Origin of the sequence: Streptomyces sp. MH60, from assembly GCF_002939385.1 — a bacterium.
Classification (GTDB): domain Bacteria; phylum Actinomycetota; class Actinomycetes; order Streptomycetales; family Streptomycetaceae; genus Streptomyces.
Genome location: NZ_MULI01000035.1, coordinates 1 through 55690, shown reverse-complemented (window position 1 = coordinate 55690; position 55690 = coordinate 1). Strand labels below are relative to the sequence as shown.

The following is a 55690-nucleotide window of genomic DNA, read 5'->3' as shown; positions in this document are numbered from 1 at the left end:
ACGGTGTCCCGGACGCGCTCGCCCCGCTGGTGCGGGCGTGCCTGGCCAAGGACCCCGAGGAGCGTCCCAGCACCCTGCAACTGTCGCTGCGGCTGAAGGAGATCGCCGCCCGGGAGGCCCAGGGCATGCCCGACGTACGGCCGCCCGCGCCGCGCAGTGGTGAGGCGGACGTGTCCACGGGGCGGCTCGCCGACACCTACCCGGAGCGTGCCCAGCGGCGTCCGCAGGGCCGGCCGGGCGCGCAGGGCACTCCCCCGCCGCGCGGCACGTCGGGGTCGCGGGGAACCGGCCCCCGGGGCTCCGTTCCCTCGCGGGGCGGATCGCCCTCGCGGGGCGGGGCACCCTCACGCGGTGGCACACCGTCGCGCGGCGGCGGTGCGGGGGGCCGGTCCGGGTCCCGGCCGACGCCGTCCTCCCGCGACACGACGGGCCGCAACTCCTCCCGCAACGACGGTGGCAGGTCCGCACCGCGCAGCGGAGCCGGCCGTACGGGGCCCAGGACGACGGGGAACGGCTGGCGGCGGCCCGCCAATCCGCGGCTGCTGCGGCAGCGCCTGTTCGTGTTCGTGGTCGTGACGCTGCTGGTCGCGCTGGGTATCGCCGCCGCACAGGGCTGCCAGGGGCCCTCGCGCGGGCTCGGCGACGACCGGGGCGGCGTGCGGGCGACGCAGCAGGAGCGGGCGACGCAGCAGGAGCGGGGGGCGCAGCAGGAGCGGGGAGTCCTGCCCGGCGGCCTTCCGGAGCAGCGTGCTTCCGGGCTCTGAGGGCCTCTGAGGGCCGCGCCCGTACGCGCCGCCTAGGCCGACGGGCGTCCCGCCGTCACCGCGTAGAAGGCGACCGCGGCGGCCGCGCCCACGTTCAGGGAGTCGACACCGTGGGACATCGGGATGCGGACCCACGTGTCGGACGCCGCCAGGGCCCGCCGGGACAGGCCGCTGCCCTCGGCGCCCAGCATGAGGGCCACCCGGTCCATGCGGTGCGGGGCGACCGCGTCGAGGGGCTCGGCCCGCTCGTCGGGAGTGAGGGCGAGGAGCGTGAAGCCCGCCTCGCCGACCGTCGCCAGACCGGCCGGCCAGGTGTCGAGGCGGGCGTACGGCACGGAGAAGACCGCGCCCATCGAGACCTTGACACTGCGCCGGTACAGGGGGTCCGCGCAGTCCGGGGAGAGCAGGACCGCGTCCATGCCGAGCGCGGCGGCGGAGCGGAAGATCGCGCCGATGTTGGTGTGGTCGTTGACGGACTCCATGACGACGACGCGGCGGGCGCTCGTCAGGAGGCCGGCGGCGGTGGGAAGCGGCTTGCGCTGCATCGAGGCCAGCGCGCCGCGGTGCACGTGGTAGCCCGTGACCTGTTCGGCGAGCGCCGGGTCGACGACGTACACCGGGGCCGGGGCCTCGTCGATGATGTCGCGCATGGTGTCGACCCACTTGGCGGACAGCAGCATCGAGCGCATCGCGTAGCCCGCCTCGCCGGCCCGCCGGATGACCTTCTCGCCCTCGGCGATGAACAGGCCCTCGGCGGGTTCGCGGCGGCGTCGCAGTTCGACGTCGGTCAGGCCGGTGTAGTCGTGCAGGCGCGGGTCGTCGGGGTCGTCGATCGTGATGAGGCCGGCCACGTCAGACCGTCCCGTGCGGGCCGACTCCGACGACCTCGCCGACGACGATGACGGCGGGCGGCCTGACGTCCTCGGCGACGACGGTCTCGGCGACGGTGGCGAGGGTCGCGTCCACCCGGCGCTGGGCGGCCGTGGTCCCCTCCTGGACGAGGGCGACCGGGGTGTCGGGGGACCTGCCGTGCGCGACGAGGGTCTCGGCGATCCGGCCGATCTTGTCGACGCCCATGAGGATCACGAGCGTGCCGGTCAGCTTCGCGAGGGACGGCCAGTCGACCAGGGAGCGCTCGTCGTCGGGGGCGACGTGCCCGCTGACCACGGTGAACTCGTGGGCGACGCCCCGGTGGGTGACCGGGATGCCGGCCGCGCCGGGGACCGAGATCGAGCTGGAGATGCCGGGGACGACGGTGCACGCGATGCCCGCCTCGGCCAGGGCCCGCGCCTCCTCCATGCCCCGGCCGAAGACGAACGGGTCGCCGCCCTTCAGCCGTACGACCGCCTTGCCCTGCTTGGCGTGCTCGATCAGCGCGTTGTTGATGGCCTCCTGGGCCATGAAGCGCCCGTACGGGATCTTCGCCGCGTCGATGACCTCGACGTGCGGCGGCAGTTCGGCGAGCAGGTCGCGGGGGCCGAGCCGGTCGGCGATGACGACGTCGGCCTCGGCGAGCAGGCGGCGCCCGCGGACGGTGATCAGATCGGGGTCGCCGGGACCGCCGCCGACCAGGGCGACACCGGCGGTGCGGGTGCGCTGGTGCGGGGCGACCAGGGTGCCGTCGCGCAGGCCCTCGACCACCGCGTCCCGGATGGCGGCGGTGTGGCGGGGATCGCGGTGGCGCGCGTCGGTGGTGAGCACGGCGACGGTGACGCCCTCGCTGTGTCCGGTCGCCGGGGTCCAGGCCGTGGCGCGGTCGGCGTCGTCGGAGCGGACGCACCAGACGCGGTGCCGCTCGGCCTCGGCGGAGGCGGCGTGGTTGGCCTCGGTGTCGCTGGTGGCGATCAGGGCGTACCAGGCGTCCGCGAGGTCCCCGTCCGCGTAGGGGCGCCGCTCCCAGGTGATCTCGCCCGCGTCCGCCATGGCCTCGACGGAAGGGGTCGCCTCGGGAGAGACGAGGCGGATGTCGGCACCGGCCGCGATGAGGGCGGGCAGGCGGCGCTGGGCGACCTGTCCGCCGCCGAGGACGACCACGCGGCGGCCGGTGAGGCGGAGGCCTACGGGGTAGGCGGGGTGTTCGGCCATGAGGGGACGGCTCCTGTGGGGCGCTGGCGCTGACGTGCGGATTTTACGGCGGGGTGGCGGGTGCGGCCCAGGTGGTCCGGTGGGTGGACCCGTTGCCGGGCGGGGTTTTCGGGCGCGGCAACCCGGCAGGGGCCCGGCACCGTGTCCCGGGCCCCGCGCCGTGCGGCCGCTGCCGCCCGACTACTTCTCCGTGACCCCCGCCGAGTCGAACGTCGCCACCTCGTGCATCGCCCGCGCCGTGCTCTGCACCATCGGCAGGGCGAGCAGCGCGCCGGTGCCCTCGCCGAGGCGCAGGTCGAGGTCGACCAGCGGACGCAGGCCCAGCTTGTTGAGCGCGGCGACATGGCCGGGCTCGGCGCTGCGGTGACCGGCGATGCAGGCCGCGAGGACCTCGGGGGCGATCGCGCGGGCCACCAGGGCGGCGGCACCGGCGCTGACGCCGTCCAGGATCACCGGGGTGCGCAGGGAGGCACCGCCGAGCAGCAGGCCGACCATGGCCGCGTGCTCGAAGCCGCCGATCGCCGCGAGCACGCCGACCGGGTCGGCCGGGTCCGGCTGGTGGAGTTCGAGGGCGCGGCGGACGACCTCGGTCTTGCGGGCCAGCGTCTCGTCGTTGATGCCGGTGCCGCGGCCGGTGACCTCGGCCGGGTCGGCGCCGGTGAAGACGGAGATGAGCGCGGCGGACGCGGTGGTGTTCGCGATGCCCATCTCGCCGGTGAGCAGTGCCTTGTTGCCGGCCGCCACCAGGTCGCGGGCGGTCTCGATGCCGACCTCGATGGCCTGCTTGGCCTCCTCGCGGGTCATCGCCGCGCCGGTGGTCATGTCGGAGGTGCCCGCACGAATCTTGCGGGGCAGCAGGCCGGGCGTGGCGGGCAGGTCGGTGGCGACGCCCACGTCCACGACGCAGACCTCGGCGCCGACCTGGGTGGCGAAGGCGTTGCAGACCGCGCCGCCGCCCAGGAAGTTGGCCACCATCTGGGCGGTGACCTCCTGCGGCCAGGGGGTGACGCCCTGGGCGTGCACCCCGTGGTCACCGGCGAAGACCGCGACGGCCGCGGGCTCCGGGATGGGCGGCGGGCACTGCCGGGACAGTCCGGACAGCTGGGCGGAGATGATCTCCAGCATGCCGAGCGCGCCGGCCGGCTTGGTCATACGCTTCTGCCGCTCCCAGGCCTCGCCGAGCGCCTTGGCGTCCAGCGGACGGATCTGCGCGACGGTCTCGGCGAGCAGGTCGTGCGGCGCCTCGCCGGGCAGGGCGCGGCGGCCGTACGTCTCCTCGTGGACCACCCAGGACAGCGGGCGGCGCTTGGACCAGCCGGCCTGCATCAGCTCGGGCTCGTCCGGGAACTCGTCGACGTAGCCGACGCACAGGTAGGCGACGATGTCCAGGTGCTCGGGCAGGCCGAGGGCGCGGACCATCTCGCGCTCGTCGAAGAAGCTGACCCAGCCGACGCCGAGGCCCTCGGCGCGGGCGGCGAGCCAGAGGTTCTCGACGGCGAGCGCGGAGGAGTACGGCGCCATCTGCGGCTGCGTGTGGCGGCCGAGGGTGTGCCGGCCGCCGCGGGTCGGGTCGGCGGTGACGACGATGTTGACCGGGGTGTCGAGGATGGCCTCGATCTTCAGTTCCTTGAACTGCTTGGCCCGGCCCTTGGGCAGCGACTTCGCGTACGCGTCGCGCTGACGCATCGCCAGTTCATGCATCGCGCGGCGGGTGTCGGCGGAGCGGATGACGACGAAGTCCCAGGGCTGCGAGTGACCGACGGAGGGCGCGGTGTGCGCGGCCTCCAGGACGCGGAGCAGCACCTCGTGAGGGATGGGATCGCTGCGGAAGCCGTTGCGGATGTCGCGGCGCTCGCGCATGACCTTCAGTACGGCCTCGCGCTCGGCGTCGTCGTAGGCGGGGGCCGCCGGGCCGGCGGACCGTGGTGCTTCCGTGGCCGCGGCCGCACTCACGTCCTGGTCCTCCTGGCCGGCGTCGCGGGTGTCCAGGTCGTCGACGCTCTGGACGACTTCGGGGTCGGCCTCGCGCGGCGCCGGTACCGCGGCCGCGGAGTCGTCGGCCGCCTGGGCCGCGGCGAGGGGCTCCGGTGCCGGGGTCTCCGGCGGGACCAGGACCGCTTCGGGGGGCGTCGGCGCGAGGTACGGAGCCGTGGGCACCTGACCGCCGTCGACGGGCAGGAACTGGCCGACGGGCTGGGCCGGGTGCGGTTCCCGGGAGACGGGGGCCGGTGCGGGCATGGCCGCCTCTGCCTCCTGCTCCTGCTCCTGCTCCTGCTCCTGCTCCTGCTCCTGCTCCTGCGGCATGGTGGCGTCCATGAGGGACTGGGGGCCCTGGGCGGGCTGCGGTGCGGGGGCCTCGGCGACCCGCGGCTCCGGATCGGCTTCCGGGGCCGGCTCGGGGACGGCGAACTGCTGCGCGGGCGGGACGTCCGGCTGCGCGTGCGGCGCTTCCTCCGCCGAGGGCTGTGCCTCCGGCTGCGCGGGCTCCACCTGGACCGGGGCGGGCTGCTCCGGTGCCGGGGACGGCTCGGGTTCGACGGCCTCGGGGGCGACGGCCTCGGGCACGATCGCCTCCGGTTCCGCGACGGCCACGGACGCGTCGGGCGCCTGGCCGTCACCGTGCTCGGGCTCGGGTGCCTCGGAGAGCGGGGCTTCCTGCGGCGCGGGGGCCTCCGGGGTGTCGGCCGCCGGGGGTTCGTCGAGTCCCTGCGGTGCCTCCGCCGGGGCTTGGACCGGTACCTCCGCCGACGCTTCTTCCGGATCCGACTGCACGGGGGCCACGGGGGCCACAGGGGTCTCCGGAACCTCCTGGGCCTGCGGAACCGCGGGGGCCTGCTCGGGCCCAGCGCCGTCCTGGGCCGCCTGGGCGGGCTCACTCACGGGGGACACGGGGGGCACGGGCTCCGCCGGGGCCGCCTCGGGAGCCGGTACGGCCTCCTCCGCGGGACCGGTCGCCTGCTCCGGCTCGGTCTGCGCCGTCTCCTCCGGCGCGGGAGCCTCCGTCGAAGCGGGCGCCTCCGTCGAAGCGGGCGCCTCCGCCGGAGCGGGCGCCTCCGCCGGAGCGGGCGCCTCCTGCGGTGCGCCGGCCTCGTCGGCGCCCCCGGACGTCCCGCCCGTCGCCGCCACGGCCTCCGTCGCCACGCGGGTCACCAGGGCCTGGGCCGCGCCCACCGGCTCGCCCGGCTGCTGCTCCGGTACCGGAACAACCGTTTCCGCAGACCCCGCCCCGGCGTTCACCGGGGCCTCCTGGGCCTGCGGCGCCGTCTGCGCTCCCCAGGGTGCCGCCGTCTGCGGGACCGGCACGGCGGCCTGCGGCATATCGAGGTACTCGGGCCCCGCGGTCGGCGGTCCGGGGTGCCGTACCGGCGCGTCGGCGGGGCCGCGGTCGGCGAGTGAGCGGACCGGGCTCGCGGAGGTGTCCGGGATCGGCGGGCCGAGGTGGAGGGGCCTGCGCGGCGGGGCCGGGGTGGACGCGGGGTCCTGCGCCGGGTCGGGCAGCCGGACGCCGCCGAGGTCGACCGAGCCGCTGTCGCGACCGGACATCTCGTGCGCGCCGGGCTGGTGCACGGTCTCCACGACCGGCTCCGGCGCCGGCGGCGCGACCTCGTTGCCCCAGGCACTCTGGGCTCCCGGCAGCAACAACAGGTCCTCGTCCTCGGCGGTGGCCTCGGAGAGGTAGGTGTACGCGCCGGGTGCGGGGACGCCCGGCTGCTCCACCATGCCTGCGTTCTCCGGCAGCCCCTCGCCCGGGATCTGGCCGGTGTCGGTCATGCGTAACCCCTCGCCCATCGGTTAGTGCTTCTACAACCAGCTCACCCGGGACGGCGCACCGACCGCCCGTAGTGAAGAACGAGCGGGCGTGCCCAGCGGCACGAACGACCCGCGGGAAAAGACGACAAAGCCATTGAGTGGCATTGTCGCGGTCGTTCCCCCGCCACGACAGCTTGATCCGCGACGGCCCGCTGTGGACTGCGCCACGTTGCGCGTCCTCCGGTTGTGCCGTACCACACCCACCCCCTGAGGAGCGGGTTTTTACGGACATCGACCGACGAACCGCCGGGTGTCCGCATGCGGTACAACAATCCGCCAGCCTACCCCGCGCGGTATGAACAACCGATCACGGGGCGCGGTCGCGGGGGGACCTCAGCGGGGTGCTTCGCGCCGTACGATCTCTCCGCTGAGCAGGAACGCGACGCTCCGCTCCGTCTCCGTCCAGGCCCGGGTGTCGAGTCCGACGGACTGCAGCAGGGCGCACTCGACGCGGTACCCGTGCTCCGTCAGGTCCCTGCCGACGAGTTCGGCCGCGTCGCGGGTCGCGGCGTGCGCGACGATGCGCTGCGGGCGGCGGTCCGCGACCGCGGAGACCACGGCCGCTCCCCCGCCGCCGACCCGGACGACGTCCGGTTCGGGGAGGTTCTCCAGGATGTACGGGGCGTTGCCGTGCACGGTCTGGAGCTGGACGCCGAAGTGCCGTGCGGTGGCCTCGGTGCGGGCGCAGGCGTCCCGGTCCCGGTCGACCGCGATGACGGCGGCGCCGCCGCGGGCGGCCTCGGTGGCGAAGGCGCCGCTGCCGCAGCCGATGTCCCACACGAGGTCGCCGAGACGTGGTCCGAGCCTGGCGAGTTGGGCGGTGCGCAGCAGGTCGGTCTCGCCCTCGCCCAGTTCACCGCCGTAGGCCGCGGCGGGCAGGGACCAGCCGCGCGGTCCGGTGGCGGGGTCGCGGCCGGCGATCCAGCCGGTGCCGTCGCCCGCGGGGCCGGGACCGGCGCTGCCGCCCGCCACGATCACGACGTTCGGATCGCGCCAGGTGTGGTCGGCGGCCTTGTCGGAGGTGACGACGGTGACCCGCTCGCGGGTGGTGCCGAGTTCCTCGCAGATGACGAAGGTGCGGTGGACCCCCTCCATCAGCAGGCCGAGTTCGGCCGGTCCGGCGCCCGGTGAGGTGAGGACCGCGACCTTGGGGTGGGCCCGGCACACGTTCACCGCGCGGCGCAGGGTGCGGGGGTGGGCGACGACCACATGGGCGTCGTCCCAGGGCATTCCGGCGCGGGCGAAGGCGGCGGCCACGGAGGAGACGGCGGGGACGACCTCCACCTCCAGGCCGAACTCGGGGTCCCGCAGGGTGCGTACGACGCCGAAGAAGCCGGGGTCGCCGTCGGCCAGCACGACCGTGGTGCCGCGGTGGGCGGCGAGGCGGCGGGCGGCGAGGGCGACGCTGCCGAGGCGGATGCGTTCGGCGGCGGGCGGCACCTCGGGAAGTGCCAGATGGTGTGCGGCGCCGGCCACCAGGGTGGCGGCGCCCAGTGCGGAGCGTGCCGCGGCGGTCAGCGGCGAACCGTCCCAGCCGATCACCGTGACCCGGTCGGCCATCGTCGTCAGTCTCCAGGGTTTTCGCAGGTCGTGGTCGCGGTACCGTCGCGGGCGCGCCCCGTGAGGGTACCTGGTGCGGCCTCGGTGCGGGGTGGTGGCGCCGGTCGGCCCCCGTTTATCAGTTCCAGTCCGTGAAGGTGGTGAAACCGTCGGCGTCGGTCAGCTGTCCGGTGGCGCCCTCCAGGTCCTCCGGCAGCAGGCTCCACACGATGAAGTCGGTGCGGGTGTCCGTCCAGACGCCGTCGTCGCTGCGTACGCGCGCTATGCAGGCGCCGCGCAGGACTCCCTCGCTGATGCAGCCGATCTTCTGGGCGACCTGCTGGGAGGCGGTGTTGTCGGCCGCGGTGCGCAGTTCGACGCGTTCGAACTTCTGGTCGCCGAAGAGCCACTGGGCGGTGGCGAGTGCCGCCTCGGAGGCGTACCCCTCTCCCCGGGCCCAGGGCGCGACTATGTACGAGAGTTCGGTGGACCGCACGTGCCAGTTGGTCTTGGTCAGCTGGATGACGCCGACCAGCCGCTGGGTGAGGAACTCGGTGACGGCGAGGTCGAGCCCCCGCCCCGCGGTGCGCTCGGCCGGGGCGTACTCGCGGATCCAGGTGGCGGCGTTGTCCTCGGTGAAGGGCTGGGGGACGTGGGTCCAGGCGGCGACCTGCTCGTCGTTCATCATCGCGGCCAGCGCGGGGACGTCGTCCTCGTCGAGGGGGCGCAGCACCAACCGCTCCGTGCTGATGGAGATGTTGGGGAAGGTGCTCGTCATGCGCCGCTCCGTAACCTGTGTGACCGTCAGGGCCTGCTCGAACTGCCCAGCATGCAGCATGAAAGCACTCAACCACACCACCGGGTCCGCCCCGTGAGCACGGAGCGGACCCGGTGGGTGACGCGGGGTTCGGCCCGGACGGCGGGCCGCAGGGAACCTCGGGGTCGGAGGTTCAGAAGGAGGGCAGGACCGCGCCGGCGTACTTGTCCTCGATGAACTTCTTCACCTCGGGCGAGTTGAGGAGCTTCGCGAGCTTCTTGACGCGCGGGTCGTCCTCGTGGCCCTCCTTGACTGCGAGGAGGTTGCTGTTCGGGTTGCCCTTGGCGCTCTCCAGGACGAGGGCGTCCTGGGCGGGCTTCAGGTCGGCCTCGATGGCGTAGTTGCCGTTGACGACCGCCGCGTCCACGTCGTCCAGGGAGCGCGGGGTCTGGGCCGCCTCCAGCTCCTTGAACTCCAGGTTCTTCGGGTTCTTGGTGATGTCCGAGGGGGTCGCCGCGGTGCCGACGCCGTCCTTGAGGGCGATGATCCCGTTGGCGGCGAGCAGCTGGAGGGCGCGGCCCTCGTTGACGGTGTCGTTGGGGACGGCGACGGTCGCACCGCTCTTCAGGTCGTCGGCCTTCTTCACCTTGTGCGAGTAGAGGCCGAGGGGCTCCAGGTGCACGTCGACGACGGACACGATGTGGGTGCCGTTCTTCTTGTTGAAGTCGTCGAGGTAGGGCTGGGTCTGGAAGTAGTTGGCCCCCACGGAGCCGTCCTCCGTCGCCGTGTTCGGCGTGACGTAGTCGGTGAACTCCTTGACCTCGAGGTCGAGGCCCGCCTTCTTCGCCAGGTTGTCCTTGACGTAGTCGAGGATCTCGGCGTGCGGGGTGGGGCTCGCGGCGACGACCAGCGGTCCCGAGGTGTCGGAGGCGGAGTCCTTGTCGGAGCCGCAGGCGGTCAGGCCGAGGGTGAGGGCTCCGGCGGCGAGGACGGCGGTGGTGAACTTGGCGGTGTTACGCACGAAAAGTGCCTTTCCTGAGGTGGTGCGACCCCGTCCCGGTGGGGCGGGGAGTCCTTGGGGTGCGGTCAGGCGACCTTGCTCACGTCGGCCGCGGCGGGCTCCTTGGCCCTGAGCAGCCGGAGCCTGGGCGCCGCTCCGCCGCGTCCGCCGCGGCGGTGCAGGGTGCGGGCCGCGTAGTCGCCGACGAACTGGATGAGCGAGATCGCGACGGCGAGGAGCGCGACGGTGATCCACATGAAGCCGGGCTCGAAGCGCTGGTAGCCGTAGCGGACGGCGAGGTCGCCGAGGCCGCCGCCGCCGACGGTGCCGGCCATGGCGGAGTAGCCGATGAGGGCGATGATCGTGGTGGTGGTGGAGGCGATCAGGGAGGGGAGCGCCTCGGGGACCAGGACCTTGCGGACGATGGTCCAGGTGCTGCCGCCCATGGACTGGACGGCCTCCACGAGCCCTCCGTCGACCTCGCGCACGGCGGTCTCGACGAGCCGCGCGAAGAACGGGATGCCGCCGATGGCGAGCGGCACGATCGCGGCCTCGCTGCCGATGGTGGTGCCGGTGACCCAGCGGGTGAAGCTCATCAGCGCGACCATGAGGATGATGAACGGCATCGAGCGGCCGATGTTCACGATCTGCCCGATGACCTTGTTCACCAGGACGTTCTGCAGCAGGCCGCCGCGGTCGGTGAGGACGAGGAGGACGCCGAGCGGAAGTCCGAGGACGACGGCGATCAGGGTGGACCAGCCGACCATGATCAGGGTCTCCCAGGAGGCCTGCTCCAGCAGCGGCTGCATCTGCGACCAGGTCACTTGGCACCTTCCTTCACCAGCGAGGCGGACGCGGCCGGCGTGGTGGCCGTGTCCGGCGTCTCGTTCACCACGTCGATCTGCAGGCCCTGTTCGCGCAGGAAGCCGACGGGCACGACGTTGTCCTCGTAGCGGCCGGGCAGTTCGATGCGCATCCGGCCGACCTGGAGGCCGCCGACGGTGTCGATGGCGGCGCCGAGGATCGATATGTCGATGTTGTAGGTGCGGGAGAGCTGGGAGATGACGGGCTGGGTGGCGGCCTCGCCGTGGAAGGTGACGTCGAGGACGGTGCGGTCCTCCGCGGAGGCCTCGCCGCCGACCGGGAAGAGCGCGGCGGCCAGTTCGGAGCCCGGGGTGGCGAGGAGTTCGCCGACCGTGCCGGACTCGACGATGCGGCCCCGGTCCATGAGGGCGGCCGAGTCGCAGATGCTCTTGACGACGTCCATCTCGTGGGTGATGAGCAGGACGGTCAGCCCGAGCTGCCGGTTGAGGTCGCGCAGCAGCTGGAGGATGGAGCGGGTGGTCTCCGGGTCGAGGGCGCTGGTGGCCTCGTCGGAGAGCAGCACCTTGGGGTCGCCGGCCAGGGCGCGGGCGATGCCGACGCGCTGCTTCTGGCCGCCGGAGAGCTGGGCCGGGTAGGCGCCCGCCTTGTCGGCGAGGCCGACGAGGTCGAGCAGTTCCAGCGCCTTGCGGGAACGTTCCTTCCCCGACTTGCCGAGGATCTCCAGGGGCAGTTCGACGTTGTCCCGCACGGTCCGCGACGAGAGCAGGTTGAAGTGCTGGAAGACCATTCCGATACGGCTGCGCGCCTGTCGCAGTTCCCGGCCGGCGCGGGGGCCGCGGCCGGCCAGCGCGGTGAGGTCCCGGCCGGCGACGGTGACCGTGCCGGCGGTGGGGCGCTCCAGGAGGTTGACGCAGCGGATGAGCGAGGACTTGCCGGCGCCGGACTGGCCGATGACGCCGTACACCTCGCCCTCGCGGACGTGCAGGTCGACGCCGTCCAGGGCGGTGACCTCGCGGCCGCGTGAACGATAGACCTTGGTGAGGCCCGATGTGGTGATCACGTGGGTTTCCGTCACTGTCGAGTGCGCGGCGCGGTGGTGTGCGCCGGGCACGGGGCGTTGTTCTTCGGGTTCTTGGGGGTCCTTCGGAACGCGGCACGGTTCTCGCGGTGGCGGTACGCCATGGCGGTGGACCGGGGAGAAACGTGTGCGCGGGGCGTGGCCCGGCCGCGTGCGCGCGCCGGGCGCGGGCGGACCTGGGCGGGCGCTCGCTTCGGGGCGCGAGGCTCAGGTGGTGCGGGGGCCCTCTAGAAGGCGCACATTCGCAGGCACATACAACGAGCACCGGGCGTCGTGGTCGCCTCGGTCGCAGGGGTGCGGTCGCTCGTGGTGCTCATGCCGATCAGTAAAGCAGACGTATGCCCGTGTCCGGAGACCGCTGTCCGGATACTGGACAGCGGTGGACGGCAGCTGGTCGCGGGGGCGTGGATCAGCCCCGGACGGTGATCTCGATTCCGGCGTCGGTGACCAGTGCCGACAAGGCCGAGAGGTCGGTGACCACCAGGTCGGCGTCGAGTTCGTCGGCCCGGTGGGTTGTGGCCAACGCCACGGTCCGCATGCCGGCGGCGCGGCCGGCCTGGAGCCCGGCGGGGGCGTCCTCGAAGACGACGCAGGCGGCCGGGTCGGCGCCCAGGGCGCGGGCACCGAGGAGGTAGGGCTCGGGGTCGGGCTTGCCGCGGGTGATGTCGTCGGCGGCCACGAGGGTCTTGGGGAGGATGCCGACGGCGTCGAGGCGGGCTTCGGCGAGGCGTCGGGTGGCGGAGGTGACGACGGCCCAGCGGTCGGCCGGCAGCGCGTCGAGGAACGCGCGGGTGCCGGGCAGCAGGTGCACGCCCCCGTTCGGCACGTCCTCCACCTCCAGCTGCTCGATGCGGGCGACGGCCTCGGCGACCACGTCGGCGGGCAGCAGGTCGGCGGCTATCTCGGCGGCCGGGCGCCCGTGCAGTTCCACCCGCCCGAACCGCTCGGCGGTGATCCCGTACTCGACGGCCCACCGCGTCCAGCAGCGGCGTACGGATGCGAGGGAGGAGACGAGGGTGCCGTCGTTGTCGAACAGGAGGGCCTGTGCGTGGAGCTTCATGTCCTCGACCCTACGGGGCCGGGGACGGCGGGCCCTTTGGGCCGTAATAGGCTCGCTGCCATGCTTGACGTCCTGACGCTGGTGACCGGCGTCGCCGCACTGCTGCTGGCCGCCTGGTGCGGCTGGGCCGCCTACCGTGACCAGCCGACGAAGGACTGGCACTTCATCGGCATGGCCGCGGTCTCGGCGCTGGCGCTGATCCAGCTGGTGGTCGGCGTCGTGCAGCTGGCGCGGGGCGAGGAACCGGAACAGGGCACGACGATCTTCGTGGCGTATCTGCTGGGCGCCTTCGCGTGTGTGCCGGCGGCGGGGTTCATGTCGCTGGCCGAGCGCACCCGCTGGGGTTCGGTGACGGTCGCGGCCGGCGGTGTCGTCCTCGCCGTCCTGGAGGTCCGGCTGTATGACATCTGGGGAGGCTGAGACGGTGGCCACGGAGGAGAAGCGGACCGGGCAGCGGCTGATCGGCGGGCCCGGCATCCTGCTGGTGTGGCTGTACGGCGTGATGGTCGTCGGCGCGGTGTCGCGGTCCGCGTACCAGATCGCCACCGAGTTCGACCGGGCCCCGCTCGCCTACTCGCTGTCGGCTCTCGCGGGCGTCGTCTACGGGTTCATCACCTACACCCTGGTGCGCGGCGGCGAGCGGGCCCGCAGGGCGGCGCAGGTGTGCTGCGCCGCCGAGCTGGTGGGGGTGCTGACGGTCGGCACCTGGACGCTGGTGGAGCCGTCGGCCTTCGCCGACGCGACCGTGTGGTCGGACTACGGGATGGGGTACCTCTTCATTCCCGTGCTGCTGCCGCTGTCGGCCCTGTACTGGCTGCGCCGGGCCCGCACCGCGTAGCGGCCCGGCGGCGGCTCAGGCCGTGGTCGCGTACGTCTCCGCCGGCTTCTCCAGGACGATCATGGGCACGCCGTCGGTGCCCTCGGCGGTGCCCACCGTCTCGTAGCCGACCCGGCGGTACAGCCGCAGGTTGCCCTCGCTGCGGTGCCCGGTGTACAGCCGGAACCGCTTGGCGCCGCGCTGCTCGGCCAGGGCGGACTCGGCGGCCCGCAGCAGCCGGGCCCCGATGCCGTGCCCCTGGAGGCGGGGGTGGACGCAGAGCTTGCCGATGGACGCCGCCCCGTCCTCGGTCACCCGCCCCCGCACCGAGCCGACGACCTCGTCGCCGAGCCGCGCCACGAAGACGCAGTCGGCGGCGACCTCTTCGCGCACCGAGTCCAGGGTCTGGACGAGCGGGTCGATGCGGTAGTTGGCGTACAGCGCCGCCTCGCTCTGGAAGCAGAGGTACTGCAGCCGGAAGATCTGCTCGGCGTCCTGTTCGGTCGCCGCCGAGATGGTCACGCTCATGCCCATGTGCGCATGCCTCCCGCTCACCTGATCACCTGTGGTCCCCCACTCCTATCCCCGTCCTCAACCGGCCGCAACCTCCGGCGTCAGCAATCGACGCAGACATCCCAGACATCGGGAGCGTTCCGGGCCAAGACTGCCCTGTGAGATACCCAACTCCCCCGCGATTTCCCGGTATGTGAGGTCCCTGGGTGACAGCAGCGCCTCCATCAGACGGGGGCAGCGGCCCGGCAGCCGGCGCACGGCGTCGCGCAGCGCGCGGTGCCGGGCCGCGGCGAGCGCGAGCCGCTCGGGCTCGTGGGCGTACTCGGCGACACCGGCGGGTTCGGTCCCGTACGGCCGCTCGTTGCGGGCCGTGCGGCGGGTGCGGCGGACCTCGGTGCGGACGGCGCTGCGCAGCCAGCGGTGCGGGTCGGGGGGCGGGCCGTCGGCCGCCAGGCGTTCCAGCAGCCGTAACCAGACCGCCTGTTCCAGGTCGCCGGGCTCGGTTCCGGACGCATATGCCTCGGCTGAGGCCTCGGCGGTGAGCAGGGGGCGCAGGGAGGTGAGCAGGTCGTGCGTCATATGCACGTCGACGCGGCCGCCCGGGCGGCGGGTTGCCCGGACGGCCGAAGCTCACCCCAACCGGGGGTGCCGGCTCAGCTGTTGACGCCGTTGACGAAGGATTCGCGGGCCAGCACACCCGTGTCGGGGTTGTCGGTGAAGACGCCGTCGATACCGGTGGCGAAGTACGTCCGGAACGCGCCGAAGACGTCGCCGTAGGCGTCGGGGTCGCTGCCCTTGCGGAAGTCCGCGGGCAGGAAGGGGTTCTCGTTGCGCATGGTGTACGGGTGCAGGATCAGGCCCGCCCGGTGCGCGTCGCGGACCAGCGTCGTCGGCTCGGTGAGCCGACCGGCGGAGTCCTTCGGGATGATCAGGTCCAGGGTCGGGCCGATGCCCTGCGCGTAGGAGGCGATCTCCTTCAGTCCCGCGGGCGTGACGAGGTCGGCCGTGGTGCGCGGGTCGCCGGTCTCGACGAAGTCCCAGGGGCGGCTGTTCGCGCCGGACAGCAGGACGGCGAGGGGGTTGCCGACCAGCTTGTTCATCCGCTGGATGCTGGTGGGCTCGAAGGACTGGATGATGACGGGCGAGTTCTTCCGGTCCTTGCCGTACGTGCGCAGCAGCCGGGCCAGGCGCTCCTCCGTGCCGAGGCCCAGCTTGCGGAAGTAGGTGGGGTGCTTGAGCTCGGGGTAGATCCAGACCTGCTTGCCGCGCCTGCGGGTCTGCTCGTTCTGCCAGCGGAGCACCTCCTCGAAGGTGGGGATCTCCCAGCGGCCGTCGTAGAGGGTGTTGTGCGGGCGGTTGGCCGGGATGCGCTCGGTGGCGCGCAGCGTCTTGAGTTCGGCGAGGGTGAAGTCCTCGGTGAACCAGCCGGTGGTGGAGACCCCGTCGAGCAGTTTGGTGCGCTTGCGGTCGGCGAACTCCGGGTGGTCGGCGACGTCCGTGGTGCCGCCGATCTCCGGTTCGTGCCGGCAGACGAGGTGACCGTCCTTCGTGGGGACCAGGTCGCCGGCCTCGACGATGTCGGCGCCCAGGTCGAGGGCCAGCTCGTAGGAGCCGAAGGTGTGCTCGGGGCGGTAGCCGCTGGCGCCGCGGTGACCGATGACGGTCGGCACGGGCAGGCTCTTGACCCCGCCGCCGTGTCCGCCGCCGTGCCGGGTGCCGGCGGCTCTCGCCGTGCCGGGCAGGCCCAGTGCCGCTCCGCCCGCGCCGAGCACCGCCGCGCCCAGGAGCGCCCGCCGTCCGGTGCCGCCGCCCGCCCGCTCGTCCGACTCCTGCGTTCCCATGGGGCCCTCCTGCCGTTGTCCGTCCCGTGCGCGCCGATCGTAGGGGCGCGTACATGACGAGCGGGAGACCGCGGCCGGAACACGCGGGTGCGCGGGGATGTCGTGCGGGGGCGGAGGGCTGACGCGCCGTCGGCTTGGCGGCGACGTGGCGGGGTAGGCGAAGGACATGGGCTCGGTGCCGGCACCCGGGCGGCGCGCCTCACCCGGCGCGCGGGCCGTATGTGCTTCGATCCGGCCCGTGGCCGCGGGGCGCGGACCGGGACTCCGGTCCTCGCGAGCGCGACCTGCCTCACATTCCGGCGTGGGTGTCGCCACCGCGCGACCCCCACGCACCGCAGGTGAACACGCGTCAACGTCGTGCCAGACCCGGGTGACCCGAGGTGCGGGACCCCCCGGGCCGCGAGTAATGTCCTCACCTGCACAGACTCATACCGCATCCCCGACACCGGAGGGCCCGTTGTCCCGCTTCGTGTTCATCAAGGCAGTGCTCGGTCCGATCATGCGCCTGATGTTCCGCACACGGGTGGAGGGTGTGGAGAACATCCCGGGCGACGGTCCGGTGATCCTGGCCGGCAATCACCTCACCTTCATCGACTCGGTGATCATGCCCCTGGCCTGCGACCGGCAGGTCTTCTTCATCGGCAAGGACGAGTACGTCACCGGCAAGGGCCTCAAGGGACGGCTGATGGCCTGGTTCTTCACGGGGGTCGGCATGGTCCCGGTCGACCGGGACGGCGGCCGGGGCGGGGTGGCGGCCCTGATGACCGGCCGCCGCATCCTGGAGGAGGGCCACGTCTTCGGCATCTATCCCGAGGGCACCCGCTCCCCCGACGGCCGCCTCTACCGCGGCCGCACCGGCATCGCCCGGCTCACCCTGATGACGGGCGCCCCGGTCGTGCCGTTCGCCGTCATCGGCACCGACAAGCTTCAGCCGGGCGGCGCGGGTCTGCCGCGGCCGGGCCGGGTGACGGTCCGCTTCGGCGAGGCGATGGAGTTCTCCCGCTACGAGGGCATGGACCGCGACCGCTACGTCCTGCGGGCGGTGACCGACTCCGTGATGACGGAGGTCATGCGGCTGTCCGGCCAGGAGTACGTGGACATGTACGCGAGCAAGGCGAAGGCGGCGTAGCGCCGCGGACCTGCCCGCGCGATACGGCGGACCGCTCGGTGAGCGGTCCGCCGTATCGCGTTCCCGTGCCGTGCGGCTACGGGTGTTCCACCCCGTCCTCCAGGCGCTGGCCCCGCAGCAGGTACCAGGACGCCGCGGCGGCGGCCAGGAGCACGGCGGCGCCGACGCCCGCCGCGAGGGTCAGGCCGTCGACGAAGGCCTGCCGGGCGGAGTCCAGGAGCGCCTCACGGGTGGCCGCCGGGAGTCCCGCGGCGGCCTCCACCGCACCGCCCAGTGACTCGTGGGCCGCGTCCGGGGTGCCGGCGGGTCCGGTGAAGTCCCGGTAGACGCCGGTGACGATGGAGCCGAGCACCGCGATGCCGAGGGCGGCGCCGAGTTCGTACGCCGTCTCGGAGACCGCGGAGGCGGCGCCCGCCTGTTCCCCGGGCACGCTGGAGAGGATCACGTCGACCAGCAGGGCCGCGCCGAGCAGCGGATAGCCGGTGTGCTGGCCGATGACGGTCAGCGCGGCGAGGGCGAGACCGACGGCGGCGAGTCCGCCGGAGACCACGGCACGGACCGAGAAGCGCCGGGCCGCGCGGCCCGCGATCAGACCGGCCACCACCGCGCCGACGGCGGCGGGCAGTTCGGCCAGGCCCGCCTCGAACGGCCGCCTGCCCTGGACGAGTTGCAGGTACTGGGAGAGGAAGAACACCAGCCCCGACAGGCCCAGGATGGTCAGCAGGTCGGCCAGGACCGCACCGCTGAAGCCGCGATTGCGGAACAGCCGCATGTCGAGCAGCGGGACCGGCATGGTCAGCTGGCGGCGGACGAAGCCGTAGAGCGCGGCGGCGCCCAGCAGACCCGCGGCGAGCGGGGCCCAGGCGAACCCGTGGGCGGCGGTCTCCTTGACCGCGTACACGACTCCGACCATGCCGATCAGGGACAGGGAGACGCTGGACAGGTCCCAGGGGCCCGGGTTCGGGTTGCGGGACTCGGGCAGCAGTTTCACGCCGACGACGACCAGGACGGCCATCACGGGCAGATTGATCAGGAAGACGGAGCCCCACCAGAAGTGCTCCAGCAGGAACCCGCCGACGACCGGACCGACCGCCGCGCCGGCGGAGGCGGCCGCGCCCCAGATGCCGACGGCGAGACTGCGTTCGCGCGGGTCGTGGAAGAGGTTGCGGATCAGGGCCAGGGTGGCGGGCATCAGGGTGGCGCCCGCGACGCCGAGCAGGGCCCGGGCGAGGATCATCACCTCGGGGGTGTGGGCGTAGGCGTTGAGGACGGAGATCGCGCCGAACGCGGTGGCGCCGAGGAGCAGGATCCGCTTGCGTCCGATGCGGTCGCCGAGGCTGCCCATGGAGACGAGCAGCCCGGCGATGACGAAGGAGTAGACGTCGCCGATCCAGAGCAGCTGGGTGCCGGAGGGCGCGAGGTCCTCGCTGATGTAGGGGGTCGCGAGACCGAGTACGGTCGCGTCGACGGCCACCAGCAGCACGGCCAGCACCAGGACGGAGAGCGCCAGCCAGCGGCCGGGGCGCTTCACCGCCTCGGTCGGGTGGGCCGGCTGCAGGGTGCGGTTCATGGTTCCTCTCTCCGGAGCGCGCCGCCGAGCAGCAGCTCGACGATCATGTGGGTGAAGTCGTTGCGGGCCACGCGGCCCTCGGCCACCGCCCAGGCGCCGGAGGCCAGCAGGCCGTACAGCGCCTCGGTGAGCCAGGCGGGCGTGAGGTCGATGCGGAACTCGCCGCTCTCCTGGCCCCTGCGGAACAGCGCGGTGAGACCGGCGTCGATGCGGGCCCAGCCCTCGTTCTGCTCCTCGCCCTCGAACAGCTGGTTCTCGGTGTAGAGGAAGGCGAGCAGACCGGCGGAGGGTTCCATCGCGCGGACCAGCCGGCGCACCGCGTCGGCCGCCGGGCCCTCGTCGGTGCGGGCCGCCGCGAGGGCGGCCCGCACTCGGCGATGCCCAGCGACTCCAGCGCGCGGACGAGGGCGTCGCGCCCGGCGAAGTGCCGGTGCAGGGTGGCCCGGCTGAGGCCGGCGGCCCTGGCGACCTCGTCCATGGTCGCGGTGGATTTGCGGGTCAGCAGGGCCGCGGCGCTGCGCAGTACCTGTTCACGATCGACGGCCATGAGACAACGATAACCCACCTGAGACATTCATGTCTCATGCCGGGCATGTGTGACTCACCTCTCGGGGCGGTCACGGGTTCAGCGGGGAGGCGGCTCAGTGCCAGGGCAGCTGCCCGCGGCGCTCCCAGTAGGCGTGCGGGTCCTCGGTGAGTACTTCGAGGCGGGCCACCTGGTCGTCGTCGAGGTCGACCACGGCGGCGTGCAGGTTCGAGCCGAGCTGGTTGACCGTCGCCGCGCCGGACAGGACGACGCCGGCCCAGGGCTGCCGCAGGATCAGGGCGAGGGCGACCGCGTCGCAGCCGAGGGCCGTCTCCTCGGCGATGGCCCTCAGGACGTCCGGCGCGTGCGGCTCCGCGAGGCGGCCGTTGGCCATGCCCTCCTTGACGATCACCGCGAGCCCGGCCTCGTGCGCCTCGGCCAGCGCGGGTCCGGCGGAGGTCTCCAGCGCGTTGTACGTCGACTGGACGGTGCGGAAGAGGGGCTCGCCGTCGACGGTCACGGCGAGCGCGGCACGGATGGCCTCGGCCTGGGCGGGGCCGCTGGTGGAGAAGCCGACGGTGCTGCCCTGCGCGGCGGCCTCGGCCAGCCTGGCGTGCAGTTCCTTGTCGGTGAGGGCGGGGCTGTCCGGGGTGAGCGAGTGGATCTGGTAGAGGTCGAGCCGGTCGCCGAGCAGGGCGTCGGTCTCGGCGCGCTGGCGGTCGTAGGTCGCGACGCCGTGGTCCTTGACCTCGTGCTGCTCGGCGTCGGTGGACCAGTCGGCGGTGTAGGTGTAGCCCCACTTGCTGCCGACGACCACGTCGTCGACGTCGGGGCGGTCCCGGAGCCAGCCGGCCAGGAACTCCTCCGAACGGCCGTAGGAGCGGGCCGCGTCGAAGTAGCGCACGCCCTGCGCGTAGGCGGCGTCGAGGAGGTCGTGGGTGCGTTCGCGCAGCGCCTCGACGGTGCGGTCCGCTCCGAGGTCACGGTCGCGGCCGAGGTTGATGTAGCCGGGGCGCCCGACGGCGGCGAGACCGAGGCCGATGTGGCAGGTCGGGGTCGTTGCTGTGGCCAGGCGGGCGAAGGGCATCGCGGGCTCCGTTCGGTCGACTGCTGAAGCGGTTGAGCTGCCGAGCTGTTGACCAACGTAACCGCGATGCCCCTCGGACACACCGGCTGTCCCTCCGGCTGCTACTTCTTGGCGTCCGCCCAGGCGTGCTGGGCCGCCACGTCCGCCTTCACCTCGGCGAGCTGGACGGCGACCGCGCTGGGCGCCGTACCACCGCGGCCGTCGCGGGAGGCGAGGGCGCCGGGGACGTTGAGCACGGTGCGCACCTCGGGGGTGAGGTGCTCGGAGATCTTGGCGAACTGCTCGTCGGTCAGCTCGTCCAGCTCCTTGCCGTCGGCCTCGGCGACCTTCACGCACTCGCCGGCCACCTCGTGCGCGACCCGGAACGGCACGCCCTGCTTGACCAGCCACTCGGCGATGTCGGTGGCCAGCGAGAACCCGGCCGGGGCCAGCTCCTCCATCCGCTCGCGGTGCACGGTGAGGGTGGCCATCATGCCGGTGAAGGCGGGGAGCAGGATCTCCAGCTGGTCGATGGAGTCGAAGACCGGCTCCTTGTCCTCCTGGAGGTCGCGGTTGTACGCGAGCGGGAGGGCCTTGAGGGTGGCCATCAGGCCGGTCAGGTTGCCGATCAGCCGGCCGGACTTGCCGCGGGCCAGCTCGGCGATGTCCGGGTTCTTCTTCTGCGGCATGATCGAGGAGCCGGTGGAGAAGGCGTCGTGCAGGGTGACGAAGGAGAACTCCTTCGTGTTCCAGATGATGATCTCCTCGGCGATCCGGGACACGTTCACGCCGATCATCGCGGTGATGAAGGCGAACTCGGCGACGAAGTCGCGCGAGGCCGTCCCGTCGATGGAGTTGCCGGCGCTGCCGTGCTCGAAGCCCAGGTCGCGGGCGACGGCCTCCGGGTCCAGGCCGAGGCTGCTGCCCGCGAGCGCGCCCGAGCCGTACGGGGAGACGGCCGTGCGCTCGTCCCACTGGCGCAGCCGCTCCGCGTCCCGGCCCAGCGCCTGGGCGTGGGCGAGCACGTGGTGGGCGAAGAGCACCGGCTGGGCGTGCTGGAGGTGGGTGCGGCCGGGCATGGCCACGTCCGGGTGGGCCTCGGCGAGGCCGATCAGCGCGTCCTGGAGGTCGGCGATCAGCGAGCCGACGGTCCTGGCGTGGTCCCGCAGGTACATCCGGAAGAGGGTCGCCACCTGGTCGTTGCGGGACCGGCCGGCGCGCAGCTTGCCGCCGAGGTCCGGACCGAGGCGCTCCAGCAGCCCGCGCTCCAGGGCCGTGTGGACGTCCTCGTCGGCGATGGTGCCGGTGAAGGAGCCGTCGGCGACGTCCGCCTCCAGCCGGTCGAGCCCGGCGATCATCCGGGTCAGCTCGTCCTCGGTGAGCAGCCCGGCCTTGTGCAGCACGCGCGCGTGGGCGCGGGAACCGGCGATGTCGTAGGGCGCGAGCCGCCAGTCGAAGTGGACGGACGCGGACAGCTTGGCCAGGGCCTCGGCGGGACCGTCGGCGAAACGGCCGCCCCAGAGCCGGACGTCACCGCTGTTGCTGCTCACTTGGGTCGCTCCTCACCGTACGATCACTGTCCTGCATGAGTATGCAGAACTCTGCATGATTCGTCAATCTTGCAGGTTGGTGCCGCCTACCGCGTCCCGCGCCCCCATAATCGTTAGACATGGGAAAGACTTATGAGCGCATAGACGGCAGACTCCGCACCTTCATCGAGGCGCAGCCCCTCTTCTTCACCGCCACCGCTCCCCTGGCCGGCGACGGCACGGTCAACCTGTCCCCCAAGGGCCTCACGGGCTGCTTCGCGGTGCTCGACGAACTGACCGTGGCCTACCTCGACTTCGCGGGTTCCAACGCGGAGACCATCGCCCACCTGCGGGAGAACGGGCGGATCACCCTGATGTGGTGCGCCTTCCAGGGCCCGCCGAACATCGTGCGGGTGCACGGCCGCGGCGAGCCGGTCTTCCGCGACGACGCCCGCTTCCCGGAGCTGCTCACGCACTTCCCGGACATCGACCCCACCGTGCACGGACTGCGCGCGGTCATCGTCGTGAGCGCCGAACTCATCCGGGACACCTGCGGGTACGCCGTCCCCTTCATGGCCTACGAGAGCGACCGGGACCTGCACGGCAAGCGGTTCGCGCGGGAGGACGACGCCTCGCTCAGCGCGTACTTCACCAAGAAGGAGCACATCGCCTCCAGCATCGACGGCCTCCCCGGGCTGCCGTTGCCGCTGCCTCCCTCTACCGTCTGAACCATGCGCCCCGGTGCCGTCGCCGTCCTCGTGTCCGCCTCCCTCCTCCTGCTCGGCGCCGCCCCCGCCGACGGGCCCGCGCCCGCGCCGCTTCCGGCCCGGATGGCGGACACCGGCGGCGGCACCCAGCTGATCACCGCCGTCGCGCCGGACACCGGCTCGACCACGGGCACCGTCACCTGGTGGGACCGCAGGGGCGGGGCCGACGGGCACTGGGTGGCGGCCGGTTCCGCGCCGGCCCGCTTCGGGTCCGGCGGACTCACCGACGGGCCGACGCGCGTCCAGGGCACCGGCACCACCCCGACCGGCCTGTACGACCTGCCCTACGCCTTCGGCATCGAGCCCGCGCCGCGCGGCACGGCGTACCGGTACCGTCCGGTCCACGCGGACTCCTGGTGGTGCCAGGACAACGCCTCCCGCTCCTACAACCGCTGGACCGAGCCACGCCCCGCCGACTGCCGGGCCACCGAGGCCGAGCACCTCAGCACCTACACCGCCCAGTACGCCCACGCCCTGGTCGTCGGCTTCAACTACGACCGCCCGGTGCGCGGCCGCGGCGCGGGCATCTTCCTGCACGTCGACGGGCGCGGGGCGACGGCCGGGTGCGTGTCGGTGCCGAAGGAGGCGATGCGGCGGATCCTGCGGTGGGCCGAGCCGGGGGAGCGCCCGCACCTCGCGATCGGCACCCGGGGCGGGGCGACGGCGGTCACCCGGTACTGAACGCGGACGGCATGACCGGCACGGGCTGAACGCTCGCCCGGCACGGCGCGTATCTGTGGGCCAAGGGCCGAGTCCCACCACGGAGGAACCGTGACCACCACGCTCGCCGGCGGCCGTGCCGCCCGCCGTCAGACGATGCGGCGCATCCGTCCGCGCCGCTCCCCCGCCGTCCCCCTGCTGCTCGCCGTGTGGGCGGGCGCGGCGGGCGTGTTGTGGCTGTGGTGGCGCAACACGCCCGCCATCTCCGACGACACCGGCAAGATCCTCGGCGCCGGACGGATCACCGGACTGCTCGCCGGGTACCTGATGGCGCTGGTGGTGCTCCAGATGGCCCGGGTGCCGGCCCTGGAGCGGCGCGTCGGGTCCGACCGGGTCGCCCGCTGGCACGCCATGACCGGCCGCTACACCCTCTGCCTGGTCCTGGCCCACGTCTTCCTGATCATGTGGGGCTACGCGGCGCAGGCCGGCCAGGGCCTCGGTGACGTCGTGGCGCAGACGGTCGACTCCGTGAACCAGCTCCCGGACATGGGCAAGGCGGCCCTCGGCACCGGCCTGCTGGTCGTCATCGGGCTGCTGTCCATCGGCCCCGTCCGCCGCCGGATCCCGTACGACGCCTGGTACCACGTGCACCTGCTCACCTACGCGGCGGTGTTCCTGACCTTCTGGCACCAGCTGACCACCGGCAACGACTTCGCCGTCGAACCGGCCGCCAAGACCGTCTGGTACGCGCTGTACGGCTCGGTGACCGCGCTCGTGCTCTGGTACCGCGTGCTGACCCCCCTCCGGCTCAACCTGCGGCACCGGATGCGGGTGGCGGCGGTGATCGAGGAGACGCCCGGGATCGTGTCGGTGCTCATCGGCGGACGCCGGCTGCACCGGATGGGCGCGGAGGCCGGCCAGTTCTTCCGCTGGCGGTTCCTGGCGCCGGGCATGCGGTTCAGCTCGCACCCGTACTCGCTGTCGGCGGCTCCCCGCCCGGACATGCTGCGGATCACGGTGAAGGCGATCGGCGACCACAGCGCGCGGCTCCGTGAGCTGACACCCGGCACCCGGGTGTGGGCGGAGGGCCCGTACGGCGCCCTGACCGCCCAGCGCCGCAGCCGCGGCAAGGTGCTGCTGGTGGCGGGCGGGGTGGGGATCACGCCGATGCGGGCGCTGTTCGAGACGCTGCCCGGCGCGTCCGGCGACATCACGCTGCTCTACCGGGCCAACAGCACCCAGGACCTGGCGCTCTGGGACGAGCTGGCCGGAATCGCCGACGAGCGCGGCGCCCGGCTGATGTACGCGGTCAACAGCCCGGACGGGGAGCGCCCGGACATCTCGGCCGAGACCCTGGCCCGGAAGATCCCGGACGTCGAGCGCCACGACGTCTTCCTGTGCGGGCCGCCCGGCTTCGCGCAGTCGGTGTACGAGGCACTGCGCGGCGCGGGGGTCCCCGCTCGCCGTATCCACCACGAGTCGTTCGAGATGTGAGCGACGGACATCAGGAGTCCAGGACAGATGAGGAAAAGCCACCCCGTTCGGCGTGCCGTGCTCGCCGGGGCCGCCACCGTGTCCGGGATCGTGCTGCTGCTGTCGCTGAAACCGGCGTCCGACCCGGGCTCCGCCTCGGCGGCGGGCGGCGCGGCCCCGCCCGTGGCCGCGCAGTCGCCGCAGGGCGGCCGGGGCGCCGGGGCCGGCACGGTCACGGGTGACGCGGCCGGCACGCAGTACGGTCCCGTGCAGGTCCGGCTCACCGTGAGCGGCGGGAAGATCACCAGGGCCGAGGCCGTGCAGGCGCCCAAGGGCGGGCAGAGCGACCGGGTCACCGCGGACGCGGTGCCCAAGCTCAACCGGGCGGCGGTCGCGGCCGGCAGCGCCGACATCGACGCGGTCTCGGGGGCCACCTACACCAGCGCCGGGTACGTGAAGTCCCTCCAGTCGGCCCTGGACAAGGCGGCCGCGGCAGCCGGGTCCGGCTCCGGCTCCGGAGCCGCCGAGGAGGGCTCGGGCACCGGCGCCGGGCAGGGCACACAGGTGCTCACCGGCGACGCCGCGCAGACCCAGTACGGGCCCGTGCAGGTCCGGGTCACGGTCAGCGGCGGCAGGATCACCGGCGTCGAGACCCTCCGGGCGCCCAGGGGCGGCCGCAGCGACCAGGTCACCGCCGACGCCGTACCCCGGCTCGACCGGGCCGCCGTCGCCGCGGGCACCGCCGACATCGACGCGGTCTCCGGCGCCACCTACACCAGCGCCGGGTACAAGCAGTCCCTCCAGTCGGCGCTGGACCGGGCCGGTGGCTGACACCGGGGCCGGGTCCGCACAGGCTCCCGCCGCGGTGCATCACGTGGCGGAGGCGATGGGGACCGTCTTCTCCTTCGACGTCCGCGGCGGGGAACCCGCGGCCGTACGGGCGGCGCTGGACGAGGCGCTCGCCGGGCTGCACCGGGCCGACGAGGTGTTCAGCACGTACCGGGAGGGCAGCCAGATCTCCCGGCTGGCGCGCGGGGAGCTGACCGTCGCCGCGTGTGCCCCGGAGGTCGCCGAGGTGCTGGAGCTGGCGGCCGAGGCGGAGCGGGTGAGCGAGGGCTGGTTCAGCACGCGGTACGAGGGGCGGCTCGACCCGACGGGGATCGTCAAGGGCTGGGCCGTGGAGCGCGCCGCGCGGCGGATCGCGGCGGCGGGCGGTGCGAGCGGGGTCAGCGTCAACGGCGGCGGGGACGTGCAGCTGCTCGGGACGCCGGGGGCTGCCCGACCGTGGCGGGTCGGGGTGTCGGACCCGCTGCGGCCGGGCGGGCTCGCGGCGGTCGTCTCGGCGGCGGGGGCGGCGGAGCTGGCCGTGGCGACGTCCGGTTCCGCCGAGCGCGGCGCGCATGTCGTCGACCCGCGCACCGGCCGCTCCGCGGTGACCGACCTGCTGTCCGTGACGGTGGTGGCGCCCGGGCTGACGTGGGCGGACTGCTGGGCGACGGCGGCGTTCGCGATGGGGGCGCGGGAGGGGCTGCGGTGGCTGGAGTCGCTGGACGGGGTGGAGGCGTTGCTGATCACGGCGGGGGACGAGGTGCGGTGCACCGGGGGTCTGGCCGGGTGGTTGGGGTGACCGATGCTGTTGCCGAGGTACCGGTGTCGGCACTCGCCGCGTTGGCGGGGTGCCGCTGCGCCCACCCGTGCCGCCTGGGGGTACCTCCCAGGCCGTTCAGGCACTGGCGGAGGCACGACTGCCCGCAGCTGCGGCCGGTGACCAGGGGCGCGGGGAACTGCGCGACCGGCCACGACGTGCCCGCGGTCGGCAGATCACCGCACCGCCCCCTTCAGCCCCCGTTCTGGGCCAACCGCAGCAGATGGTCCGCCAGCGCCTGCCCGCCCGCCGGCTCCCGGCTGATCAGCATCAGCGTGTCGTCACCCGCGATCGTCCCCAGGATGTCGTGCAGCTCCGCCTGGTCGATCGCCGAGGCGAGGAACTGCGCCGCCCCCGGAGGCGTCCGCAGGACCACGAGGTTCGCCGACGCCTCCGCGGAGATCAGCAGCTCCGCCGAGAGCCGCCGCATCCGCTCCTCCTTGGCCGACTCCCCCAGCGGCGCCCGCGGCGTGCGGAAGCCGCCCTCGCTGGGCACCGCGTAGATGAGGTCGCCGTCGGTGTTGCGGATCTTCACCGCGTTCAGCTCGTCCAGGTCCCTGGAGAGCGTCGCCTGGGTGACGGTGAGCCCGTCGTCGGCGAGCAGCTTCGCCAGCTGGCTCTGCGAGCGCACCGCCTGCCGGTTGAGGATGTCCACGATCCGGCGGTGGCGTGCGGTGCGGGTCTGCGGCAGGGCGGGCCCCGCCGTCTGCTCGTGCTCCTGCGCGTGGCTCATCGTCGTCTCATTCTCCGGATCGTCCGTCCCCGTGGGCCGCGTCGGCGGCCTGGTCAAGGATGCCGGGCAGCGCCCCGAGGAACGCGTCGACCACGTCGTCGCCGAGGTTCAGCGCGGGCATGAGCCGTACGACATCGGGTGCGGGCGCGTTCACCAGGATTCCGGCGTCCTGAGCCGCCTGCTGCACCTGGGCGGCGAGCGGCTCGGTGAGCACGATACCCAGGAGCAGGCCGGCGCCCCGGACATGGCCGATCAACGGGTGCCCCAGGCCCTCGATCTCGCCGCGCAGCCGCTCGCTCTGCCGTTTGACGTTGTCCAGCAGTCCCTCGTCCTCGATGGTGTCGAGGACGGCGAGTCCGGCGGCGCAGGCGACCGGGTTGCCGCCGAAGGTCGTGCCGTGTTGGCCGGGCTGGAGCAGGTCGGCAGCCCGGCCGAAGGCGACCGTCGCGCCCAGCGGCAGTCCGCCGCCGAGTCCCTTGGCGAGGGTGACGACGTCCGGCAGGACGCCCTCGTGGGCCTGGTACTCGAACCAGTGCCCGGTCCGGCCGATCCCGGTCTGCACCTCGTCCAGGACGAGCAGCGCGCCGGTGGCGGCGGTGATGGCGCGGGCCGCCTTCAGATAGCCGGGGGGCGGCACGACAACGCCGTTCTCGCCCTGGATCGGCTCGATGACCACCAGGGCCGTCTCCTCGGTGACCGCCGCGGCCAGCGCCCGCGGATCGCCGTACGGTACGTGTGTGACGTCGCCGGGCAGCGGCAGGAACGGTTCCTGCTTGCCGGGCTGGCCGGTCAGCGCCAGGGCACCCATGGTGCGGCCGTGGAAGCCGCCCTGGGTGGCGACCATGTGCGGCCGGCCGGTCAGCCGGCCGATCTTGAAGGCGCCCTCGTTGGCCTCGGCGCCGGAGTTGCAGAAGTAGACCTTGCCCTCCCGGCCGAAGTGCCTCAGCAGCCGTTCGGCGAGGGCGACGGGCGGCTCGGCGATGAAGAGGTTGGAGACGTGGCCGAGGGAGGCGATCTGCCGGCTCACCGCGTCCACCACCGCCGGGTGGGCGTGGCCGAGCGCGTTGACCGCGATGCCGCCGACGAAGTCGAGGTACTCCTTGCCGTCGGCGTCCCAGAGCCGGGCGCCCGCGCCGCGCACCAGGGGCAGGCGCGGCGTGCCGTAGTTGTTCATGAGGGTGCCCTGCCACCGCTCGGTCAGCTCCGTGTTGCTCACGACTCCCCCTGTTCGTCCGGCACGACCATCGTGCCGATCCCCTCGTCGGTGAAGATCTCCAGCAGGATCGAGTGCTGGACCCGGCCGTCGATGACGCGGGCGGTGGTGACGCCGTTGCGTACGGCGTGCAGGCAGCCCTCCATCTTCGGCACCATGCCGGACGACAGGTCGGGCAGCAGTTTCTCCAGCTGGGTGGCGGTCAGGCGGCTGATCACCTCGTCGGAGTCCGGCCAGTCCTCGTAGAGGCCCTCCACGTCGGTGAGGACCATGAGGGTCTCGGCGCCGAGCGCCGCAGCGAGTGCCGCAGCCGCCGTATCAGCATTGACGTTGTAGACATGGTGGTCGTCCTGGGAGCGGGCGATGGACGAGACGACCGGGATGCGGCCGTCGGCGAGCAGGGCCTCGATGGCGCCGGTGTCGATCTCGGTGATCTCGCCGACCCGGCCGATGTCGACCAGCTCGCCGTCGATCCGGGGCTGGTGTTTGGTGGCGGTGAGGGTGTGCGCGTCCTCGCCGGTGAGGCCGACGGCGAGCGGTCCGTGCTGGTTGAGCAGCCCGACCAGCTCGCGCTGCACCTGCCCGGCCAGCACCATCCGTACGACGTCCATGGCGTCCTCGGTGGTGACGCGCAGGCCGGCCTTGAACTCGCTGACGATGCCGTGCTTGTCGAGGGCGGCGCTGATCTGCGGGCCGCCGCCGTGCACGACGACGGGCTTGAGACCGGCGTGCCGCAGGAAGACGACGTCCTGGGCGAAGGCGGCCTTGAGGTCCTCGTCGATCATGGCGTTGCCGCCGAACTTGATGACGACGGTCTTGCCGTGGTGCCGGGTCAGCCAGGGCAGCGCCTCGATGAGGATCTGGGCCTTGGGGAGCGCGGTGTGCTTCCGCGTGGGTGCGTTGCTCATGACGAGTACGCGCTGTTCTCGTGGACGTAGTCGGCGGTGAGGTCGTTGGTCCAGATGGTGGCCGTGGCGTCGCCCGCGGCGAGGTCGGCGACGATGTGCACCTCGCGGTAGCGCATGTCGACCAGCTCGCGGTCCTCCCCGACGCCGCCGTTCTTGCAGACCCAGACGCCGTTGATGGCGACGTTGAGCCGGTCGGGCTCGAAGGCGGCGTCGGTGGTGCCGATCGCGGAGAGTACGCGGCCCCAGTTGGGGTCCTCGCCGTGGATGGCGCACTTGAGCAGGTTGTTGCGGGCGATGGTGCGGCCCACCTGGACGGCCTCGTCCTCGGTCGCGGCGTTCACGACCTCGACCTTGATGTCCTTGCTGGCGCCCTCGGCGTCGCGGATGAGCTGCTGTCCGAGGTCGTCGCAGACGGTGCGGACGGCCTCGGCGAAGGCGTCGTACTCCGGAGCGACGCCCGAGGCGCCGGAGGCGAGCAGCAGCACCGTGTCGTTGGTGGACATGCAGCCGTCGGAGTCGACCCGGTCGAAGGTGACGCGGGTGGCGTCGCGCAGGGCGCGGTCCAGGGCCCCGGTCTCCAGGTCGGCGTCGGTGGTGATCACGACGAGCATGGTGGCGAGGCCGGGGGCGAGCATGCCCGCGCCCTTGGCCATGCCACCGACGGTCCAGCCGTCCTTGGTCACGACCGATGTCTTGTGCACGGTGTCGGTGGTCTTGATGGCGATGGCGGCCTTCTCACCGCCGTGCTCGGAGAGCTGACCGGCGGCCGTCGCCACGCCCGGGAGCAGCTTGTCCATGGGCAGCAGCACGCCGATGAGCCCGGTGGAGCACACGGCGACCTGGCCCGCCCCCGTCCCGAGCACCTCCGCGGCCTTCTCGGCGGTGGCGTGCGTGTCCTGGAAGCCCTTGGGCCCGGTGCAGGCGTTGGCGCCGCCGGAGTTGAGCACGACGGCGGTCACCTCACCGCTCTTGAGGACCTGCTCGGACCACAGCACCGGCGCGGCCTTGACGCGGTTGGAGGTGAAGACGCCCGCGGCGGAGCGTCGGGGGCCGGTGTTGACCACGAGGGCCAGGTCGGGGTTGCCGCTCTCCTTGATCCCGGCGGTGATGCCCGCCGCCGTGAATCCCTTCGCTGCCGTCACACTCACGGCGCAACTCCGATCGTCGTCAGTCCGGTGGTCTCGTCGAGACCGAGGGCGATGTTCATGCTCTGGACGGCACCGCCCGCGGTGCCCTTGGCCAGGTTGTCGATGGCGCTGATGGCGATGATCCGGCCCGCGGCGGCGTCGTACGCGACCTGCACCTGGACGGCGTTCGAGCCGTACACGGAGGCGGTCGCGGGCCACTGCCCCTCGGGCAGCAGGTGCACGAACGGTTCGTCGGCGAGGGCCTTCTCGTACGCGGCCCGCACCGTCTCGGCGGTGACCCCGGGCTTCGCCTTCGCGGTGCAGGTGGCGAGGATGCCGCGGGGCATCGGCGCGAGGGTCGGCGTGAAGGAGACGGTGACCGGCTCCCCCGCCACCGCGCCGAGGTTCTGGATCATCTCGGGGGTGTGCCGGTGGCCGCCGCCGACGCCGTACGGCGACATGGAGCCCATGACCTCGCTGCCGAGCAGGTGGGGCTTGGCCGCCTTGCCGGCGCCCGAGGTGCCGGAGGCGGCGACGATCACGGCCTCGGGCTCGGCCAGCGCCGCGGCATACGCCGGGAAGAGGGCCAGGGACACGGCCGTGGGGTAGCAACCGGGCACCGCGATGCGCTTGGACCCCTCCAGCGCGGCGCGGGCACCCGGAAGTTCGGGGAGGCCGTAGGGCCAGGTGCCGGCGTGCGGCGAGCCGTAGAACGCCTCCCAGTCACCGGCGTCCTTGAGCCGGAAGTCGGCGCCCATGTCGACGACGAGGACGTCCGGCCCGAGCTGCTCGGCGACGGCGGCGGACTGCCCGTGCGGCAGCGCGAGGAAGACGACGTCGTGCCCCGCGAGGACATCCGCCGTGGTCGGCTCCAGGACCCGGTCGGCCAGCGGCAGCAGATGCGGCTGAAGCGCACCCAGCCGCTGCCCGGCGTTGGAGTTGCCGGTCAGGGCGCCGATCTCGACCTCGGGGTGGGTCAGGAGCAGCCGCAGCAGCTCACCGCCCGCATACCCGCTCGCTCCGGCCACCGCCGCACGTACCGCCATGGAAAACCCTCCTCCTGGAGAGCATGACTATACGTGCCATTGTACGTTTATGCAACGCAGTCGGTCCGGCCCCAGGGTCCTGCCACGGGCAGCCGGCCGTGAGCGTGGAGGCTGGCGGACGGAAGCCGGGGCCGGGGCAGGATCGACGGCCTGGACCTCACCGCCGAGGAGGAACGCGTCGTCCGGATCGCCCGGCGGCGCTCGAAGTAGCGACCAGGAGACGCGTTCGTTGCTTCGCCGCTATCGCAGCACTATGCCTTGACGGCCTCCGCGATCCGCAGCGCCGCCTCGGCGGGCGTGCGGTGCGTGGTGTCGACGACCTCGGCCTCGGCGTGCAGCCAGGTGCGGGCCGCCTCGGCGTAGGGCGCGAGGTACTGGAGACGGAACGGCGAGTCCGGCCCCAGCACGGTGTCCCCCGCGATGCGCCCCCGCAGGGTCTCCTGGTCGGCGTGGAGGACGAAGTGCCGCACGGGGATCCCGTGTGCGGCGAGGCCGCCCGCGATCTCCCTCCAGTACTCCTCGACCAGGACCGTCATCGGCATCACCAGGGTGCCGCCGGTGTAGTCGAGCACGTGCCGGGCGGTCTCGACGACGAGGGGCCGCCACGGCGCCCAGTGCTGGAAGTTGTCCGTGTCGGGAAGCCCCGGTGTGATGTCCATGAGCGTCTCGCCGACCTTCTCGGCGTCGAACACCCGGGAGTCCGGCAGCAGCCGCTGCACGAGCAGGGCGGTCGTCGTCTTGCCCGCTCCGTGGGTTCCGTTGAGCCATACGATCATGCGTCCCCACGCTAGCCCGGACCGACGACGCCGCGTGGCGGTTTCGTCGCCGGTCCGGGTCCCGTGCCGGCGGGCTACCGCTCCCTGATCCGCAGGAACGTCACCGAGTTCGCCGGGAAGGTGTACGTGAACGCGCTCGCCGCCCCCGAGAAGGTCGACGTCACCGGGGTCACCGGGGTGTCCGTCTCGGTGTTGACCGCGTCCTGGTCGGCGGCCAGCGTGGTGACGCGGGCCCTGGACGCGACCTTGGCCCCGCCGAGGTCGACGGCGGTGCGGGCGGCCGTGTCCTGGGCGTTGACGACCTTGACGATCAGCTCGCCGGTGCGGTCGTCGCGCGTGACGGTCTGGCGGAAGGGCTCGGCCGGCTTGTCGTCGGTGAAGCTGCCCCACTCCTCGCCGTCGAGGTAGAGGGTGACCTGGCGGCCGCGGACCTTGACGTCGATGTCGTAGGCGCGGCCCGTCTCGATCGACCCGGCCTTGGACAGGAGCGTCGACTTGCCGCCGTCGGAGGCCTGCTCGACCGCGGACTGGGTGTTGTTCCAGCCGCCCAGGTTCCACCAGTAGTAGTTGCCGGTGTCCTTGACGCCGAAGGCGACCAGGAAGCCCTCCTTTCCGGACTTCTTCGTGGCCTTCACATGCAGGTCGTAGTCGTGCCAGGCCGGGTCGCCCGCCGTGACCAGGGTGTTCTCGGCGGCCGGGTCCGTCTGGACGTACTGGCCGTCCTGGACGGTCCAGCTCCCGGTGCCCGAGTGGGTCCACCGCGAGGCGTCACCGGAGAAGTCGTCGGACAGGAGTGTCCGGCCGTCGGCCGAGGTCACCCGCACGTCGTCGTACGCCGCACTGGTCGCCCAGGTCGACAGGCCGACGGCGCCGGTGACGGGGCCGCTGACGGCGGGGGTGCCGGTGGCCTGCGAGGGGACGACGCGGTCGCCGGTGTTGTTCATGAAGAGTCTCTGGACCTCGTAGTTGGCCGAGCCCCAGGACGCGTGGTTGTTGAACCAGATCAGGTCCGGGCTCCACTGCACGTAGTCCTCGTTGGCGAGCAGCGGGGCGTAGGAGGCCAGCTTGACCACGTCGGCGTTGCGTTCCAGGCCGGTCATGAAGGCGGCCTCGGCGAGGGCGTTCTTCCAGGCGTTGCCCTGGGAGGCGTACTCGCCGAGGAAGACCTTGGGGCCGTTCCTGTCGTACGAGTCGTAGCGGTCGTTGTTCTGGAGGAACCACTGCGGGCTGTTGTAGTAGTGCTCGTCGACCATGGCGACGCCGGCGTCGCGGTTGAGCTGCCACGCGGTGTCGAAGATGGCGCCGGAGTCGTCCGGGCCGGAGTTGGAGACGACGGTGATGTCCGGGTACTTCGCCTCGATGGCGGTGCGGAACCGCTCGAAGCGGGCGAAGAACTCCTTCGGGAGGTTCTCCTCGTTGCCGACCTCCAGGTGGGTGAGGTGGAAGGGCTTGGGGTGGCCCATCTCGGCGCGCTTGGCGCCCCACTCGCTGGTGCGGGGGCCGTTGGCGAACTCGATGAGGTCCAGGGTGTCCTGGATGTGCCGCTCCAGCAGGGCGTCGTCGTCGACTGCCTTGTTCTGGCCGCAGCCGGTGACCAGGGCGGGGACCACGGGCAGCGGCATGGCGCCGATGTCCTCGGCGAAGCGGAAGTACTCGTAGTAGCCGAGGCCGTAGCTCTGGTTGTAGCCCCAGAAGTTGGCGTTGGTGGCGCGCTCCTCGACGGGGCCGATGGTGTCCTTCCACTGGTAGGAGCGCTTGCGCTGCCAGCCGGAGTCCGCGCTGTAGTCCGCCATGGAGCCGGTGTTGACCAGGCAGCCGCCGGGGAAGCGCAGGAAGCCGGGGTGCAGGGCCTCGATCTTCTCGGCGAGGTCCTTGCGCAGGCCGCCCGGCTGGTGCCGGTAGGTGTCGCGGGGGAAGAGGGACACCATGTCGAGGGCGGCGGGCGCGGTGGTGGTGACGGCGAGGCGGCCGCGGTTGCTGGTGCGGGTCGCGGTGAAGGTGGCGCTGTACTTGCGCCACTTCCCCCGCGCGGCCACCTCGCGCACCTTCGCGAGGGTGCCCGCGGTGTCCCGGAGGGCGACGGTGAGGGTGGTGCCGCTCTCGGCGCGGGCCCAGACCGAGAAGTCGTACCTCTCGCCCTTCTCGACCCGGATGCCGGTGTTGTAGCCCGCGTTGGTGACGGTGGAACCGGCGGCCAGGGAGAGGTAGGCGCGGTTGCGCTCGTTGAGGCGGCCCCCGTCGTTCACCACCTCGGCGGTGCCGTCGGCCGCCCACGCGGTGAGCGGGGTGTACGAGGCGTTGTCGGCGGTGGAGTACTCGAAGGACCGGTTCTGCACCAGCTCGGCGTACAGGCCGCCGTCGGCGGCGCGGTTGATGTCCTCGTAGAAGACGCCGTACATCGTGTCGTCGATGGTGGGGCCCTGGGCGGAAGGGTCGACGGTGATCGTGTAGTCGGCGACGGCCTCGGCGTGCGCCGGGGAGGGCAGCAGGGCCGAGGCCGTCAGGAGGGCGGTGACGCTGAGACCGAGTCTCCAGCGGGTGCGTGACATGGATACTCCGCGGCTCTCACTAGAAGTCGTTCGAGATATCGGACGCTGGTCAGCACTTCGAACGGCAAGATAGGGAGGGGGCCGCGGCGCGTCAATGGGTCGCGCGGCAACGAGTGGGCCGGAGCGGGAAAGCGAGTGGAAATGGGCGAGTTGTGGCCGGTGCCCGACGTACTGGCGTACCTCGCGGGGCGCTGGCGCACCGAGCGCTCGGTGCGGGATCTGGCCGGCGGCCTGGAGGGCCGGTTCGAGGGCCTCACGTCCTTCGACGCCCTCGACGGCGGCGGGCTGATCAGCCACGAGTCGGGCGCCTTCACCTGGCAGGGTGTGACCCGGCCCGCCGAGCGCACGCTGCGCTACGAGCCGGGGAGCGCGCCGGGCCGCGTGGACGTGCGCTTCGCGGACGGCCGCCCCTTCCACGGCCTGGACCTGACCTCGGGACACCACGTGGCCGACCATCCGTGCGCCGCCGACCTCTACCGGGGCGAGTTCACCGTCCGGGGCCCGGACCGCTGGCGGACCGTGTGGCGGGTGGGCGGCCCGGCCAAGGACCTGCTGCTCACAACGGATTACCTTCGCGAAACGCCGGATGCGTAGCACCCTGGTCCGGCGCGCCTTCGAAACGGAGGCTCCAGCGGCCCGCGCGGCCCGTCACGGTGGCCGCCGACAGCGGGCGGACGTCCAGGTTCCAGTACGTCCCGGGCGGCGCCTTCAGTACGTAGACCAGCGCGGCCCGGATCACCGAGGGCTCGGCCACGGCGACGATCCGGTCGCCGTCCTCCCCGGGACGGGTGTCCAGCCAGCCGCCGACCCGGGTGATGAAGCCCAGCAGCGACTCCCCGCCGTGCGGCGCCGACCGCGGATCGGCGAGCCAGGCGTCCACGGCCCCCGGCTCGCGGGCCATGGCCTCACCGAGTGTCAGCCCGCGCCACCGGCCCATGTCGCAGTCCCGCAGGGCGAGTTGGACGAGCGGGGCGCAGCCGAGGGCGTCTCCGGTGGCGCGACTGCGGGGCGTGGGTGAGCAGTAGCGCAACTCGGCCGCCGCCAGCGGCAGCAGACCGCCCGCGGCGCGCAGCACCTCGTCCCAGCCGGCCCGGTCCAGCGGCCGGTCGTCGTCGAAGCGCTCTGCCAGCAGCGGTGAGCTGCGCGCAGCCGCGACGAACGTGACCCGAAGCGCCATGCGGTGATGGTGGAGCGCGGGGGTGTCCAGGTCAAGGGGTGTTACCTCTGGTTCACGCAATGTATGCCGCGGCTCACCGGCCGAAGACGAACGCCGTCAGTACGCGTCGGTCGACAGCCAGTGGTGCACACGCCCCGCCGCCGTCAGCCGCCCCACACCTCCAGGCAGGCGGTGCGCAGGCGCCGTACTCCTTCCGCGATCTCCCCGACGTTCGCGACGGCCGCGAAACTCAGCCGGAAGTGGGCGGCCGGGGGTTCGGCGCTGAAGTACGGGCGGCCCGGGGTGATCGCGACGCCCGCGCGCAGGGCGGCCGAGGTCAGGGCGCTCTCGTCGGCGCCCTCCGGCAGGCGCGGCCACAGGTGGTAGCCGCCGGAGGGGATGTGGGCCAGGGAGATCTCGGGGAGCCGCAGCCGCAGCGCGGACGTCATCGCGTCCCGGCGGGCCCTCAACTCCGCGGAGACCGCACGCAGATGGCGCGGCCAGGCGGGCGACCCGACGAGTTCCAGCGCCGCCTCCTGGAGCGGCCGGGGCACGAAGAAGGTGTCGACGATCTGGATGGCGCGCAGGCGTTCCAGGACCGGCCCGTGCGCGGCCAGGGCGCTCACCCGGAAGCTGGGCGAGGTCGCCTTGGTCAGCGAGCCGACGTGGACGACGACGCCGTCCGGGTCGTCGGCGGCGAGCGGGGCGGGCAGCGGGCCGGCGTCCTCGTGCACGAGGCGGCGCACGAAGTCGTCCTCCACGACGAAGGCGCCGGCCGCCCGCGCGATGCTCAGCACCTCCCCGCGCCGCTCGGGGGCGAGCACGGCGCCGGTCGGGTTCTGGAACAGGGGCTGGCAGACGAAGACGCGGGCACCGGTGGCGCTGAAGGCGTCGGCGAGCAGGGCGGGCCGTACGCCGTCGGCGTCCACGGGGACGGGCACCGGACGCAGGCCGGCCGCCCGCGCGATGGCCAGCATGCCGGGATAGGTCGGGGACTCGACGAGGACGGGGGTGCCGGGCGGGGCGAGCGCGCGCAGGGCGGTGGCCAGCGCGGACTGGCCGCCCGCGGTGATCAGCACCTCGGCCGCCGTGATGGCCCCGCCGATGCCGCGCGCGAACCACTCCCGCAGCTCCGGCAGCCCTTCCATCGGCGGCCGCCCCCAGGCGCCCGGCCGCCGGCCGGCCCGGGCCAGGGCCGCCGCCATCGCCCGCTCCGGCTGCAGGGACGGGTGCAGGTAGCCGCCGTTGAACTCCACGACACCGGGTGGCGGGGCGGCCAGCGAGACCAGCACCCCGGAGGCGTCCACCGAGCGCGGTACGAGGTCGGCGGCGCCGTCGGCGCTGAGCGCGACCTCCTGCCAGGAGGTGTCCCCGGCCGGTGCGGCCGAGGGGCGCGGCCGGGCCCGGAAGGCGCCGGCGCCGGGCCGGGTGACGACCAGCCCCTCGGCGGCCAGCTGGGCCAGGGCGCGGGAGACCGTCACGGGGCTCACCCGGAACCGGTCGACGAGGGCCCGGCTGGACGGGAGCTTTCCGCCGGGTGAGTAGCGGTCCAGCTCCCGTCGCAACACGGTCACCAGGTCAGCGACGCTGCTACGCTCTTGCATGAGAGCACAGAGTAGCGCTACCGCGTCGCCCCGGATAGCAGTCGGCGTCGCGAGCACGACGCCCCCCGGCGCCTCCTCCGGTACCGTCCTGGCCGCCCTGGGTGTCGTCGCCTTCTCCCTCACCTTCCCGGCCACCGCCTGGGGCCTGGAGGGCTTCGGCCCCTGGTCCCTGATCGCCGTGCGCAGCATCCTGGCGGCCGCGGTCGCCGGTGGCTGCCTGGTGGCCCTGCGGGTGGCACCGCCCGAGCGGCGGCACTGGCTGGGCCTCGCGGTGGTCGGCGCCGGGGTGGTGCTCGGCTTCCCTCTGCTCACGACGCTGGCCCTGCAGACGTCGACCACCGCGCACGCCGCCGTGGTGGTGGGGCTGCTCCCGCTGACCACCGCGCTGCTGTCCGCCCTGCGCGTCGGCACCCGCCCCTCGCGCACCTTCTGGATCGCGGCCCTGGCGGGTGCGGCGGCCGTGATCGCCTTCACGGTGCAGCAGAGCGGCGGCGCGCTGACCTCGGCCGACGCCTATCTCTTCGGGGCGCTGCTGGTGTGCGCGGCCGGTTACACGGAGGGCGGCCGGCTGGCCCGTCAGATGCCGGGGTGGCAGGTCATCGGCTGGGCGCTGGTGCTGTGTCTGCCGCTGACGGTGCCGATGGCGGCGGTGGCGCTGTCGTTCGAGCCGGTGCACCTGACGGCGCACAGTGTGACCGGGCTGCTGTGGGTGGCGATCGGTTCGCAGTTCCTCGGCCTGGTGGTCTGGTACCGGGGCATGGCGGCGATCGGCATCCCGAAGGCCAGCCAGTTGCAGCTGGCCCAGCCGCTGCTCACACTGGTGTGGTCGGTACTTCTCCTGGGCGAGCACCTGCCGGTGGCCGCTCCGCTGACGGCCGCGGCGGTACTGGTGTGCATCGCGGTCACCCAGCGGGCCAGGGGTTAGACCCGGTCACAGACCTTTAGATCCTGCCCTCGGGCGGCACACAGGTGAGGAGGCCTCACGGATGCACGCAACCAAGGGCGACCAGCTGGTCCAGCACGGCCGGGTGGTCGGTGAGCACGACAAGGTCGCGGAGATCGTCGAAGTCATGGGCGCCAAGGGCACTCCCCCGTACCGGGTCCGGTTCGAGGACGGGCGCGAGGCCGTGTGCTCGCCCGGCCCCGACTCGGAGATCCGGCACAGGGAGACCCAGCTGTAGCCCGGTGGCCGCGCAACGGGCGGAAGCGGCTCAGCGCGGGACGGTGGCCGGCTGCGCGTAGTGGTCGGCGGCCACCCGCGCCATCGCGCCGCCGCGGTCCTCGGCGACGTCCTTCGCGGAGAAGTAGACGTGCCCGCGGACCTCGGGGTAGCGCGCGGCCAGCGTGAGGTGGCGGGACAGCTCGGCCGGGTCCTGCCAGGCGGCGGGCTGCGCCGGGTCCCCCGACTTGTACAGCGCCTCGCCCACGTACAGCTGGGTGCGGCTGCCCTTGGCCACCTCGGCCCACCAGGGCAGCAGCTTCGCGTAGTCGGCGCCGTCCAGGCCGATGTTCCAGTACAGCTGCGGCACGACGTAGTCGATCCAGCCCTCGCGCACCCACTTGCGGGTGTCCGCGTACAGGTCGTCGTACGTCTGCACGCCCGCCCGGGTGTCGGAGCCGCGCTCGTCGGTGGCGGCGTTGCGCCACACGCCGAAGGGGCTGACACCGAAGCGGGCGGCCGGCCTGACGTCCTTGACGCGCTGTGCGGTCTCGCGCACCAGCCGGTCGATGTTGTCCCGGCGCCAGTCGGCCTTCGTGGCGAAGCCGGTGCCGAAGGTGCCGAAGGTCCCGCCGTCGTCGAAGCTCTGGCCCGCCACCGGATAGGGGTAGAAGTAGTCGTCGAAGTGGACCCCGTCCACCGCGTACTTCGCCACCGCGTCCATGATCGCGTCCTGCACGAAGGCCCGGACCTCGGGCAGCCCCGGGTTGTAGTAGAGCTGCCCGCCGTAGGGCACCACCCATCCGGGGTTCTTGCGCGCCGGGTGGGAGGAGACGAGGTGGGCCGGGTCGTCGTGGGTGGCGACGCGGTAGGGGTTGAACCAGGCGTGCAGCTGCAGCCCCCGGGCGTGGGCCTCCGTCACGGCCGTGCCCAGCGGGTCCCAGCCCGGGTCGCGGCCCTGGCTGCCGGACAGGTACTGCGACCACGGCTCGTGCGCCGAGGGCCACAGCGCGTCGGCCGTCGGGCGCACCTGGAGGATCACCGTGTTGAGGCCGTGCCGGACCGCGTTGTCGAGGTGCTCGACCAGCTCCGCGCGCTGCTCGGCGGCGCGCAGCCCGGCGCGGGTGGGCCAGTCGCGGTTGGCCACGGTGGCCAGCCACATCCCCCGCATCCCGGCGGCGGCCCTGCGCGAGGCCGCCGGCGCGGCGGGGCCCTGGCCGGTGGACGCCGCGGACGCCCCCGACGCCCCGGATACCGCCGTGAACGCCGACAACGCCGCCACCGTGAAGGCACGGCGCGAGACACCGCCCATGGGAAGACCTCCTGAACGCTGTGGATCCGTACGGTCACGGATCGTGTACGGGGCCTCAGCATGCCCGACCCGGGAGACGGATCCGTGACCATTCGGGGGTAACGTGCTCGATCGGAGCAGGCGACGGGGACCCCGGCATGCCTGCTGCCAGCCGTGGAGTCAGCGAAAGGGACGATGTGACCGGCATCTCGGGAGATATCGCACGCGTCGGCGTGGTGGGCTGCGGTCAGATGGGGGCGGGCATCGCCGAGGTGTGCGCCCGCTCGGGTCTGGAGGTGATGGTCGCCGAGACCACCGGCGAGGCTCTGGAGATCGGCCGCACCCGGCTGTACAACTCGCTGACCAAGGCGGCCGAGCGCGGCAAGATCACCGAGGAGGAGCGGGACGCCACGCAGGCGCGCCTCAGCTTCACCACCGACCTCGGCGAGTTCGCCGACCGTGATCTGGTGATCGAGGCGGTCGTCGAGAACGAGCAGGTCAAGACCGAGATCTTCCAGGTGCTCGACCAGGTCGTGACCCGGCCGGACGCGATCCTGGCCTCCAACACCTCCTCGATCCCGCTGGTGAAGCTGGCGGTCGCCACCTCGCGGCCCGACCACGTCATCGGCATCCACTTCTTCAACCCGGCCCCGGTGCAGCAGCTGGTCGAGCTGATCCCGGCGCTCACCACCTCCGAGGGCACGCTCAGCCGGGCCCAGCTGTTCACCGAGAAGGTGCTGGGCAAGCACGCGATCCGCGCCCAGGACCGCTCCGGCTTCGTGGTCAACGCGCTGCTGATCCCCTACCTGCTCTCCGCGATCCGGATGTTCGAGTCGGGCATCGCCAGCCGCGAGGACATCGACAACGGCATGGAGATGGGCTGCGCCCACCCGATGGGCCCGCTGAAGCTGGCCGACCTGATCGGTCTGGACACGGTCGCCTCGGTGGCGTACTCGATGTATGAGGAGTACAAGGAGCCGCTGTACGCCGCTCCCCCGCTGCTCCAGCGCATGGTCGACGCGGGCCGCCTCGGCCGCAAGAGCGGCTCGGGCTTCTACGCCTACGGCTGATCGCGCCCGAGCCTGAGGTGGTGCAGCAGGAGTAACGCGGCCGCCATGTTGGCGGCCGGGACCTCCCCGCGGGCGACGAGGTCGGGTACGAGCTTGAGGGGCACCCATTCCCGGCGGTCCGACTCGAAGTCGTCCACGGGGTGCCCGACGTACGTGCCCTCGTCGCTGAAGTAGATGTGGTGCCGGGCGTCGGTGAGGCCGTTGGAGGGCTCCACGCTCATCAGGTGGTGCAGGGGTCCGGGCCGCCAGCCGGTCTCCTCCTCCAGCTCCCTGGCCGCCGCCGCCGCGACGTCCTCGCCGTCCTCGACGACGCCGGCCGGCAGCTCCCAGCCCCAGCTGTCGGTGATGAAGCGGTGCCGCCACAGCAGGAGGACCTCGTCCGTCTCGTTCACGACCGTGGCCACGGCCACGGGGCGCATCCGTATCAGGAAGTGGTCGAGGTGTCGGCCGTCCGGCAGGACGACATCGGCGAGATTGACGCTGAACCAGCGATTTGAGTACACATTCTGTTCGCTCTGTTTCGTCCACTGCACGGTTCTGCCACCTTCCTTCGAGTAGGTGGCAATATCGCAGCAGCAGCGTTCCGGCAGCAGGCGTACGACGCCCGCTCACGGCGCAGGGGCGGGCGCGGGGCCCGCGCGGACGGGCCGCCTACAGCGGTACGCGCAGGGCCCCGTCGATGAGTTCGGCCGCCTCGGCCGTGCCCGCGCAACCGCTGCTCACCAGGTGCTCGCGCACCGCGCGCAGTCGGTCGCGCAGCCGCTGGGACTCCATTCCCCGGGCCTGCTCGGCCATCCGCACGGCCGTCGCCACCGCCTTGTCGGCGTTGCCCTGGCGCAGCTCGATCGTGCTGAGCATGGCGAGCCGGTGCACGCGTCCCCGGTCGTGCGCCGGGGTGTCGACGGCGGCCGCCGCGTGCTCCCCGGCCGCCGCGAGTTCGCCGAGGCTCAACAGCGCCTCCGCCACCTGGACGTTGACCAGTCCGGGCTGGACGTAGCCGGTCTCGTCGGGCTCGTACCCGCGCCGGATGCGCTCGGCGGCCTGCTCGGCCCGGCGGATGCAGGCCAGCGCGCCGCTGCCGTCGCCCAGGTGCGCGTACGCCTTCGCCTGCATCGCGTACAGGTCGGAGGCGAGCGCCGGGGTGATGTGCCGTCCGGCGGCACGCAGCGCGGCCTCGGCGAAGGCGACGGCCTGCCGATACTCCCGCAGGAACAGCGCCTGGTTGACCAGCAGCGCGATGACGTAGGCGCCGAGCCCCCGGTCGCCACTGGCCTTGGCGAGCCGCAGCGCCTGGTGGAAGTAGCGCTGCGCGAGGCCGTGCGCGTCGGAGTCGTACGCGCAGATCCCGGCCACCGCCACCAGGCCCCCGGTGGCCCGGTGCAGCTGCCGTCCGGTGGCGTCGGTGTAGCTGCCGCGCAGCAGCGGCGCGGCCTCGGAGTTGAGGAAGCCGACGATGCGGGCGCGGGTCGCGATGCCGCCGGCCTTGCGGTACATCTGCTCGTAGTGCGTGCGGGCGCAGCGCACCATCTCCAGGTCGGCCGCGGTGACCCGGTGCCGCCCGCCGCGGGAGACGTCGGTGTCCTCGGGAGGGTTCTCCCACTCCCACACCGGCATCACGGCGGGTGTGCCGGTGAGCGCGGGGGCGCCGAGGATGTGCGGGCGCTGCTGCTGGTCGGAGCGCCACAGGGCGGTCGCGCGCTCCACGAACCCGGAGAGCGAGCCGGTGTGCGGGGCGGCGGGTTCGCCGGGCACGCCGAGGCCGATGTCGTCGAGGGTGACGGGGCGGTGCAGCCGGGAGGCGAGGACCTCGCAGATCAGGTCGGGCACCTGACCGCGCGGCCGCTGCCCCTTCAACCACCGTGCCACGGCGGTGTGTTCGTACCTCAGTGCGAGCCCGCGCACTCGCCCCGCCTGGTTGACGTGCGCGGCCAGTCCCGCGTGCGAGATCCCGGCCTCGTCGAGAACCGCGTCGAGCAGGGTGTTGGGCTGCATGGGTGCCCCCGGTGAATCGGTGCCGACAGCGTAGTGCGTCGGTCCTCACACGGGGTGTGAACGCAGTGCGCGCACCCGCTGCGTGTGCGCGCTGTCGCGGAGAGTTCCGGGCCGGTTGACTGAAGGGCCTCGAAAGAGGCCGGCCGGGCCGCCGGCTCCCCCTCGTACAGTGCGGCGGCCCGTATCCACGCCGTCCGCCCGGCTGCCTGCCCGACACTCCGTGGCGGGGCGGACGGCGAGCCGGCCGGAGAGGTGGTCAGACGCCGTTCAGGTGATGCCCCAGGGGCGCGGGGAACTGCGCGACCAGCCACCGACTGCCCGCAGCCGCCGACCGGCACAAACCCCACGCCCCTTGGGCGAACCGAACCGCTAGCTACGCAGCACCGCTCCGACCCGCTCGCCCGCGAGGGCGACCGCGGCGTCGCGGGCGGCGGACGCCTCGTCGACCGTCAGCGTCCGGTCCCCCGCACGGAAGCGCAGCGCGTACGCGAGGGACTTGCGCCCCTCACCGAGCTGCTCGGCGTTGTCGTAGACGTCGAACAGCCGGATGGACTCCAGCAGTTCACCCGCGCCCTCGCGCAGCGCGGCCTCGACGTCGGCCGCCGGGACGAACGCGTCGACCACCAGGGCGACATCCTGTGTGGCGACCGGGAACGTGGAGATGCCCGGAGCCTGCGGGGTGTCGTCGCCGACCCCCGCCACCGCGTCGAGGTCCAGCTCCGTCGCGCAGGTGCGCGCGGGCAGCCCCAGCGTCTTCAGGACCCGCGGGTGCAGCTCACCCGCGTGCCCGATCACGCGCTCCTCGCCGTCCACGGTGACCGTCAGCTCTGCGCAGCGGCCCGGGTGCCAGGGGCCGTACTGGCCCTTGCGGACGCCCAGTTCGGCGCCGGCCTCGCGGGCGACGGTGCGGGCGGCCTCGACCGCGTCGGCCCAGTCGGCCGGGCGGCCCTTGCCCCACCAGCCGGCCTGCTCGCGGGCCCCGGTCAGGACCACGGCGACGTGCCGAGGCTGGTCGGGCAGCGCGGCGTCCAGCGCGGCGAGGTCGTCCTCGCTGGGGCGCCGGTCGACGGGCAGGTCGGCGGCGATCCGCTGTTCGTCGCGCGGGTGGAAGACCAGGCCGGTCTCGAAGAGCGCCAGGTCGTGCGCGCCGCGGCCGTCGTTGCGGCGCAGCGCGCCCAGCAGGCCCGGCAGCAGCGAGGTCCGCAGCGCGGGCTCCTCGTCGCTGAGCGGGTTGACCAGCTTGACGACGCGGCGGGCCGGGTCGTCGGCGTCGAGACCGAGCTGGTCGAAGACCTGCTCGCCGACGAACGGGTAGTTCAGCGCCTCGACGTACCCGGCACCGGCCAGGGCCCGCCCGACGCGGCGGTGCAGCCGCTGCCGGGAGGTCAGGCCGCGGCCCGCCGGGGGCCTGGGCAGCGTGGAGGGCAGGTTCTCGTAGCCCTCCAGACGGATGACCTCTTCGGCCAGGTCGTTCGGGTCGGTGAGGTCGGGCCGCCAGGACGGCACGGTGACGATCAGCTCGTCCTGGCCGTAGACGTCGCAGCCCACCTCCTGGAGACGGCGTACGACGGTCTCGCGGCCGTACTCCACACCCGCGACCTTGTCCGGGTGGTCGGCCGGGACGCTGATGGTGTGCGGTGCGGACGGAGCGCTGATCTCCGTGACCCCGGACTCGGCGGTGCCGCCCGCGAGCAGCACCAGCAGGTCGACGGTGCGCTGCGCGGCAGCGGCGGCGGCCTGCGGGTCCACGCCGCGCTCGAAGCGGCGGGACGCCTCCGACGACAGCTTGTGGCGGCGGGCGGTGCGCGCGATGGACACCTGGTCGAAGTGGGCGGCCTCGATGACCACGTCAGTCGTCGCGTTCCCGCCGTTCTCGGCGGAGTCGTGGTCCGCGATCTCGGTGTTGGCGCCGCCCATGACACCGGCGAGGCCGATGGGGCCGCGGTCGTCGGTGATGACCAGGTCCTCGGCGTGCAGCTTCCGCTCGGTGCCGTCGAGGGTGACGATCTTCTCGCCCTCCTGGGCCCGGCGCACGCCGATGGTGCCCTGGACCAGTGAGCGGTCGTAGGCGTGCAGGGGCTGGCCCAGCTCCATCATCACGTAGTTGGTGACGTCGACGGCGAGCGAGATCGGACGCATGCCGACCTTCTGGAGCCGGCGCTGGAGCCAGATCGGCGAGCGGGCCTCGGCGCTGAGGCCGGTCACGGTGCGGGCGGTGAAGCGGTCGCAGCCGGTGGGGTCGGCGATCTTCACCGGGTAGCCGTAGGCGTTGGGGCCGGGCACGTCGAGCAGGGCCGGGTCGCGCAGCGGCAGGCCGTAGGCGATGGCGGCCTCGCGGGCGACGCCGCGGATGGACAGGCAGTCGCCGCGGTTGGCGGTGACGGCGATGTCCAGCACCTCGTCGACCAGTTCGAGCAGCTCGACGGCGTCCTTGCCGACCTCGGTCTCCGGCGGCAGCACGATGATGCCGTGCGTGCCGTCGTCGCCCATGCCCAGCTCGTCGCTGGAGCAGATCATGCCGTGGGACGTCTTGCCGTAGGTCTTGCGGGCGGAGATCGAGAAACCGCCGGGCAGGGTGGCACCGGGCAGGACCACGACGACCTTGTCGCCGACGGCGAAGTTCCGGGCGCCGCAGACGATCTCCTGCGGCTCACCGGTGCCATTGGCCCGGCCCACATCGACGGTGCAGAAGCGGATCGGCTTCTTGAAACCCTCCAGCTCCTCGATGGTCAGCACCCGGCCGACGACGAGCGGGCCCTTGAGGTCGGCGCCCAGGTGCTCGACGGTCTCGACCTCCAGACCGGCCGAAATCAGCTTGGCCTGCACGTCGCGGCCGGTCTCGGTGGCCGGCAGGTCGACGTACTCCCGCAGCCAGGAAAGCGGGACCCGCATCAGATCTCCATCCCGAACGGCCGGGTGAACCGGACGTCACCCTCGACCATGTCTCGCATGTCCTCGACGTTGTGGCGGAACATCAGCATCCGCTCGATGCCGAACCCGAAGGCGAAGCCGCTGTACTTCTCCGGGTCGACGCCGCAGGCGGTGAGCACCCGCGGGTTGACCATGCCGCAGCCGCCCAGCTCGATCCAGCCCTCGCTGGAGCAGGTGCGGCAGGGCCGGTCGGGGTTGCCGACGGACGCGCCCTTGCAGACGTAGCAGAGCATGTCCATCTCGGCGGACGGCTCGGTGAAGGGGAAGAAGTTCGGCCGCAGCCGGGTCTTCATCTCCGCGCCGAACAGCGACTGGACCATGTGGTCCAGGGTGCCCTTGAGATCCGCCATGGTCAGGCCCTCGTCGACGGCGAGCAGCTCCACCTGGTGGAAGACGGGGGTGTGCGTGGCGTCCAGCTCGTCGGTGCGGTACACCCGGCCGGGGCAGATCACGTAGACCGGCAGCTCGCGCTCCAGCGCGGAGCGGATCTGCACGGGCGAGGTGTGGGTGCGCAGCACGACGCCGGACTCGGAGCCGCCGTCGGGGCCCTGGACGAAGAAGGTGTCGGCCTCGCCGCGGGCGGGGTGGTCCGGGCCGATGTTGAGGGCGTCGAAGTTGAACCACTCGGCCTCGGCCTCGGGGCCCTCGGCGACCTCGTAGCCCATGGCGACGAAGATGTCCTCGATGCGCTCGGAGAGCGTGGTGAGCGGGTGGCGGGCGCCGGCCGGTACCCGGTCGTAGGGCAGCGTGACGTCCACGGCCTCCTCGACCAGGACCCGCGCGTCCCGCTCGGCCTCCAGCTCCTCCTGGCGGGCGGCCAGCGCCTTGTTCACGGCACCGCGGGCCATGCCGACGCGCTTGCCGGCCTCGGCCTTGGCCTGCGGGGGCAGGGCGCCGATCTCGCGGTTGGCCAGCGCCAGCGGGGAGCTGCCGCCGGTGTGGGCGACCTTGGCCTCCTGGAGCGCGTCGAGGGAGTCCGCGGCGGCGAAGGCGGCGAGCGCCTCGTCCCGCATGCGCTCGATCTCTTCCGGTTTCAACGCCTCGACCTCGACTGGGTCGTACGACTTATTCGGTGCCGACATCTCTTCCCGTGCTTCCGGTTGGCTGGCTGGGACGCCCCGTCTACGGTCCTCAGACGGCGGAGACGCTTCGTCGACGCTTCGTCTGCGGATCTGGACGCAAAGGTGCCAAAGACCGAGTCTAACGGGGCTGTGGAACGCTGATTACGCCCGTGGGGTCCGTCGGCCGTCTCAGGTGCTTGTCAGCTGAGGTACGCCGGTGCCGCCACGGGCAACGTAAATCGGAACTCGGCGCCGCCGCCGGGGGCGCGGCCGACCGTGATGGTGCCGCCGTGGGCCTCGACGATGCCCTTGACGATGTACAGCCCGAGGCCGGTGCCACCGCGCTTGCTGCCCCGCCAGAAGCGGGTGAAGACACGGTTCATGGATTCCTCCGGGATGCCCGCCCCCTCGTCGCTCACCGTGACCGACGTGCCGGTGTCCTCCCCCTCGCGGGGGGACGCCGTGGGCGTGACGTCAATGGTGACGGTTCCCTCTCCGTGCCGCACGGCATTTTCCAGCAGGTTGCTCAGCACCTGGTCGACCTTGTCGGGGTCGGCCCACAGGTCCGGCAGCGGCTGCGCGAGGCGGAGCAGGAACCGGTCGGCCGACTGGCCGGCGGCGACGTACGCCTGGATGTGCCGGCCGACGGCGGCGCCGATGTCGACGGGCTGGCGGCGCACCTCCAGGCGGCCGGAGTCGATCCGGGAGATGTCGAGCAGCTCGGCGATGAGCCGGGTGACGCGGTCGGCGTCGGCGTCGACGGTCTCCAGCATCAGCCGCTTCTGGTCGTCGGTGAACCTCTCCCACTTGGCCAGCAGGGTGGCCGTGAAGCCCTTGACGGAGGTGAGGGGGGAGCGCAGTTCGTGGGCGACGGTGGCGATCAGCTCGGCGTGGCTGCGCTCGGTGCGGCGGCGGGCCTCGGTGTCGCGCAGGGTGACGACGACGCGGTGGACGGGACCGAGCCGTTCGGCGCGCACGTAGCGGGCGGTGACCAGGACTTCCCGGCCGCCGGGGAGCAGCAGGTTGCGCTCGGGCTGGCCGACCCGGATGGCGAGGCCGCCGTAGGGGTCGGTGAGCTGCCACCAGCGGCGGCCCTCCAGGTCCTCCAGGGGCAGGGCGCTGTCCAGGTGCTGTCCGAGTGCTTCGGCGGCGGGGGTGGCGGTGATGCGGACGGCGGCGGCGTTGAAGCAGACCACCCGGCCGTGCTCGTCCGCGACGACCAGCCCGTCGGGCAGCTGGTCCGGGTCGATGCCGAGGTCGGCGAGATCGCCGGGCGTGCGGGGCGCGGGCGGACGTGGCACCTGGTGTGCTCCCCGTGCGCTGCTCGTGCCGACGCTCATCCCCGTACCCCACCTCTCAACCGCGCAGGGGCCTTGAGCTGGTCACCCTACTAGCTCTCGGTGACGGAGCGGCACCCTCCGGCGGCACGCTGTGCACGCGCCGACGCGTAGAGACATACGGCGGCGGCGGTCGCGAGGTTCAGACTCTCCGCCTTCCCGTGGATCGGGACGCGCAGGACGGCGTCGGTGAGGGCGCGGGTCTCCTCCGGGAGCCCCCATGCCTCGTTGCCGAACACCCAGGCGGTGGGCCCGCCCATGGTGCCGGCGTCCAGCTCGGCGTCGAGGTCGTGCTCCCCCGCCCCGTCGGCGGCCAACACCCTCACCCCGGCATCCCGCAGCCCGGCGACGGCGCGCTCGACGGGCACCCCGACGGCGACCGGCAGGTGGAACAGGGAGCCGACGGAAGCGCGTACGGCCTTGGGGTTGTACAGGTCGACGGAGGCGTCGGTGAGCACGACCGCCTCGGCCCCGGCGGCATCGGCGCAGCGCAGCACGGTGCCGGCGTTGCCGGGGTCCCGGACGTGCGCGAGCACGGCGACGAGCTTGGGGCGGGCGGCGAGGATCTCCTCGAACGGCGTGTCCAGGAACCGGCAGACCCCGACCAGCCCCTGCGGGGTGACGGTGGTGGAGATGTCCTCGATCACCGCGTCGGCGGCGAGGTGCACCCGGGCACCGACGTCACGGGCGGCCCCGACGATGTCGGCGTACCGCTCCGCGGCCTCGACGGTGGCGAACAGCTCGACCAGCGTCTCCCCGTACCCGGCGGCCTCCCGCACGGCCTGCGGCCCCTCGGCCAGGAACAGCCGCTCCTTGCCCCGGAAGTTCCGCTTCCCCAGCCGCCGCGCGGCGACGACACGGGGAGACCGGGGGGAGATCAGCTCGGGGGCGGCGGGCGCCATGTGTTCCATCACCTTCACAAATGTCTCAACGTGGGGTGCGGCTGTCTCGCCGCGAGGAGCAACGCCCCAGGGGCGCGGGGAACTGCGCGACCAGCCGCAACGAGCCAGCAGCCGACAACGGACAGGACCGGGGCGGCAACCGAAGGGACCCGCAGGCTTGGAGCCTGCGGGTCCCTTCGGCAACCGGCTGAAGCCGGCGCGGCGTCACGCCGCCTTCGGCGCGTTCACATCGCTCGGCAGCGCCTTCTGCGCGACCTCGACGAGCGCGGCGAACGCGTTCGGGTCGTTGACGGCCAGCTCGGCGAGGATCTTGCGGTCGACCTCGACGTTGGCGGCCTTCAGGCCCTGGATGAAGCGGTTGTACGTGATGCCGTTGGCGCGGGCAGCGGCGTTGATGCGCTGGATCCACAGCTGGCGGAAGTCACCCTTGCGCTTCTTGCGGTCGTTGTAGTTGTAGACCAGCGAGTGGGTGACCTGCTCCTTGGCCTTGCGGTACAGGCGCGAACGCTGACCGCGGTAGCCGGAGGCCTGCTCGAGGATCGCCCGGCGCTTCTTGTGGGCGTTGACTGCCCGCTTGACGCGTGCCACTTGTTAACTCCTTGTAGCGGGGCCGCGGTGATCCTCACGCGGCCCGGTATCGATTGGGTCCCGGTCCTGCCGTACGGCGCTCAGTGGCGCCCGTACGTCACTTGCCGAGAAGCTTCTTGATCTTCGCGGCGTCGCCCGGGGCCATCTCGGCGTTGCCGGTGAGGCGACGCGTCACGCGGGACGACTTGTGCTCGAGCAGGTGGCGCTTGCCGGCGCGCTCACGGAGCACCTTGCCGGAGCCGGTGATCTTGAAGCGCTTGCTGGCACCGCTGTGCGACTTGTTCTTCGGCATAGCGCCGTTCTCTCCTCGTCGGTGGCGCTCCGGTGCCCGGTCGTGAAACCGGGCACGGTGGGAGCGTCGCTCTTGTATCGGTCTGTGTCCTGGGGACTGGCGGTCCCCCGGGGTCACGCTTCGGCGGGTGCCTCGGCCGGGGCCTCGGCGTCCTCGATGTCGTCGGCCTCCGCGGCGTTCTGCGACTTGCCGGGGTTGGCCTTCGCGTCGGCCTTGCGGGCTTCCTGCGCCTGGCGGGCCTCGGCCATCGCCTCGGTCTTCTTCTTGTGCGGACCGAGGACCATGATCATGTTTCGGCCGTCCTGCTTGGGATTCGACTCGATGAAGCCGAGGTCCTGGACGTCCTCCGCGAGCCGCTGCAGCAGTCGGTAGCCGAGCTCCGGCCGGGACTGCTCACGACCGCGGAACATGATCGTGATCTTGACCTTGTCGCCCTGCTTGAGGAACCGGACGACGTGACCCTTCTTGGTGTCATAGTCGTGCGGGTCGATCTTCGGCCGGAGCTTCATCTCCTTGATGACCGTGTGCGCCTGGTTCTTGCGCGCTTCACGGGCCTTCATGGCCGACTCGTACTTGAACTTCCCGTAGTCCATGAGCTTGCACACGGGCGGACGGGCGTTCGCCGCGACCTCGACGAGGTCGAGGTCGTACTCCTGCGCAAGCTCCAGGGCCTTGGCAAGCGGGACAATCCCGACCTGCTCGCCGCTGGGACCGACAAGTCGCACCTCGGGAACGCGAATCCGGTCGTTGATGCGGGGCTCGGCGCTGATGGATCCTCCTCGGTAGCACCACGCGACGGTCTGGCGGACAGCCGCGTAACGTCTGTGTTCGATAGACCTAACCGCGCCGGCACACAAAAAATGCCCCGGACGATCACAGGCGGGGCTCCTCGAACTACTACCGGAGCACCGCCGCGATGGCCGCGGGGCGCGCTTTCGGGCTGGTCACCGCCGTGGGACGGGACCGCCTGACCGGTGACCCGCCGTCCGGAGGACGGCCAGGTGGGAGTTCGAAGCCTCCACTTGTGGGCCGGATCCGCTGCCGTGGGCGTGCGTGTCCGACCGGTCGTTACACAAGGTTAGCAGCTCGGCGGGGGAAGGGCTAACCGAGTCCGAGTGGGGTCCGCTCCCCCGCTGCGCCTATCGTGTGCGGCATGAGTGAGACCCCCGCTGAATCCTCGGCGACTCCCGATTTCGACGCCATGACCCGCGACATCGCCGAGGTCCCCGCGGTCGAGGTGATCGTGACGGTCGCCGTCAACCTGATGAGCGCCGCCGCCGTGAAGCTGGGCCTGACCGAGGAGGGCGAGGACCACAAGGACCTGGACGAGGCCCGCAAGCTGGTGCACGCGCTGGCCGGTCTGCTGGACGCGACGGCGACCGAGATCAGCTCGTTCCACGCGGCGCCGCTGCGCGACGGTCTGAAGTCGCTCCAGCTGGCCTTCCGCGAGGCCTCGCTGGTCCCGGACGAGCCGGGCCAGGGTCCGGGCGAGAAGTACACGGGCGCGGTCTACGGCTGACCGCCGTCCGCGGACCCGGAGCAGCTATCCCCGCACGTACAAGGGCTCGCCCGGCGGCGTCGCCCCGGCCGGCAGCAGTGCCAGGTCGAGGCCGCGCACCAGGCGGGCCCTCAGCGTGTCGTCGGCGGCCAGCCGCTCGGCGACGGCGCGGGCCGCCTTCGCCGCGTCGGCGGCCGGGTCCAGGACCAGGGCCAGCGTGCCGTCGGCCCGTCCCGGTCCGAGGTGGGCGCGGAGCACGGCGGGTTCGTCGGCCAGGGCGGCGCGCACGGCCCCGGCCACGGCCGGGTCCGCGAGCGGGTCGGTCGTCGTACGCCCCTCGGCCAGTGCCAGCAGCACCGCTCCGGTCAGCTCGAACGGCACCGGTCCGGCCAGGTCCAGTACGACGGTGTCCGCCTTCTCGTGCGCGGCGGCCTGCAGCGCCTGGTGCACGGGTACGGCGACGGGGCGGGCCGCGGGGTCCCAGCGGGCGAGCGACTCGGTGGAGGTGAAGGCGGGCAGCGCGGTGCGGCCGCCTGCCTTCAGGGTCGGTACGGCCATGTCGCTGGTCTTCTCGCGGCGCAGCCCGTTCTCGTCCTCCTCCACCTCACCGAGTACGGCGACGACGGGCACGAGCAGCCGGGCGCCCTTGAGCGCTTCGAGGACCGGGCCCACGGCGGCGCGGTCCTCGGCCCAGGCGGCGAGCGCGGCGCTCAGCCGGGGGTCGGCGGAGCCGTCGTCGTCGGAGAAGGCGGAGTCGGGGATGTTCTTGTTCGCCACGTCCCGACCCTATCGGGGGGCGCGTACGGCGCTCCTCACCGGCCTCGCGGGGTCCGCCGACCCGGAGGCCACCGGGGCGGTGTACCGGCAGGGCCACGCACACCCGGGCGTGGGCGGCGCCGTATCGTCGTCGGCCTCGGCACCCTCGGGCGGGGAGGCAGCGGTGGAGACGGTCGAGCCGGTGGTGGACGGTGACGCGCGACTGGCCGCGGCCATGGCGTCGGTGACGGTGCGGGACGGCGCCGAGGTGTCGGTGGCGGTCCTCGACCCGGACTCGGGCGAGGGCGCCTCGTACGGCACGGGCGCCTTCGACACGGCGAGCATCGTCAAGGTGGACATCCTGGCGGCGCTGCTGCTGCGGGCGCAGGACGCGGGACGTTCACTCACCGGGTCGGAGAAGGCGTACGCCACCGCGATGATCGAGGACAGTGACAACGACTCGGCGTCGGCGCTGTGGCGGGCGATCGGGGCGGCCGACGGGCTCGGCGCCGCGAACGAACGCTTCGGGCTGACCGGCACCGAAGGCGGCGACGGCCCGCTGTGGGGCCTGACCCGGACCACCGCCGCCGATCAGGTCACGCTGCTGCGGCAGGTGTTCGCGGCGGACGGCTCGGCGCTGAGCGAGGCCTCGCGGGCGTATGTGCGCGGGCTGATGGAACGGATCGCGGACGGTCAGCGGTGGGGCGTGTCGGCGGCGGCCGACGAGGCCGGTGGCACGGCCGGTTCGGTGTGGGCGCTGAAGAACGGCTGGCTGCGGCGCAGTACCACCGGTCTGTGGGTCGCCAACAGCATCGGGCGGGTGGTGAGCGGCGGCCACGGCTACCTGGTGGCGGTGGTGTCGCGGGGCAGCGGTACGCAGACGGAGGGGATCGCGCTGACCGAGGCGGCGGCACGGGCGGCGGTGTCCGTGTTCACCGACACCGCCTAGGGGCTGGTCCGCCCCCGGGGTGCGCTCCGGGCGGTCAGAAGTCCTCGTGGCGTTCGCGGCGGCCGCGCCACAGCACCACAGCCGCGACCACCAAGACGCCCCCCGCGCCGCCCGCCAGGGGCGCGGCCCAGGCCGAGGTGTCGTCGTCGGAGGCGGGGGCGTCCGGTCCCGGACCGAAGTACTCCTCGCCGTACGCCGCCGACTTCAGCCCCGCCGGTTTGAGCCGTCCGGCCGCCTCGATGGCGGCGGCCGGGTCGACGAAGCCGAAGCCGCGGGAGTCGTCGCGGCCCTCGGCCGGGGCGTTGCGGGCGGTGTCCTCCAGGACGGACTTGACCTGGGCCGGGGTGAGGTCCGGGTGGGCCGCCTTCACCAGGGCGGCGGCCCCGGAGACGAAGGCGGAGGCGGCGCTGGTGCCCCAGCCCTCGTAGTAGCGGTGGTCGGGGTCGGCGATGATCACGTCGACGCCGGGGGCGCTGACCGTGGCGTACCAGCGGCGGGTGGAGAAGGCGGCGCGGGTGCCGTAGCGGTCGACGGCGGTCGCGGCGATCACGCCCGGGTAGGCGGCCGGGTAGGAGATGTGGTCGCCCTTCTCGCCGCCGTTCCCGGCCGAGGCGACGACGATCACACCCTGTTTCAGGGCGTACTGGATGGCCTCGTCCTCGGCGGGCTCCGGGTGGGCGGAGGCGGAGTCGTCGCCCAGGGAGAGGTTGATGATGTCGGCGCCGTGGTCGGCGGCCCAGCGGATGCCCTCGGCCAGGGCGTTGCCGCGGGTCTTGCGGGCCTTGGCGCGGGACGGGTCGCCGTCCTCCAGGATGACGCGCAGGGGCAGGATCCTGGCCTCCGGGGCGATGCCCATGACGCCTTCGGTGTGGCCGGCGCCGTGTCCGTGACCGGCGATGATCCCGGCCATGGCGGTGCCGTGCCGGGCCCAGGAGCGGTCGCCCTCGCTCGCGCCGAAGCCGACCAGGTCCTTGCCGGGGAGGACGTTGCCGGTCAGGTCGGGGTGGCCGGCCTCGACGCCGGTGTCCAGGACGGCGACGGTGACGCCCGCGCCCTTGGTGGTGCGCCACGCCTGCTCGGTGTGCATGGCGTCCAGGGCCCACTGCTGGGCGCGGATGCCGTCGGCGTGCGCGGCGGGGGCCGGGACCAGGACGAGGGCGGCGGCGAGGAAGAGGCTCAGGGCCCCTGTCCTGCGGCGGATGTCTGCGGGGGTCACGACGGGTGCTCCGTGGGCGCGCCGACGTGTCTGCGCAGGGCGCGTTCGACGCGGTCGGCGAGGCCCTGCGCCTCGTGACCGAGACCGGCCTGGGCGGGCGCCGAGGCGGCGCCGGACTCGATGGCCTCCTCGGCGGGTTCGGGCTCGTCGACGGTGCGGCCGTCGGCCCAGCCGGACACGGCGTAGACGACGACGGGGGCGTCGGTGAGGACGGAGACGGTCCAGGAGGCCCGCTGCGCTGCGCCGAAGCCCGCGGCGACCGTGTCCTTCGCGGCGTACGGCAGGGGCATGAGGTCGTCCCGGCGGCCGAGGCGCTCCTTCTCGAACCGGTCCGCCAGCGCGGTCATGGCGGCGGCGTCGGCCTTGGTGAAGAGCAGGCCGACGGTGGTGACGTAGCTCTGGGTGGCGTCGGTGTAGGTGGCGCGCAGCAGGCGCGAGCAGCCGACCGGGTCGAGCACCTTGGCGAGGAGCCGGTCGAAGGCGCCGGCGCAGTCGCCGTCCGGGGCGACGCCGACCCGCGTCCAGGTGCGGTCGGCTCCGCCGGGGCCCGCGCCCTTGCCCTGGACGGTGGGCGGGAACAGCTGGTCGACGGGCACGCTGTGCCACAGGTCACCGGCCTCGGTGTACGCGCTGCGCGCGCCGTCGTCCCCGGAGTCCCCGGCGAGCCAGCTGCCGGTGACGGCTCCGGTGAGGAGCCCCACGCCGAGCACGAGGCAGACGGCGGCGGCGACGGCCTGCGGTCGCGGACGCCCGCCGAGCGGACGCGGCCGGGCCTGTGCGTCGTACCCCTCGGGCTCGCCGAACGAGACCCGGGGCCGCGTGTCGGTCGGGCTGCTCCAGGAGAAGGCGGCGTCGGGGGCGGCGGGGCGGTCCGCCGGGCCGGAGGACGGGGAGGGTTCCGTGCGCGCCGCGGGCCCCGGTTCCGGCTCCGGTTCCGTTTCCGCCGGGACCGGGCGCAGGCGCGCGGTCGTCTCGGTCGGGGTCTCCCCGGGAGCGCCGGGACGGCGGGGCGGCGTCCGCGGTACGCCACCGGCGGGCGGGGCGTCACGGCCGACGGTCGGCGCGGTGTCGGGGAAGCGGGC

At 73.1% G+C, this 55690-nt stretch carries 52 protein-coding genes and 1 pseudogene (1 of these 53 cut by a window edge); 15 read left to right on the top strand and 38 right to left on the bottom strand.

Features of this window, described 5'->3' with window-relative positions; all coding sequences use genetic code 11:
- On the top strand, nucleotides 1-764 hold the 3' portion of the coding sequence (locus BZZ08_RS21690) for a serine/threonine-protein kinase (RefSeq protein ID WP_241965529.1). The gene continues 706 nt to the left of window position 1, outside the view; the window shows 764 of its 1470 coding nt (coding positions 707-1470); the start codon falls outside the window, past its left edge; its stop codon occupies nucleotides 762-764.
- Between the two features lie 32 nt (nucleotides 765-796).
- On the opposite strand, the gene BZZ08_RS21685 is transcribed toward BZZ08_RS21690, so the two are convergent.
- The 9 genes from BZZ08_RS21685 to BZZ08_RS21645 all read right to left on the bottom strand — a co-directional run bounded on the left by BZZ08_RS21685 (nucleotide 797) and on the right by BZZ08_RS21645 (nucleotide 12918).
- Entirely contained in the window at nucleotides 797-1615 is an 819-nt protein-coding gene (locus BZZ08_RS21685) for a TrmH family RNA methyltransferase (RefSeq protein ID WP_104633914.1), read from the bottom strand.
- Between the two features lies 1 nt (nucleotide 1616).
- On the bottom strand, nucleotides 1617-2849 hold the full coding sequence (gene cobA / locus BZZ08_RS21680) for a uroporphyrinogen-III C-methyltransferase (protein ID WP_104633913.1): 1233 nt from the start codon (nucleotides 2847-2849) through the stop codon (nucleotides 1617-1619).
- A 180-nt stretch (nucleotides 2850-3029) separates the two neighbouring features.
- On the bottom strand, nucleotides 3030-6620 hold the full coding sequence (cobT, locus tag BZZ08_RS21675; protein WP_104633912.1) for a nicotinate-nucleotide--dimethylbenzimidazole phosphoribosyltransferase: 3591 nt from the start codon (nucleotides 6618-6620) through the stop codon (nucleotides 3030-3032).
- Between the two features lie 372 nt (nucleotides 6621-6992).
- Nucleotides 6993-8219, bottom strand: a complete 1227-nt coding sequence (gene cbiE / locus BZZ08_RS21670) for a precorrin-6y C5,15-methyltransferase (decarboxylating) subunit CbiE (protein WP_104633911.1) — start codon at nucleotides 8217-8219, stop codon at nucleotides 6993-6995.
- A 118-nt stretch (nucleotides 8220-8337) separates the two neighbouring features.
- A complete protein-coding gene (locus BZZ08_RS21665; protein WP_198601618.1) occupies nucleotides 8338-8976 on the bottom strand; it encodes a GNAT family N-acetyltransferase in 639 nt (212 codons plus the stop codon).
- Nucleotides 8977-9148: 172 nt separating this feature from the next.
- Nucleotides 9149-9976: a MetQ/NlpA family ABC transporter substrate-binding protein gene (locus BZZ08_RS21660; protein ID WP_104633909.1), complete on the bottom strand. Its 828-nt coding sequence runs from the start codon at nucleotides 9974-9976 to the stop codon at nucleotides 9149-9151.
- Between the two features lie 65 nt (nucleotides 9977-10041).
- Nucleotides 10042-10779 (bottom strand): methionine ABC transporter permease, encoded by a 738-nt coding sequence (locus BZZ08_RS21655; RefSeq protein ID WP_198601617.1) that lies wholly within the window; start codon nucleotides 10777-10779, stop codon nucleotides 10042-10044.
- Entirely contained in the window at nucleotides 10776-11840 is a 1065-nt protein-coding gene (locus tag BZZ08_RS21650; RefSeq protein ID WP_198601616.1) for a methionine ABC transporter ATP-binding protein, read from the bottom strand. Before BZZ08_RS21650 ends, BZZ08_RS21655 begins: the two co-directional genes overlap by 4 nt.
- A 427-nt stretch (nucleotides 11841-12267) precedes the next feature.
- Nucleotides 12268-12918: an HAD family hydrolase gene (locus BZZ08_RS21645; RefSeq protein WP_104633907.1), complete on the bottom strand. Its 651-nt coding sequence runs from the start codon at nucleotides 12916-12918 to the stop codon at nucleotides 12268-12270.
- Nucleotides 12919-12978: 60 nt separating this feature from the next.
- Here BZZ08_RS21645 and BZZ08_RS21640 point away from each other — a divergent pair, with 60 nt between their 5' ends.
- Entirely contained in the window at nucleotides 12979-13338 is a 360-nt protein-coding gene (locus BZZ08_RS21640; RefSeq protein ID WP_059299587.1) for a hypothetical protein, read from the top strand.
- Nucleotides 13319-13756, top strand: coding sequence for a hypothetical protein (locus BZZ08_RS21635; RefSeq protein ID WP_104633906.1), 438 nt, complete (start codon nucleotides 13319-13321; stop codon nucleotides 13754-13756). Before BZZ08_RS21640 ends, BZZ08_RS21635 begins: the two co-directional genes overlap by 20 nt.
- A 15-nt stretch (nucleotides 13757-13771) precedes the next feature.
- Here BZZ08_RS21635 and BZZ08_RS21630 read toward each other — a convergent pair whose 3' ends face one another.
- The 3 genes from BZZ08_RS21630 to BZZ08_RS21620 all read right to left on the bottom strand — a co-directional run bounded on the left by BZZ08_RS21630 (nucleotide 13772) and on the right by BZZ08_RS21620 (nucleotide 16089).
- Nucleotides 13772-14269: a GNAT family N-acetyltransferase gene (locus BZZ08_RS21630; RefSeq protein WP_104633905.1), complete on the bottom strand. Its 498-nt coding sequence runs from the start codon at nucleotides 14267-14269 to the stop codon at nucleotides 13772-13774.
- Nucleotides 14270-14326: 57 nt separating this feature from the next.
- Nucleotides 14327-14827 (bottom strand): sigma-70 family RNA polymerase sigma factor, encoded by a 501-nt coding sequence (locus tag BZZ08_RS21625; protein ID WP_104633904.1) that lies wholly within the window; start codon nucleotides 14825-14827, stop codon nucleotides 14327-14329.
- A gap of 74 nt (nucleotides 14828-14901) precedes the next feature.
- Nucleotides 14902-16089 carry a glycerophosphodiester phosphodiesterase gene (locus tag BZZ08_RS21620; RefSeq protein ID WP_104633903.1) on the bottom strand — a complete coding sequence of 396 codons (1188 nt, stop codon included), beginning with the start codon at nucleotides 16087-16089 and terminating at the stop codon, nucleotides 14902-14904.
- 508 nt (nucleotides 16090-16597) lie between these two features.
- On the opposite strand from BZZ08_RS21620, the gene BZZ08_RS21615 reads away from it, so the two are divergent.
- Nucleotides 16598-17218, top strand: a complete 621-nt coding sequence (locus tag BZZ08_RS21615; protein ID WP_241965528.1) for a lysophospholipid acyltransferase family protein — start codon at nucleotides 16598-16600, stop codon at nucleotides 17216-17218.
- 76 nt (nucleotides 17219-17294) lie between these two features.
- Here BZZ08_RS21615 and BZZ08_RS21610 read toward each other — a convergent pair whose 3' ends face one another.
- From BZZ08_RS21610 to argH, 4 genes and pseudogenes are all read right to left on the bottom strand, one after another.
- The gene (locus tag BZZ08_RS21610) at nucleotides 17295-18788 is read right to left on the bottom strand and encodes an MFS transporter (RefSeq protein WP_104633901.1); all 1494 of its coding nucleotides are present in this window, start codon (nucleotides 18786-18788) and stop codon (nucleotides 17295-17297) included.
- Nucleotides 18785-19335 (bottom strand): annotated as a pseudogene (locus BZZ08_RS21605) (TetR/AcrR family transcriptional regulator). The gene BZZ08_RS21610 and the pseudogene BZZ08_RS21605 overlap by 4 nt, the downstream one beginning before the upstream one ends.
- A gap of 94 nt (nucleotides 19336-19429) precedes the next feature.
- Nucleotides 19430-20401 (bottom strand): aldo/keto reductase, encoded by a 972-nt coding sequence (locus BZZ08_RS21600; protein WP_104633900.1) that lies wholly within the window; start codon nucleotides 20399-20401, stop codon nucleotides 19430-19432.
- A 101-nt stretch (nucleotides 20402-20502) separates the two neighbouring features.
- On the bottom strand, nucleotides 20503-21930 hold the full coding sequence (argH, locus tag BZZ08_RS21595) for an argininosuccinate lyase (protein ID WP_104633899.1): 1428 nt from the start codon (nucleotides 21928-21930) through the stop codon (nucleotides 20503-20505).
- Nucleotides 21931-22049: 119 nt separating this feature from the next.
- Between argH and BZZ08_RS21590 the strand changes: the two genes are divergently transcribed.
- The 5 genes from BZZ08_RS21590 to BZZ08_RS21570 all read left to right on the top strand — a co-directional run bounded on the left by BZZ08_RS21590 (nucleotide 22050) and on the right by BZZ08_RS21570 (nucleotide 26436).
- Nucleotides 22050-22637: a pyridoxamine 5'-phosphate oxidase family protein gene (locus BZZ08_RS21590; protein ID WP_104633898.1), complete on the top strand. Its 588-nt coding sequence runs from the start codon at nucleotides 22050-22052 to the stop codon at nucleotides 22635-22637.
- 3 nt (nucleotides 22638-22640) lie between these two features.
- Entirely contained in the window at nucleotides 22641-23357 is a 717-nt protein-coding gene (locus tag BZZ08_RS21585) for a L,D-transpeptidase family protein (RefSeq protein WP_104633897.1), read from the top strand.
- Between the two features lie 90 nt (nucleotides 23358-23447).
- Entirely contained in the window at nucleotides 23448-24830 is a 1383-nt protein-coding gene (locus BZZ08_RS21580) for a ferredoxin reductase family protein (RefSeq protein WP_198601614.1), read from the top strand.
- A gap of 27 nt (nucleotides 24831-24857) precedes the next feature.
- Nucleotides 24858-25640 (top strand): FMN-binding protein, encoded by a 783-nt coding sequence (locus BZZ08_RS21575; protein ID WP_104633896.1) that lies wholly within the window; start codon nucleotides 24858-24860, stop codon nucleotides 25638-25640.
- Nucleotides 25641-25695: 55 nt separating this feature from the next.
- The gene (locus BZZ08_RS21570) at nucleotides 25696-26436 is read left to right on the top strand and encodes an FAD:protein FMN transferase (RefSeq protein ID WP_104633895.1); all 741 of its coding nucleotides are present in this window, start codon (nucleotides 25696-25698) and stop codon (nucleotides 26434-26436) included.
- Nucleotides 26437-26647: 211 nt separating this feature from the next.
- Here BZZ08_RS21570 and BZZ08_RS21565 read toward each other — a convergent pair whose 3' ends face one another.
- From BZZ08_RS21565 to BZZ08_RS21535, 7 genes are all read right to left on the bottom strand, one after another.
- Entirely contained in the window at nucleotides 26648-27187 is a 540-nt protein-coding gene (locus tag BZZ08_RS21565; RefSeq protein WP_007447727.1) for an arginine repressor, read from the bottom strand.
- 7 nt (nucleotides 27188-27194) lie between these two features.
- On the bottom strand, nucleotides 27195-28403 hold the full coding sequence (locus BZZ08_RS21560; RefSeq protein ID WP_104633894.1) for an acetylornithine transaminase: 1209 nt from the start codon (nucleotides 28401-28403) through the stop codon (nucleotides 27195-27197).
- The gene (argB, locus tag BZZ08_RS21555) at nucleotides 28400-29308 is read right to left on the bottom strand and encodes an acetylglutamate kinase (RefSeq protein WP_104633893.1); all 909 of its coding nucleotides are present in this window, start codon (nucleotides 29306-29308) and stop codon (nucleotides 28400-28402) included. Before argB ends, BZZ08_RS21560 begins: the two co-directional genes overlap by 4 nt.
- Entirely contained in the window at nucleotides 29305-30456 is a 1152-nt protein-coding gene (gene argJ, locus BZZ08_RS21550) for a bifunctional glutamate N-acetyltransferase/amino-acid acetyltransferase ArgJ (protein WP_104633892.1), read from the bottom strand. Before argJ ends, argB begins: the two co-directional genes overlap by 4 nt.
- The gene (gene argC / locus BZZ08_RS21545) at nucleotides 30453-31481 is read right to left on the bottom strand and encodes an N-acetyl-gamma-glutamyl-phosphate reductase (RefSeq protein WP_104633891.1); all 1029 of its coding nucleotides are present in this window, start codon (nucleotides 31479-31481) and stop codon (nucleotides 30453-30455) included. The genes argJ and argC overlap by 4 nt, the downstream gene beginning before the upstream one ends.
- 251 nt (nucleotides 31482-31732) lie before the next feature.
- Entirely contained in the window at nucleotides 31733-32257 is a 525-nt protein-coding gene (locus BZZ08_RS21540) for an AAA family ATPase (RefSeq protein WP_104633890.1), read from the bottom strand.
- Between the two features lie 74 nt (nucleotides 32258-32331).
- Nucleotides 32332-34806: an alpha-L-arabinofuranosidase C-terminal domain-containing protein gene (locus BZZ08_RS21535; protein WP_104633889.1), complete on the bottom strand. Its 2475-nt coding sequence runs from the start codon at nucleotides 34804-34806 to the stop codon at nucleotides 32332-32334.
- A 141-nt stretch (nucleotides 34807-34947) separates the two neighbouring features.
- On the opposite strand from BZZ08_RS21535, the gene BZZ08_RS21530 reads away from it, so the two are divergent.
- Complete coding sequence (locus BZZ08_RS21530; protein WP_198601613.1) at nucleotides 34948-35400, top strand: DUF6314 family protein; 453 nt, start codon at nucleotides 34948-34950, stop codon at nucleotides 35398-35400.
- Here BZZ08_RS21530 and BZZ08_RS21525 read toward each other — a convergent pair.
- Both BZZ08_RS21525 and BZZ08_RS21520 read right to left on the bottom strand, forming a co-directional pair.
- Nucleotides 35363-35983, bottom strand: a complete 621-nt coding sequence (locus BZZ08_RS21525) for a histidine phosphatase family protein (protein ID WP_104633887.1) — start codon at nucleotides 35981-35983, stop codon at nucleotides 35363-35365. The two genes, BZZ08_RS21530 and BZZ08_RS21525, sit on opposite strands and share 38 nt — an antisense overlap.
- Before the next feature lie 143 nt (nucleotides 35984-36126).
- Nucleotides 36127-37566 (bottom strand): aminotransferase-like domain-containing protein, encoded by a 1440-nt coding sequence (locus BZZ08_RS21520; RefSeq protein ID WP_198601612.1) that lies wholly within the window; start codon nucleotides 37564-37566, stop codon nucleotides 36127-36129.
- On the opposite strand from BZZ08_RS21520, the gene BZZ08_RS21515 reads away from it, so the two are divergent.
- Together BZZ08_RS21515 and BZZ08_RS21510 are read left to right on the top strand one after the other, a co-directional pair.
- Nucleotides 37565-38491, top strand: a complete 927-nt coding sequence (locus BZZ08_RS21515) for a DMT family transporter (protein ID WP_104633886.1) — start codon at nucleotides 37565-37567, stop codon at nucleotides 38489-38491. The genes BZZ08_RS21520 and BZZ08_RS21515 overlap by 2 nt on opposite strands.
- Nucleotides 38492-38552: 61 nt before the next feature.
- Nucleotides 38553-38747 (top strand): DUF1918 domain-containing protein, encoded by a 195-nt coding sequence (locus tag BZZ08_RS21510; protein ID WP_104633885.1) that lies wholly within the window; start codon nucleotides 38553-38555, stop codon nucleotides 38745-38747.
- A gap of 30 nt (nucleotides 38748-38777) precedes the next feature.
- Here the strand turns inward: BZZ08_RS21510 and BZZ08_RS21505 are convergent, their stop codons facing one another.
- Nucleotides 38778-40037 carry a glycoside hydrolase family 10 protein gene (locus BZZ08_RS21505; RefSeq protein ID WP_104633884.1) on the bottom strand — a complete coding sequence of 420 codons (1260 nt, stop codon included), beginning with the start codon at nucleotides 40035-40037 and terminating at the stop codon, nucleotides 38778-38780.
- 137 nt (nucleotides 40038-40174) lie between these two features.
- Between BZZ08_RS21505 and BZZ08_RS21500 the strand changes: the two genes are divergently transcribed.
- Entirely contained in the window at nucleotides 40175-41086 is a 912-nt protein-coding gene (locus tag BZZ08_RS21500) for a 3-hydroxybutyryl-CoA dehydrogenase (RefSeq protein ID WP_079032931.1), read from the top strand.
- Here BZZ08_RS21500 and BZZ08_RS21495 read toward each other — a convergent pair.
- From BZZ08_RS21495 to infC, 9 genes are all read right to left on the bottom strand, one after another.
- Nucleotides 41077-41619 carry an NUDIX domain-containing protein gene (locus BZZ08_RS21495; protein ID WP_104633883.1) on the bottom strand — a complete coding sequence of 181 codons (543 nt, stop codon included), beginning with the start codon at nucleotides 41617-41619 and terminating at the stop codon, nucleotides 41077-41079. The genes BZZ08_RS21500 and BZZ08_RS21495 overlap by 10 nt on opposite strands.
- A 118-nt stretch (nucleotides 41620-41737) precedes the next feature.
- Nucleotides 41738-43078, bottom strand: coding sequence for a transcriptional regulator (locus tag BZZ08_RS21490; RefSeq protein WP_104633882.1), 1341 nt, complete (start codon nucleotides 43076-43078; stop codon nucleotides 41738-41740).
- Nucleotides 43079-43447: 369 nt separating this feature from the next.
- Nucleotides 43448-45970 (bottom strand): phenylalanine--tRNA ligase subunit beta, encoded by a 2523-nt coding sequence (pheT, locus tag BZZ08_RS21485; RefSeq protein WP_104633881.1) that lies wholly within the window; start codon nucleotides 45968-45970, stop codon nucleotides 43448-43450.
- Nucleotides 45970-47091, bottom strand: coding sequence for a phenylalanine--tRNA ligase subunit alpha (gene pheS, locus BZZ08_RS21480; protein WP_104633880.1), 1122 nt, complete (start codon nucleotides 47089-47091; stop codon nucleotides 45970-45972). The genes pheT and pheS overlap by 1 nt, the downstream gene beginning before the upstream one ends.
- A gap of 179 nt (nucleotides 47092-47270) precedes the next feature.
- Complete coding sequence (locus tag BZZ08_RS21475) at nucleotides 47271-48410, bottom strand: sensor histidine kinase (protein WP_104633879.1); 1140 nt, start codon at nucleotides 48408-48410, stop codon at nucleotides 47271-47273.
- Between the two features lie 50 nt (nucleotides 48411-48460).
- A complete protein-coding gene (locus tag BZZ08_RS21470) occupies nucleotides 48461-49309 on the bottom strand; it encodes a TrmH family RNA methyltransferase (RefSeq protein ID WP_104633930.1) in 849 nt (282 codons plus the stop codon).
- A 204-nt stretch (nucleotides 49310-49513) separates the two neighbouring features.
- Nucleotides 49514-49897, bottom strand: coding sequence for a 50S ribosomal protein L20 (gene rplT / locus BZZ08_RS21465; RefSeq protein WP_003977226.1), 384 nt, complete (start codon nucleotides 49895-49897; stop codon nucleotides 49514-49516).
- A gap of 97 nt (nucleotides 49898-49994) precedes the next feature.
- Nucleotides 49995-50189 (bottom strand): 50S ribosomal protein L35, encoded by a 195-nt coding sequence (rpmI, locus tag BZZ08_RS21460; RefSeq protein WP_003977225.1) that lies wholly within the window; start codon nucleotides 50187-50189, stop codon nucleotides 49995-49997.
- Nucleotides 50190-50302: 113 nt separating this feature from the next.
- The gene (infC, locus tag BZZ08_RS21455; protein ID WP_104633929.1) at nucleotides 50303-50959 is read right to left on the bottom strand and encodes a translation initiation factor IF-3; all 657 of its coding nucleotides are present in this window, start codon (nucleotides 50957-50959) and stop codon (nucleotides 50303-50305) included.
- 383 nt (nucleotides 50960-51342) lie between these two features.
- Between infC and BZZ08_RS21450 the strand changes: the two genes are divergently transcribed.
- On the top strand, nucleotides 51343-51708 hold the full coding sequence (locus BZZ08_RS21450) for a DUF1844 domain-containing protein (RefSeq protein WP_104633878.1): 366 nt from the start codon (nucleotides 51343-51345) through the stop codon (nucleotides 51706-51708).
- Nucleotides 51709-51732: 24 nt separating this feature from the next.
- Here the strand turns inward: BZZ08_RS21450 and BZZ08_RS21445 are convergent, their stop codons facing one another.
- Entirely contained in the window at nucleotides 51733-52464 is a 732-nt protein-coding gene (locus BZZ08_RS21445) for an SseB family protein (RefSeq protein WP_104633877.1), read from the bottom strand.
- Here BZZ08_RS21445 and BZZ08_RS21440 point away from each other — a divergent pair.
- Entirely contained in the window at nucleotides 52448-53392 is a 945-nt protein-coding gene (locus BZZ08_RS21440) for a serine hydrolase (protein ID WP_104633928.1), read from the top strand. The two genes, BZZ08_RS21445 and BZZ08_RS21440, sit on opposite strands and share 17 nt — an antisense overlap.
- A gap of 34 nt (nucleotides 53393-53426) precedes the next feature.
- On the opposite strand, the gene mycP is transcribed toward BZZ08_RS21440, so the two are convergent.
- Together mycP and BZZ08_RS21430 are read right to left on the bottom strand one after the other, a co-directional pair.
- Entirely contained in the window at nucleotides 53427-54608 is a 1182-nt protein-coding gene (mycP, locus tag BZZ08_RS21435) for a type VII secretion-associated serine protease mycosin (RefSeq protein ID WP_104633876.1), read from the bottom strand.
- Nucleotides 54605-55690: hypothetical protein (locus BZZ08_RS21430; protein WP_241965527.1), on the bottom strand; the 1086-nt coding region annotated here is incomplete at its 5' end. The genes BZZ08_RS21430 and mycP, both read right to left, overlap by 4 nt.

Coding starts and splice junctions, on each gene's coding strand:
- cobA (WP_104633913.1), bottom strand. CDS start 2,849: ATGGCCGAACACCCCGCCTACCCCGTAGGCCTCCGCCTCACCGGCCGC.
- cobT (WP_104633912.1), bottom strand. CDS start 6,620: ATGACCGACACCGGCCAGATCCCGGGCGAGGGGCTGCCGGAGAACGCA.
- cbiE (WP_104633911.1), bottom strand. CDS start 8,219: ATGGCCGACCGGGTCACGGTGATCGGCTGGGACGGTTCGCCGCTGACC.
- BZZ08_RS21665 (WP_198601618.1), bottom strand. CDS start 8,976: ATGACGAGCACCTTCCCCAACATCTCCATCAGCACGGAGCGGTTGGTG.
- BZZ08_RS21645 (WP_104633907.1), bottom strand. CDS start 12,918: ATGAAGCTCCACGCACAGGCCCTCCTGTTCGACAACGACGGCACCCTC.
- BZZ08_RS21640 (WP_059299587.1), top strand. CDS start 12,979: ATGCTTGACGTCCTGACGCTGGTGACCGGCGTCGCCGCACTGCTGCTG.
- BZZ08_RS21635 (WP_104633906.1), top strand. CDS start 13,319: ATGACATCTGGGGAGGCTGAGACGGTGGCCACGGAGGAGAAGCGGACC.
- BZZ08_RS21630 (WP_104633905.1), bottom strand. CDS start 14,269: ATGGGCATGAGCGTGACCATCTCGGCGGCGACCGAACAGGACGCCGAG.
- BZZ08_RS21625 (WP_104633904.1), bottom strand. CDS start 14,827: ATGACGCACGACCTGCTCACCTCCCTGCGCCCCCTGCTCACCGCCGAG.
- BZZ08_RS21620 (WP_104633903.1), bottom strand. CDS start 16,089: ATGGGAACGCAGGAGTCGGACGAGCGGGCGGGCGGCGGCACCGGACGG.
- BZZ08_RS21615 (WP_241965528.1), top strand. CDS start 16,598: ATGTTCCGCACACGGGTGGAGGGTGTGGAGAACATCCCGGGCGACGGT.
- BZZ08_RS21610 (WP_104633901.1), bottom strand. CDS start 18,788: ATGAACCGCACCCTGCAGCCGGCCCACCCGACCGAGGCGGTGAAGCGC.
- BZZ08_RS21600 (WP_104633900.1), bottom strand. CDS start 20,401: ATGCCCTTCGCCCGCCTGGCCACAGCAACGACCCCGACCTGCCACATC.
- BZZ08_RS21590 (WP_104633898.1), top strand. CDS start 22,050: ATGGGAAAGACTTATGAGCGCATAGACGGCAGACTCCGCACCTTCATC.
- BZZ08_RS21585 (WP_104633897.1), top strand. CDS start 22,641: ATGCGCCCCGGTGCCGTCGCCGTCCTCGTGTCCGCCTCCCTCCTCCTG.
- BZZ08_RS21575 (WP_104633896.1), top strand. CDS start 24,858: ATGAGGAAAAGCCACCCCGTTCGGCGTGCCGTGCTCGCCGGGGCCGCC.
- BZZ08_RS21570 (WP_104633895.1), top strand. CDS start 25,696: ATGGGGACCGTCTTCTCCTTCGACGTCCGCGGCGGGGAACCCGCGGCC.
- BZZ08_RS21565 (WP_007447727.1), bottom strand. CDS start 27,187: ATGAGCCACGCGCAGGAGCACGAGCAGACGGCGGGGCCCGCCCTGCCG.
- argB (WP_104633893.1), bottom strand. CDS start 29,308: ATGAGCAACGCACCCACGCGGAAGCACACCGCGCTCCCCAAGGCCCAG.
- argC (WP_104633891.1), bottom strand. CDS start 31,481: ATGGCGGTACGTGCGGCGGTGGCCGGAGCGAGCGGGTATGCGGGCGGT.
- BZZ08_RS21540 (WP_104633890.1), bottom strand. CDS start 32,257: ATGATCGTATGGCTCAACGGAACCCACGGAGCGGGCAAGACGACGACC.
- BZZ08_RS21535 (WP_104633889.1), bottom strand. CDS start 34,806: ATGTCACGCACCCGCTGGAGACTCGGTCTCAGCGTCACCGCCCTCCTG.
- BZZ08_RS21530 (WP_198601613.1), top strand. CDS start 34,948: ATGGGCGAGTTGTGGCCGGTGCCCGACGTACTGGCGTACCTCGCGGGG.
- BZZ08_RS21525 (WP_104633887.1), bottom strand. CDS start 35,983: ATGGCGCTTCGGGTCACGTTCGTCGCGGCTGCGCGCAGCTCACCGCTG.
- BZZ08_RS21515 (WP_104633886.1), top strand. CDS start 37,565: ATGAGAGCACAGAGTAGCGCTACCGCGTCGCCCCGGATAGCAGTCGGC.
- BZZ08_RS21520 (WP_198601612.1), bottom strand. CDS start 37,566: ATGCAAGAGCGTAGCAGCGTCGCTGACCTGGTGACCGTGTTGCGACGG.
- BZZ08_RS21510 (WP_104633885.1), top strand. CDS start 38,553: ATGCACGCAACCAAGGGCGACCAGCTGGTCCAGCACGGCCGGGTGGTC.
- BZZ08_RS21505 (WP_104633884.1), bottom strand. CDS start 40,037: ATGGGCGGTGTCTCGCGCCGTGCCTTCACGGTGGCGGCGTTGTCGGCG.
- BZZ08_RS21500 (WP_079032931.1), top strand. CDS start 40,175: ATGCCTGCTGCCAGCCGTGGAGTCAGCGAAAGGGACGATGTGACCGGC.
- BZZ08_RS21490 (WP_104633882.1), bottom strand. CDS start 43,078: ATGCAGCCCAACACCCTGCTCGACGCGGTTCTCGACGAGGCCGGGATC.
- pheT (WP_104633881.1), bottom strand. CDS start 45,970: ATGCGGGTCCCGCTTTCCTGGCTGCGGGAGTACGTCGACCTGCCGGCC.
- pheS (WP_104633880.1), bottom strand. CDS start 47,091: ATGTCGGCACCGAATAAGTCGTACGACCCAGTCGAGGTCGAGGCGTTG.
- BZZ08_RS21475 (WP_104633879.1), bottom strand. CDS start 48,410: ATGAGCGTCGGCACGAGCAGCGCACGGGGAGCACACCAGGTGCCACGT.
- BZZ08_RS21470 (WP_104633930.1), bottom strand. CDS start 49,309: ATGGCGCCCGCCGCCCCCGAGCTGATCTCCCCCCGGTCTCCCCGTGTC.
- rpmI (WP_003977225.1), bottom strand. CDS start 50,189: ATGCCGAAGAACAAGTCGCACAGCGGTGCCAGCAAGCGCTTCAAGATC.
- BZZ08_RS21450 (WP_104633878.1), top strand. CDS start 51,343: ATGAGTGAGACCCCCGCTGAATCCTCGGCGACTCCCGATTTCGACGCC.
- BZZ08_RS21440 (WP_104633928.1), top strand. CDS start 52,448: ATGTTCTTGTTCGCCACGTCCCGACCCTATCGGGGGGCGCGTACGGCG.